Genomic DNA, 53669 nt, shown 5'->3' on the forward strand with positions numbered 1-53669 from the left:
CCACGGTCCGGAAGACCTCGAACACGTTGCCCAGGAACTCAACGGCCGCCCACGCAAAACGCTCGGCTGGAAAACTCCCGCCGAGCGTTTACGTGATTTACTACTAACCACCTAACCAACAGGTGTTGCAACGACCCCTAGAAACCGCCGGGTGCCGGGGCTTTCTTCGTGTTGAGTATGGGGTTCCCGCGATTCAGGCCAACTGGCTCTCGATCCGCATAGCGCTCGCAGCCAACTCCTTACCTACGGCGTCAGCGTCCTGGTCGAGACGGATATAGACGACGGCGATAGCGGCCGGCCTTCCGCCCGGGACGTGGATGGGAGCGGCGATCGATGACAATCCAGCGATGACTTCGTCGTGGCTGGTGGCGTAGCCGGCGCGCCGGGCTTCGTGCGCTTCGGCGCGGTAGGGGATACCTGCTCCTACTTGGTGCCATCGGTCCTCGGTCATGGTCGATTGGATGGCGATACCGGGTGCGCCAATGCCGATGGGGTGGCGGCTTCCCGGATGTTGGGCGAGTGCGGCGCCCGAGTGGCGCGGTTCCACGGTGACCAAGGTAACGCATTCCTGATGGTCCCAAACAGCCAAGAAGGCGGTCATGTGCAGGGTGTTCGCCAGTTGGGTGAGCTCGGGCAGAGCAGCTGTTTGCAGGTTGCGCGAGACGCCACGTGCCAGCACCGCCAGTCCGGGACCCGGCTGGACGCGGCCTGAATCGTCCCTGATCAACAGCGAGTGGTCCTCCAGCGTCCGGAGGATGCGGTAGGCAACAGAGCGGTGCACCCCCAGGGCCTCGGCGAGTTTGGCAATGCTGAGCGGGCGTTCGGCTTCGGCAAGGATCTCCAGTGCGCGGATTCCCCGTGAGAGGGTTTGCGACGGCGGGGCCTGGCTTGCTGCTTCCTGCGGACTCTTGACGTCGCTGCGGGGACTCATGCGAACCATCCTATGTTGGCGGGTGACGGCATGCGGCGGACAACTCTTGTGTTGCACGCCCCATCAGGATATCGTTCCATATACGAAATGGCTATTCAACTATAGAACATTGGTGTTCTTGAGCTTCATGTTTCTCGTTGTGCCGAGACAAAATGCTGTGCGCTGGGTCACGGCATGTAGTAGCCTTTCCTAACTGACCGTTCTGTCGGTTAATGCAAGTCACGCACCGACCAGTCACTCTCACCCCTGGAGTTCCAATGACCGCAACTTCCACTGTCGACTCTGCATCGGGCCCAAGCAGTAAGCGCGAAGAGCGCCGGGTCCTGGCGGGGACTTTGGTCGGCACCACCATCGAGTGGTACGACTTCTTTATCTTTGCCCAGCTCACGGCAACGCTGTTGTCGCCGCTGTTCCTGACTCCGCTGGAAAAGTCGAACCCAGGAGTGGCGCAAATTCTGTCCTTCGCCACCATTGGCATCAGCTTTCTCTTCCGGCCACTCGGCGCCTTCGTTGCCGGACACCTCGGCGACAGGCTGGGACGCAAGGCAGTCCTGGTCATGACACTTGTCATGATGGGGGCGGCGACGGCGCTGATCGGCGTGCTGCCTACCTACGGGACAATCGGGCTTTGGGCTCCGATTCTGCTGATCACCCTGCGGGTGGTCCAGGGCTTCTCGGCCGGTGGCGAGTGGGGTGGCGCCGCCCTGATGGCTGTGGAGCACGCTCCGATCTCCAAGCGCGGACTCTTCGGTGCTTACCCGCAGATCGGTGTGCCCATCGGCATGATCCTGGCAACCGGCCTCCTGTTCTTCCTGCAGTCGGGCATGTCAAAGGAAGACTTTGCCGCCTGGGGTTGGCGTGTGCCGTTCCTGCTCTCCGTGGTCCTGATTGTGGTGGGCTACCTCATCCGCCGCGCAGTCGGGGAAAGCCCCGTCTTTAAGGAAATCGCGCAGCGCAAGGCGGAAAGCAAGGCGCCCCTGAGCGAGCTGTTCCGGAATAACAAGAAGGAGGTAATCCTCGCGGCACTTATCTTCATCGCCAACAACGCCGCAGGCTACCTGTTGATCGCCTTCTTTATCTCCTACGCCACCAAGGCGCTGAAGATGCCGGCGCCGCAGGTCCTCCTCGCCACCACGGTTGCCTCCTTCGGCTGGCTCATCTTCACCATGGTGGGAGGCTGGCTTTCGGACAAGATTGGCCGCGTAAAGACGTTCCTGCTCGGTTACGGCCTGGTGTTCGCGTGGATGATCCCCATGTTTGCTTTGATCGATTCCAAGGACATCGTGCTCTACGGAACAGCTTTGTTCGTCCTCACCATTGGGCTTGGCCTGTCCTATGGACCCATGTCAGCCATGTACGCCGAGATGTTCCCTGCACACGTCCGCTACTCGGGAATCTCCATTGGCTACGCCTTGGGTGCCATTCTCGGTGGTGCCTTCGCCCCGTTGATTGCCCAGGCTTTGTTGGACGCCACCAAGTGGTCCGGATCAGTCGGCCTGTACATCATGGGCCTGTGCATCATCTCAGCGGTGGGCGTGATTCTTGCCAAGGAAACCAAGGGCCGTCCCCTCGGCTTCAGTGTTCATCACTAGGCGAACAAGAGATCCAGTCCAGCAACACATTGATTCTCCGGGCGGGCGCGGTTGTGAAACCGGGCCCGCCTCGGGCGTTAAGCAGCTATTTCGCCCTCGGGGCCTCTGCGCCTTCCAGCTGCTCCACGACGTCGTCGTCCGTCAACTGTTCAAAACGCTCGTAAAACGAACCAACAGCATGGAATTTGCCTGGCGTGTGCAGTGCCATCATGAAGTCGCAGACCCGTGCCAAGGATGTTGCGGCTTCCAGCGATGCCACGGGCACGGCGGCGACCACAGTGCGGGCACCTGATGCCCGCACGGCCTCCACGGCAGCACGCATTGTTGCGCCGGTGGCCAGGCCATCGTCCACCAGAATGACGGTCTTGCCCCGAAGGTCGTTCTCGATTCCCGGGTACTGCCTTGCGCGCCGAAGTAGTTCGGCGCGTTCATGTGCCTCTACTGCATCCAACGCGGCTTGGCTGATGCCATGGGCAAGGACATGTTCCTTGAGCGGTTTGTTGACGATGCGGACGACGTCGCCCTGGCACCACGCCAGTGCGCCGTAGGCAGTCTCCTCGCGGCCAGGTATCCCCAGTTTGCGGACCAAAATCGTACCGAAGGGCAAGTACAACGCGGAGGAGGCCGCCACGGCCAGCGGGACACCTCCACGCGCCAGACCAAGGACGATCGTGTCTGGCCGTTCCCTGAACTGGGGGAGTCCTTCGGCCAGGCGCCGGCCGGCTTCCGTCCGGTCCTTGAAACGCATGCCCATTTGCCCCACTTCCACGTAATTTGGCTGCTTCCAGCCTACCGTTCAAAGCTTGCCGGGTGAGGCATCCGCTGGAAGCATGGGCTTGTGAACAAGCCCATTGGATATTGGATCAAGAGGCTCGACGCCGCACTGGAACTCCAACTCGACGCCACGCTGGCCCGGGTCAAGCTGAGCCGGCGGCAGTGGCAGACCCTGGGCACTTTGGCAGAGGGAACCGTCCGTCCTGATGAGCTGGATGAGATCCTGCGCCCGTTCTGGGGCAATGACACGCGCCTGCGGGAGCGGGAGCTTGCCTCCTTGGTGGGCAGGGGCATGATCACCATGATCGATGACCGCTTGGCGCTCAGCGAGCTCGGCCGCGAAAAATACCACGAAGCCCTCCGCTATGTGGAAGCCGCCCGCCAGGACCTTTCCATGGGCATAGGAATCGATGAATACGCCATGGCGTTGAGCGTCCTGGAACGAATGAGCCTGAACGCGGAGCGGTTGAGCCGTTAGCGCCGGCGCAATCGCTACACGCCAAGGAATTCGATGGCAGCTTCCTTGAAAGCCCTGCTTGTGATCACGTTCGTGTGGGTGCGTCCGGGGACCACAAGGGTCTCCACCAAGGCCCCCCGCTTGCCGGCCAGGTGCGCGAGTTCGGGCATGGTGGCCGCGCGATCATCTTTTTCGCCGGCAACCAGGAGGATGGGCACGTGCGGTGCAGCCTCGTCAGGATCGAACGGTTCACCCTTGATGGCCTCGATGAGCGAAAGCAACGCGAAGAGGTCATTGCTCGGCAATAGTTGAGCCATCTTCAGCAGCCCGGCGGTGGACTGGTCCTCAATGGGTGTGCCATCAGCCAGGTGCCGCTGTGCGGCAGCGAGGTCGAAAGCTGCCAACGGATCCGCTGAGCTGGGTCCGCCCAGGACGATCCGGTGAACCAGGTCCGGCTGGGTCGCGGCGAATTCCCAAGCCAGCCGGGATCCCAAGGAGTAGCCCACGATGTCCAGTCCTGTGGAAGGATCGCCGTCGCGCAGTGGCCGCGCTCCGGCGTCTGTGGCGATCTGGAGAAGGTCCGCACGGATCCGGCTGGGCGTGTACGAGTCCAGGTCCTCGGGGGAGTGGCTCCTGCCGTGGCCTGGCAGGTCCACGGTAATGACCCGGCGTCCGGCGTCCTGGAGGGCCGTGATCCAGCCGCTGTCCGCCCAGTTAAGTTTGCTGGACGAGGAAAAGCCGTGGATCAACAGGACAGGTCGTAGTCCGGCATCGGTGGTGGGTTCATGCACTTCAACGAACAATTCGGGATCGGTGCCCTCAACTGTGTGCCTGTGCTGTTCCACGGTGTGCCTGCCGGTCATCATGTCAGTCCTCATCGAGTACGGCGCTCAGGCGGACCCGGCGCTTGGGTGCTTCGTCCTTCGGAACCGTGCCTACGATCCCGGCGGTGTCATCCGGTACCTCGAACACGATCAGCGGTTCGCCGACGTTGATGGTCTCGCCCGGCGCCCCATGAATACGCACCACTTTACCCGCCTGCGGGCTGGGCAATTCGAGTGCGGACTTGCTCGTTTCCAGCTCCACAATGGGCTGGTTGCGCTCCACCTGCTGGCCCGGCGATACGAGCCAATCCAGGACGGTCGCTTCGATGAGGCCTTCGCCCAGATCCGGGAGCGGGAAGGAAAGTTCAGCCACGGCGGTACTCCAGTACGCGTTGGATCCCAAAGAGGATGCGGTCGATGTTGGGAATGTATTCGTCCTCCAGGTCACCGGAGGGATAGGGTACGTCGAATCCGGTCACGCGCTCCACGGGCGCCTTCAGCGTTTGGAAGCAATGCTGCGTGATCAGTTGGGCGACCTCGGCGCCGAGGCCTGAGGTCAAGGGAGCTTCGTGGACGACGACGGCGCGGCGCGTCTTTCCGACGGACCTCGCCAGGGCTTCGGCGTCGATTGGCTTCAGCCAACGCAGGTCCAGGACTTCGACGTCGATGCCGTCTTCCGCTGCGAGTTCGGCAACTTGGAGACACCGTGCCACCATGGCGCCCCAGGCGACGAGTGTCAGGTGACGGCCTTCCCGCGCAACCCGGGCGCCGGTGAGGCTGCCGGCGTCGTCCATGCCGGCGTCGGGCTCTGCTTGATCCGGAGGTGCTTGACCGGGAGCAGGACTGTTGAGGTCTACCGGACCCTTCTGCCAGTAGCGGGACTTGGGCTCCATGAAGATGACGGGATCCGGGCGCGTGGCTGCGTACTTGAGGAGGTGATAGGCGTCATGTGGGGTGGAAGGCGAAACCACCTTCAGTCCGGGAACGTGCGCAAACAGGGCTTCAAGGCTTTCGCCGTGGTGTTCCGGAGCGCGGATTCCGCCGAAGCTGGGAACCCTGAGCGTGATCGGCATCGGGAGCGTGCCGCGGCTGCGGTAGTTCATCCGGGCGATTTGGCACACGATCTGGTTGATGGCCGGGTAGGCGAAGCCGTCGAACTGTACTTCGGGGATGGGGTGGAAGCCTGCCATGGCCAGTCCCACCGACATGCCCAGGATGGCGGACTCGGCCAGTGGGGTATCGAAGACCCGTTCTTCGCCGTGCTTGGCCTGCAGGCCGTCGGTAATCCGGAAAACGCCGCCCAATCGGCCGCAGTCCTCGCCGAAGATGACCGTTTTGGGATGGTCGGCCAGGATCTCGTCAAGCGCTCGGTTCAGTGCCTGCTGCATGGAAAGGTGCAGGACGGGTTCGGTGTCCATCGTGACCGACCCGGGAGCGAACGATAGTGCCGTGGCTGTCTCAGACATGTTCGGACTCCTTGCGCCAGTCACTTGCCTGGGATTGAAGGGTGGGCGTTGGTTCCTGGAAGACGAGGCTGAACATCTCGGCCCCGGGACGGGGCGCAAGGGCTTCGATGCCCGCGCGAATGGCTTCCTCTTCCTCCTGGGCCTGCTGCTGCGCATCGGCGAAGAATGCGTTATCCGCAATGCCGTCGTCGAGGAGGCGCTGCTTGAAGCGCTCAAGGGGATCTTCGCCGGCACCGAGCCGTTCCTCTTCCAGGGTGCGGTAACGCCCGGGGTCGTCCGCCGTGGAGTGGGGCCCACGGCGGTAGGTCATCGCTTCGATGACGACAGGACCGTTACCGGCGCGGCAATGGGCAAAAGCCGAACGTGTGGCCTCATGGACTGCGACGACGTCGTTGCCGTCCACCTGCAGGGAAGGAATCCCGTATCCGGCCGCCCGCGCAGCGACTGAGCCGCCGGCAACCTGGCGTTCGGTGGGGACGGAGATTGCCCAGCCGTTGTTCTGGATGAAGAAGACCACTGGCGCCTTCATCACAGCAGCAAAGTTCATGGCCTCGTGGACATCGCCCTGGGAGGATGCTCCGTCGCCGAAGTATGTCATGGCAACGCCGCGTTCGTCGTCGGGCTTTCCGGAGAGGGTTTGGCCGTGCGCCCAGCCAACAGCATGCAATACCGATCCGGCCACTACAGCCTGGATGGGAGCGAAGCGGGATTCCAGCGGGTTGTACATTCCGCCATGCCACGTGGCTTTGTGCGTGGACATGTAGCCCACCATGTCCAGGCCCATTGCCCGGGCCACGCCCATCTCGCGATATGTGGGGAACACGAAGTCGCGCGTCCGGTCAACTGCATATCCGCTGCCTACCTGCGCGGCTTCCTGGCCAATCTGGGGCGCATAGCCGGGAATGATGCCCTGGCGTTGCCAGGCGACGGCTGCGGTGTCCAGGTGGCGGACGGAGGCCATCAGGGAATAGAGCTCACGAAGTTGTTCGTGCGTGAGCGGCGCGGCATCCTCATCGACGGCGGCGAGCACGTTGTTGGTAGTCATGGTTGTGACCCTAGTCACCAACAATGGGCGTGCGCAATCAGCTCAGTTTCAACGAAACACTTTGTACAATTTGGATACGCAAAGAGGTCCTGCGCAAAACAAATTGCGCAGGACCTCTTGGTTTCAATGAACAGGCGGCTACTTCGTATGCAGTGGCTGCTTGCCGGCCTTCGTCTTGGCGTTGAGGAAGCATCCTGCGGCGATAACCAGGATCAGGATGAAGGTGCCGATCAGCTGGCCGGCGCTCTCAGGGTTGGCAAAGCCCACCACGAGGATGATTCCCAACAGGACGATCCCCACGACCGTGAGGACCGGGAAGCCCTTCATGCGCAGCGGCAGCTCGGTTCCCTCGCGGTCCGCCCTGCGGCGCAGGATGAACTGCGAAACCAAAGCAGTGCCCCACACCACCAGGCATGTGGAGCCCACGAGGTTCAGGAGCGCCGGCAGTACGTGCTCGGGGAAGAGCAGCTCCAGGACGGTCGCGATGAAGCCGAAAGCAACGGAAATCCCGACGGCGGCTACCGGCACCTTGGAGGCGCTCAGCTTGGACAGGAAGCCAGGAGCCTCGCCCCGCTCTGACAGGGAGAAGATCATCCTTGAGGCGCCATACAGGTTGGCATTCAGGGCGGAAAGCAGGGCAACTACGGCCACCAGGGTGATGGCAGCGCCGGCACCAGGGATACCCGCGAGATCCAGTACGCCCGCGAAGGGGGACTTCAGTCCTTCCGAGCCAACGGGAAGAGCCGCTGCGATGACGAAAACAGAGCCGATGTAGAAGACCAGGATGCGCCAAACTACAGTCCGGATAGCCTTGCCGACGCTGTGCGCGGGGTTCTCTGTTTCGGCAGCGGCGACGCTGACGATTTCCGTTCCGCCGAAAGCGAAGATCACCACGAACAGAGCAGCCGCGATGCCGCCGATTCCGTTTGGGGCGAAGTCCCCAAAGGCCGACAGTCCCGGGGAGGCAACGTTGGGCAGCCAGCCGAACAGCAGGGTGGCGCCGATGAGGAGGAAGATGACGATTGCCGCGACTTTCAGAATCGCGAACCAGAATTCGAACTCGCCAAAGTTGCGGACACCTACGAGGTTGATGCCGGTGAACACCACCATGAACACCAGGGCGAGCACCCACACCGGAATCACCGGCCACACGGTGAAGAGCAGGCCTGCCGCGCCCAGTGCTTCGGCTGCGATGACCACCACCAGCTGCAGCCACCAGAGCCAGCCAATGGTGCCGCCAGCGGTCTTGCCCATGGCTTTTTCGGCGTAGACGGAGAATGCTCCGCTGTTGGGATTTGCGGCAGCCATCTCGCCCAGGGCCCACATGACCAGGATGATCAAGGTTCCTGCCACGAGGTAGGAGATCAGGACCGCCGGGCCGGCGGCCTGGATGCCTGCGCCGGAGCCGAGGAAGAGGCCCGCTCCGATGGCGCTCCCGAGCCCCATCATGGTGAGTTGGCGTGGCTTAAGAGAATGGCCAAGGCCGGATGTTTGGGCAGGAGCCGCGATGGACTTCGTTGTCATACGTGTCTACCTTCTATGGATTTCATACTCGGTGTAGCGAGCTTGCCTCTTGGGCTGAGCAAGCTGGGCGTCGACGACGCAGCAAGAGCCGTGGAATAATTCTCGCAGTTTGTAAGATACATCACTTTTTGCTGTGGCGATGTGATGGGTAAGAATCCCCGGGGACAGGAACTTTGATGCTGGTCGATGCGCTTGATGCAAAAATTGTACGTTTTTTCACTGATTCGCCGAGGTCCTCCGTGTTGGAGGCATCCCGGGTGCTGAGGGTTGCCAGGGCTACGGTGCAGTCCCGGATTGACCGGATGATCGAAAACGGGGTGATTGGCTCCTGGGTTCCCCAGCCGGATCCGGCCAACTTCGGCTTCCCTGTGGTGGCGTTCTGTTCGGTCACCATTACCCAGGAGATCGGTCACGACGCCATTATTCAGAGCCTTAGCGCCATCCCGGAGATCATTGAAGTGCACACCGTGACGGGAAATTCCGATTTGATGGTTCGCATCGCAGCGCGCTCAAATCCTGATATGCAGCGGGTGCTGGACGCGATGATCGCCACCAAATCCGTGGTACGTTGCTCCTCCGTCATCGTGCTAAACAGCCACATCCAGGGCCGCACCCTGCCGCTGATGGAAGCTGCCGCCAAGTCAGTGTGACGCAGGGCATTTTGCCAAGAGGCTGCAGAGTCGTACCATTAGTTCTAGTCAAGATGACTTTAACTAAGATTCCAGTGTGTGGAGGAAGTCTCCAGACGGCGACGAAGCGAGGTGAACGCCGTGAATCCGATCTCGGCGAACGTTGCTGAACGCCGCTTGGCGCCGCCGTCGTTGGCAATCTCAACGGTGATTTTCGCCCTCCGTCCCAGCGAAACATCGGGCCGCCCCACGCTCTGGCTGCCACTGGTGCGAAGGATCCGGGAACCCTACAAGGATTTGTGGGCCCTTCCCGGCGGGCCTTTGGCCCATGATGAATCCCTCCAGGACGCCGCATCGCGCAATCTTCGCGAAACCACAGGGCTGGCACCGCAGTACCTGGAGCAGCTCTACGCCTTCGGCGGTCTGCATCGCTCGCCCAGCCAGCGCGTCGTGTCGATCGTCTACTGGGCACTCGTCCAGCCAACCGAAGCCGCCCTCGCGGACGAATCGGAAAATGTGCGGTGGTTCCGGGCGGACAGGCTCGGCGAACTCGCCTTCGACCACAACGCGATTGTGGATTACGCACTCTGGCGTCTGCGCAACAAGATGGCCTACGGTTCCATCGCCTACCACCTGCTGGGAGAGTTCTTCACCCTCGCGCAGGTCCGTGAAGTCTACGAAGCAGTGCTGGACCGCCAACTGGATCCGGCAAACTTCCGCCGCCATATCAAAGCCACACCGGACATTGAAGAAACCGGTGAATACCTGCAGGGCGGAAAACACCGTCCGCCACGCCTCTACCGCTTCACCGGCACGCCCGGTCTCGGACCAGATAACAGGAGTACACCATGAGCAGCGTCAACACTGCCGTCCAGCTGATCACGCGGGAGGAAGCCGAGAAGGGCCTTTCCCGCGCAGGATCCACCTGCAGCCCGGCCCTGGCCAAAGGGCCCTGGGAGTACGACCTTGCCGAGGCTCTTGCCGGTGCCCCCGCTTACGGACCGGGAGCCTCCAGCAGCGACGTCGCTCCCAAGGAGACGCCGCGGCAGGGACAGCTCCCGGAAGAGTACAAGCGGGCGACGGATGCTGAACTGGATGCCCGTATCCGGGCTGCCAAAGAGACGCTCGGGGACCGCGCCGTGATCCTGGGCCACTTCTACCAGCGTGACGAAGTTATCCAGTACGCCGACTTCGTGGGTGACTCCTTCCAGCTCGCAAATGCTGCACTGACCAAGCCCGATGCTGAAGCCATCATCTTCTGCGGCGTCCACTTCATGGCTGAAACTGCGGACATCCTTTCCACGCCCGAACAGGCAGTCATCCTGCCCAACCTGGCGGCTGGCTGCTCCATGGCAGACATGGCTGATGAGGACTCCGTAGAGGAATGCTGGGAACAGCTCGAAGAAATCTTCGGCACGGACACCGACGCCCAGGGCCGCGTTCCGGTCATCCCCGTCACCTACATGAACTCCTCTGCTGCGCTGAAGGCCTTCTGTGGCCGCAACGGCGGAATTGTCTGCACCTCCTCCAACGCCAAAGTGGTCCTGGAATGGGCTTTCGAGCGTGGGCAGCGCGTCTTGTTCTTCCCCGACCAGCACCTGGGCCGCAACACTGCCAAGGCCCTGGGCGTCCCCCTGGAGCAGATGCCTATGTGGAACCCCCGCAAGGAACTGGGCGGCAACGACGAACAAACGCTGCTGGACTCCCGGGTGATCCTCTGGCACGGCTTCTGCTCGGTGCACAAGCGCTTCAACGTGGGCCAGATTGAAAAAGCCCGGCTCGACCACCCCGGCGTCAACGTGATCGTGCACCCCGAGTGCCCCATGGAAGTTGTGGATGCTGCCGATTCTGCAGGGTCCACCGACTTCATCAAGAAGGCCATCGCGGCGGCCACCGAACCCACCACCTTCGCCATTGGTACCGAAATCAACATGGTGAACCGGCTGGCTGCAGAAAACCCACAGCACACGATCTTCTGCCTGGACCCGGTGATCTGCCCCTGCTCCACCATGTACCGCATCCACCCGGGTTACCTCGCCTGGGTGCTTGAGGAACTCGTCGAAGGACGCATCGTCAACCGCATCACCGTGGATGACGCCGTACAGGACAACGCCAAAATTGCGCTGGAGCGCATGCTGGCGGCCAAGCCTGCCTAACCTGCTACCAACACCGGTCTTCCGGACGATCCGAATCGAGCCTCACATGACCTCAGGAAGCCTCGCTGGAGGGCACCAGCCCAAGCGGCTGATCGTCGTCGGAAGCGGCATTGCGGGGCTGTACTCAGCGCTGCTGGCCGCCGAAGCCGGAGCCGAAGTGGTGCTGCTCACCAAGGGCGCGCTCGCGGACAGCAATACGTACTTGGCACAGGGCGGCATCTCGGCTGTTCTGGAGGAGCCGGCTCCGGGGGATACCGTTGCTGCCCACATCGCCGACACGCTCAATGCCGGTGCGGGCCACTGCGACGAGGAAGCCGTGCGGGTGTTGTGCACCGAGGCCCGGATGGACATTGCCGGACTTGGACGCTTCGGCGTCCGTTTCGACCTTGACGACGACGGYGATCCCTCCCTGGGACTCGAAGCCGCCCACTCTGCCCCGCGTATCCTCCACGCCGGGGGCGACGCCACAGGTGCCCGCGTTGCAGCCGCCCTGATCAAGACCGTGCTGGACTTCCACGCGACCGGACGAATCCAGGTAATCGGGCATGCGCAGGTGACTTCACTGTCCTACGACGGGGAGCGCGTCACCGGTGTCGAGTACATGCACGATGGCCGGGAACTGACCCTTCAGGCTGACGCAGTGCTCCTCGCAACAGGTGGAGCCGGTCAACTGTTCGCACAAACAACCAACCCATCCGTAGCCACAGCCGACGGGCTCGCCCTGGCGTGGCGGGCCGGCGCCGAGGTGGCCGACCTCGAATTCTTCCAGTTCCATCCCACATGCATGGTCCGTACAGGGGATGCCCTTGAAGCAGAAGGCAACACTGACCCCCTGCTCATTTCCGAGGCAGTACGCGGCGAAGGCGCCATTCTCGTGGACGCCACCGGACGCCGGTTCATGGCCGATTACCACCCGGACGGCGAGCTCGCCCCCAGGGACGTCGTCTCCCGGAGCATAGCCCTGCACCTTGCAGCACTCGGTGACCCCAACGGTCACGTCTTCCTCGATGCAACCGTCATCGAGGAACAGCGTGGGAAGGGCTTCCTCGAGAAGCGCTTCCCCACCATCAGCGAACGCACCCGCCAAGCCGGCTTGGACTGGAGCCGCGAGCCTGTACCCGTCGCTCCAGCAGCGCATTACTGGATGGGTGGGGTGGTGACCGATCTTTACGGCCGGACCTCTGTTCCTGGACTGTTGGCGGCCGGTGAAGTTGCCTGTACCGGGGTTCAAGGGGCAAATCGGTTGGCGAGCAACTCCTTGCTCGAAGGGCTCGTGTTTGGGCGGCGGGCTGTTTCTGCCTTCCTTAGCGGTGAACACGGTGGGTCGCCTAACGGAGTCCCTCTGCGTGCTAACTCGGCCGCGGGCGGCCTCGCTTTTACGCACGCTGCCGGGACCCCGCCAGACGACGATCGCAGCGGCCTTTTCAACGAAACCGCCCCAGCGGCAGCACTTCCAGGCGGGTTTTCCCGGCAGGCACTTCGTCGCTTGATGACCGCGAAGGCTGGCGTGTTGCGTACCGGTGAGTTGTTGGCAGAGGCCGCAGAAGCTCTTGGTTCTTGGGAGGGAGAAGTTGTTCCCTTGGAGGTGCCTGACTCATTGGATCCTCGGGAGCACGAGGATGCCAACTTGCTGTTGGCTGCGCAGTTGCTCGTTCATGCGGCGCGGGAGCGGCGGGAGTCGCTTGGGGCCCACTACCGCAGTGACGGCGTGAGCGAACCAGCCGCCGTCGACGATTTTGACAAGCGTTACACCATGAGCCGGAAAGCGAGCCTCGTCAATGACTGACCTGACCTCCATGACCAACCTGACCCTTCCCACAGCGCCTGTGCGGGACATTCTGGAACGGGCCTTCGCGGAGGACGCTCCCAGCGGCGACATCACCTCACAGCTACTGATCCCCGCCGGGGCGCGTGCCACTGCTGTCCTGAACGCCCGCGTCCCGGGCGTGTTCAGCGGTGGAACGGTGTTCCGTGACGCCATGAAGCTCGTCGACCCGGACACGGACGTCCAGCTGCTGCTGGCGGACGGTGAAGCGTTCGACGCCGGCACGCACCTCGCCCGCGTCACCGGCAGTGCGCGCTCGGTACTGTTGGCAGAACGTGTCGGACTGAACCTGGTGCAGCGGATGAGCGCCATTGCCACCAAGACTGCGGAATTCGTCAGGCTGGTTGAAGGAACGCGCGCCCGGATCACGGACACCCGCAAGACAACGCCCGGCCTGCGTGTCCTGGAACGCTATGCCGTCCGCTGCGGCGGGGGAGCGAACCACCGTTACAGCCTCTCGGATGCTGTGCTGGCAAAGGACAACCACCTGGCTGTCATGACCGGCGGAGACCCCGCAAAACTGACTGAACTGCTCGTGGCCGCCAAAGCCCAGCTGGGACACACCACACACTTTGAAGTTGAGGTTGACCGGGCAGATCAGATCGAACCCGTGCTGGCCGCGGGAGTGGACACCATCATGCTGGACAACTTTTCCATCGATGAACTGCGGGCAGGCGTCAAGCAGGTAGATGGACGGGCTAACGTGGAAGCCAGCGGCAACGTCAACCTCAACACCGTGGCAGAGATTGCGGCAACCGGCGTGGACGTCATCTCGATCGGGGGGCTGACGCACAGTGTTTCGGCACTGGACCTCGGGCTGGATATTGAGCTGCGAACCGATGCAGAGCTGAAAGCAGTCTGACTTCCATGATCTTCCTGGACGCTGCAGCCACCACGCCGGTCCGGCGCGAGGTACTCGAAGCCATGTGGCCGTACCTTAGCGGCGAGTTTGGCAACCCATCCAGCCACCACAGCCTGGGTGAAGCGGCGGCCACGGCGCTCGCAGGGGCGAGATCCGCCGTCGCGAAGGTGCTTAATTGCCGCGCGGGCGAGGTGACCTTTACCTCGGGTGGCACCGAGGCTGACAACCTGGCCGTCAAGGGAATCGCACTGGCCCGGCAGGCAGCCGATCCCTCGCTGAAGCGGGTAGTGATAAGCGCCATTGAGCATCCCGCGGTGGAAGAATCAGCCCGCTACCTAGAACGCGTGCATGGCTTCACGGTGGACGTTGTGCCGGTGGACGGGGACGGACTGGTCACGGTGGAGGCGCTCCGCGCCGTCCTTCGGCCGGACACAGCCATGGTGAGCATCATGTATGCGAACAACGAGATTGGTACGGTCCAGCCCGTTGCGGACCTTGCAGCCGTAGCTCACGGGTTTGGCATCCCCTTCCACACAGACGCTGTCCAAGCCGCCGGCTGGCTGAGCTTGGACGTCAAGGCTCTTGGCGTAGATGCGCTGAGTATTTCCGGCCACAAGCTGGGCGCGCCCAAGGGATCCGGAGTCCTGTTCACGAAGGGCCGGATGCGCGTGGAGCCGTTGGTTCATGGGGGAGGCCAGGAGCGGGGAAAGAGATCCGGAACAGAGAATGTAGCCGGGGCCGTGGCGTTGTCCACCGCTCTGACTTTGAGCCTTGGCGAGCAGCCGGAGCTGGCCTCGCGGGTTTCTGAGCTGCGGGAGCGGTTCGTCTCGCGCATCCTTCAAACCATCCCGGGTGCCATGCTGACAGGGCATCGAAGCCAGAGGCTGCCATCGATCGCATCGTTCTGCTTTCCTGGAACCAGCGGCGAATCAGTCCTGCTTGAGCTGGAACGACTCGGCGTGGTCTGCTCCAGCGGCTCCGCCTGTGCTGCCGGATCTGATGCGCCGTCACCGGTTCTGCTGGCGTTGGGCATTGCCCCGGAGGTAGCCCAGACAGCCGTCCGCTTCAGCTTCACCTCAACTGTTACCGAAGCCGAACTCGAGCAAGCTGCCGGAGCCGCGGAAACCGCCGTCGGGCGTGTCCGGAACCTGGCGTCTCCCCAAGCCAACTAATCACACCCCGCCGCGTAGTCACACGTGGCGGGCGCGGCGGAAAATCCAGTGCCTCAACAGGGTGAACCGGACTCCTGTGGCGACGAAGCCGGAGAGAGTCGTGGTCCAGAGTTCTTCACTGACAGTAGCCTCGGGGTGGATGAGATGCAGGATGCCCAAGCTCCCTCCAGTGATGACCAGGGCAATGCCTATGACAATCAGCCCATGCATGTGGTCCTGGCCGCGTTTCCTGCTGCCGCTGATCTTGAAGGTCAGCCTGCGGTTCAGGGCTGTATTCATGAGCGAGGTGACGATCAATGCCACGGCATTGGCAAGCTGCGGGTCGATCCAGGGACGCAGCAACGCGTAGAGGGCAAGCGAACTCGCCGTGCAGAGAATTCCGACGCCGGTGAAGCGAAGCAGTTGCCGCACCACGGGGTATTTGAGGAGGCCGGGAGGCCGCTTGCTGGGAGGCTTTTGTAAGGGAGGCGGGCGCAGTTCGGTGGCGTCTGCGGCTGTCTCCATGAGTTAAGCCTGACACACTATGCGGGCACGTCCTCCCAGGAAGCGGTGGTGACGGGGTTGGAGAGCTCTCCAATTCCTTCCACCCGGCACACCACGGTGTCACCTGGCTGAATGCGCGCGCACTCGGCGGGGAAGCCAGTCAGGACCAGGTCGCCGGGCTGGAGGGTCATGAACGAGGACAGGTAGACCATGATCTCGTCCACTTTCCAACCGAGGTCCGCGGTGCTGGCGGTTTTGAGCTTGGTGCCGTTGTGGACGATCCCGATGGAAAGATCTGCGGCGTCCAAGTCCGTGACGATCCACGGACCTGCAGGCGTAAAGGTGTCCTGGCTTTTCGCGCTGATCCAGAGTTCGTCGGTCTTTTGGAGGTCGCGTGCAGAGACATCGTTCCCGATGGTGTAGCCCAGGATTGCCGAACCCGCCGTTTCCAGCGTCAGGCCTCGCGCTGTACGTCCGACGACGACCGTCAGCTCGGCTTCAGGGTCAACATGACCAACGTTCGCACTCAGCTGGATCGCTTCGCCGGGGCCGATGACGCTGGACGCGGCTTTGTGAAATGCCTGTGGTTGAAGGTCTCTGCCAGCTTGCCCGGTGTTGTGGGCCATACCAAAGACGTTGGCCGGCACTGAAGGCGCGAGGAAAGTGAAAGAATCCTCCCGCACCCCAGTCCCTGGTTCCCAACCGTGCCGCGAGGGGCCACTCGCGTTTGCCCTTGATGCCCCGAAAGGTGAATCGATAACCAGCCAGTGCTTCCCAGCCTCGGATTCGAAGTCCCGGGCGTCGTTGGCAACGAAGAATTGCTCGTTGGGATCCTGTGAATCCAAGGGGCGGACGCGGGCGATGCGACGGGGAAGGCGGGAAGTCATGATGACATCCTACGTCCTGCAACGTGTTGCGGGGTCCGCTTTACGCCCTAAGACCCCAGGTAAGGGCGCAGACGTGGCCCAGCAACGAGTCAGGCAAGCTGCGCCGATCCGAAGGCGACGCTGAAACGGTCACACCAGAGCACCACCGATGACAGGCCGGAGAGGTCCACGCCAGAGGGGATGACATAGTTCTGATTCCCATGCGTGGCCTTGATGGCACCGAGGTCCACATAGCGGCCCGAGCGGTACTTGTACCAATCGCCTCCTGCTTCAAGGCTGCTGAGCCAGACCTTGACGTCCGGGCCATCGCTGCTGGCCAGGTTTTCCAACCTCAGCACACGGGAGCCATCGGGCAGTTCCAGGAGCTGTGCGGTACCAGAAGTCTGATGCTCCTGGGATTGGAAATTGCCGAAGCCCAGCACCACAGGATCGGTCGTGACTGCTGGCGTTGAGGCAGACGTGTTGGGGGCAGGCGAGCCGTTGCCCTGTGCCTCGGAAGTCGGTGTATCAGAAGTCGGTGCATTGGAAGCCGGTGCGTTGGAAGCCGGTGCATTGGGAGGTGTCGCCAATGTTGATGCGGGAGGAGCCCCCGGCAGGGCCTCGTTCACGCTGCTGCTCGTAAACAGCCGCCAGGGCTGGAACAGTGCGGCCCCAACGATGACCAGGACCACGATCGCCACGCCCACCATGCTGGCAAGGATCCTGTGGGCACGGATCATCCGCCCGATTCTGTTCATGCTCCAAGGCTAGGCTTTTACGGTCTGGCCCAGGGTGCTCCAGAACTTACGGTTCCGTGACACTGCGCCCGGCCCTCTCAAGCAACACGCAGTGTCGGCCGCTCAAGGCGGCTGGCTTCAGGGGGCGTTAGCCTTCTCCCAAATACAGCTCACCCACTGGTACCTCGGCTGCGAGCCGGTTGGCCGGTCCGGCAAGGGGGCATGCCCAGGCTTCGTTGTAGGCGCAAGACGGGTTGTAGGCGAAGTTGAAGTCCACAATGAACTCCTGCCGTTCATCGATGCGGCGAACACCGTGGTAGGCGCCCTTCACTGTGTCCAAAAGGTATCTTCCGGCGCCGTAGCTTCCACCCTCTTTGCCTGCGGTAGCGTCGCGAAAAGGCACGAAGATGCCGCCGCCGTAGCTTCGGAGCCGCCAAACGGCCAGGGATCCGAGTCCGGGCAACTCAAAGGTTCCGATCCTCACAAACGGAACTACGCCGTCGGTCCCTGTTTCAACATTCATTTCCTGTCCCGTACCCTCCGGTGACAGCGGAACGTACATGCGGAATGCGGGATCGTAGTCGGCCGTGCGCAAACCGGAGAAGGATGCTTTCATCTCTGCTGTCAGGGCGGATGCGGGATGGGTAGCAAACATCCGGTCCCGCTCCTGGCGCCAATAGTTGTGTGCATCGAACGGATCCGTAGCTGCCAGTTGCCGCACATGGTCATAGAGGGCGAAGGTCCGCAGCCGCCAATCCGCAACGTCAACGGCGGACATGGTGGGCATGTTGTCCTCGAATGCGTCATGCTGATCGGGAGCCATGTCTTCAGCCTAGTACGCCGTCAAATCCCGTGTCGGGTCCTTCCCCGCCGATAAGCTGTGCGCATGAACGGCACTATCCACCCGAACGGCATGACGTCGAAGCTTCGGCTCGGCGCATTGGTACTGGGCGCCGTCCTGCTTACGGCTACCGCGGCCTGTTCCACTGAAAACAAGGGGCCACAGGTTTCCCAGACTTCCGACTCCCATCCCAATAGTTCAGAGTCAGGCCTGCCGTCCCAAGGCTCCGGGTCGAAAAGTACGACGCCGTCAGGAGGCGCCGTCTCCAGCCCATCGTCCGCGACACCCGGCTCAAGCGCTGCATCCAGCTCTGACCCGAGCCCGGCAGCCACGGCGTTGACCTGGAAGACCTACACGGATCCCGCTAAAAAGGTCAGCTTCGAACTCCCTGAGGATTGGATTGCCCAGACTGGCACGGCTGAAGCTGGTTCACTGCCAGGCGCCCTGAAGGTCGAAGTCAAAGATGGCGGGGGCCGATACATCGCAACCCTGCAGACAGGACTGACTCCTGCAGGGCCGATCGCTTGCCCCGCCGGCCAAAGCCATCCCTACGTTGTTATCAGCAGTGTGCCACTGGATGTTCCGCACGCCGATGGTCCGGACACCATCGATCCCCGCGTCGTTTTCCGCGTGATCCAAGGGTACAAATTCTTCGGTTCCTTCGGCATCACCAACATGGTGGCTGGTGCCGACGGCCAGGCCTGCGAACTGAGGAACCGCGTTCAGGGACCTTCCGGCAAGGGCGACTACTCTTTCGGGGATGTCACAGCGGTCCATGCCTTCGCCGCCGATGAAAAAGTAGCCCCGGCAAAGACTTTTGACACGTTGGACCTGGCCGCGAAGTACGTCGCCCATGATTCTGAATTCGCCAACGTCCAACGGATGCTACTGTCTCTGAAGGTCAATCTGTAGTCCTGCGGTTGGCTGATCCATACAACGGCGGCATCGGGGGCTGTCCCGCCGCAACCCACCCCGGAGATCAATGGAACGCAACGTTGCTGCCAAGCTCGTTTTCAAGACTGTAGCCAACACGAAAGTGGCCATGGCCATCGCCGTGGCCAACAATCCGGGGTACGAGTCAGTGACGGAAACACTCTCCATCACTCTGGATGGGAACGAGATTCCCTTCGCTGAACTCAGCGACGATCACGGGGGCCGCTTCCAATACATGGAATTCGCGGAGCCCAGTGAAGTGACGGTTGACTACCAAGCAACGGTCCACGGCTTCGCAGACCGCGACACACCCTCTCCCATGGAACTCATCCGGTACGTCCGGCCGAGCCGCTACGCCGAATCTGATCGGTTGCTGCCCACCTCTTACGCCGAGTTCGGCAGTCTTAGCGGGGCCGAACTGCTCCACGCTGTCCGCGATTGGGTCAATGGAGAGCTGCGCTACGTCAGTGGATCCTCGCGAGGAACCGACGGGGCGGTGGAGACGCTTCTCCACCGCCGGGGTGTATGCCGTGACTTCGCCCATTTGGCCATTGCCCTGTTGAGGTCCAAGGATGTCCCCGCCCGCCTCGCGGCTGTGTACGCACCCGGTCTGAGCCCCATGGACTTCCACGCTGTGGCAGAGGCCTACATCGACGACGAATGGCACATCATCGACCCCACAGGGCTGGCGCCCCGCGAGTCCATGCTTCGCATTACGGCAGGACGGGATTCTTCAGATACAGCCTTCTTGTCCACAGTGGGTGGAAGCTTGTCGCTGAAGACCCTCAAGGTCAGTGCATCAGTCAACGGTGAGCTCCCAAGGGAGGATCCACGGCAGCTCGTCCGCCTGCGCTGAGATGACCTGCGCTGAGATGACCTGCGCTGAGATGACGGAGACCGGCACCCCTACCCGTGCATTGGCTGGTGTCCTGCCACCGAGGCCCGCAGCTTCTCCGTCAGCCGCAACAGCTCCCGCTGCTCCTGGACAGTTAGCGCCGGCCCGACCAATTGGGCAATATCGCGCACGTGTTCCCGACCAATTGTTTTCTGCAACTCGCTGCCTGATTCGGTGAGGGACAGCAGCACTCCACGGCCGTCGTCGGGCGCTGTTGTCCGCTCCACCAAACCGCGCTTCTCCAGACGGTCCACCAAACGGCTCAGGCTGGACTGGCTCAGCAGCACTTTGTCATTGATCTCGTTCAACCGCAGCTGGCCGGAAGGGCATCGCGAGAGCGTGAACAGGACGTCATACTCCTTGACGGGCAGGGACTTGAACGCCGGACCTGATTGAAGTTTCCGCATCACCGCCACCTGGGAGCGGAACAGCGACTCCCAGGTCTCGGCGGCGAGGCGAACGGCGGAGGACGCCGAAGGGCTGGACATCAGGCCTCCTGACCCGGGGCTCCAGCTGGAGCGGACTCGTTGACGCTGGCCTCCATGGCCGCAGCAACGCGGGAAGCGTGCGTCGGCGCGTCCGGCACGTTGGCCGGCTTCAACGCAGCATATTCCTTACGGAGCACGGGAAGGACTTCCTCGCCGAAGAGGTCAAGCTGCTCCAGGACGGTCTTCAGGGGCAAACCTGCGTGATCGATCAGGAACAACTGCCGCTGGTAGTCGCCAAAGAACTCACGGAAGGTGAGCGTCTTCTCGATGACTTCCTGCGGACTGCCCACGGTCAGGGGTGTCTGTGAGGTGAAGTCCTCCAAGGAAGGACCGTGACCGTACACCGGCGCGTTGTCGAAGTATGGGCGGAACTCCTTGACGGCGTCCTGGGAGTTCTTCCTCATGAAGAACTGGCCACCCAGGCCCACGATTGCCTGGTCTGCCGTGCCGTGGCCATAGTGCTCGTAGCGCTCGCGGTAAAGGCCGATCAACTGCTGGTAGTGCTCCTTGGGCCAGAAGATGTTGTTGGCGAAGAAGCCGTCACCGTAGTAGGCAGCTACTTCGGCGATCTGCGGCGTGCGGATGGATCCGTGCCAGACGAAGGGGGCAACGCCGTCGAGGGGGCGCGGTGTAGATGTGAAGTTCTGCAGGGGTGTGCGGAACTTGCCCGACCAATTGACCGTATCTTCATCCCACAGCTTGCGGAGCAGGCTGTAGTTTTCGATCGCCAGCTCGATCCCGTCCTGGATGTTCTTTCCGAACCAGGGGTATACAGGCGCTGTGTTGCCGCGCCCAAGCACCAAGTCAACCCTGCCATCGGAGAGATGCTGCAGCATCGCAAAGTCCTCGGCGATCTTGACCGGGTCATTGGTGGTGATCAGGGTTGTGGCCGTGGACAGCGTGATGCGCTCGGTCTGGGCTGCGATGTAGGCCAGTGTGGTGGTGGGGGAGGATGAGAAGAAGGGGCGGTTGTGGTGCTCGCCAATGGCGTAGACATCCATGCCGATTTCTTCGACCTTTTTGGCAATGGCAACGGAGGCCTTGATGCGTTCGTTCTCCGTGGGCGTGCGGCCCGTGGTGGGGTCAGTGGTGATGTCACTGACGCTGAATACGCCGATCTGCATGATGTGCCTTTCTCCCTGCCCGTGGTCCCGGGCTCTGTAAACAGTGTATCCCAAACTAGATGCATTTGCATGTATCAATGCCTGTAACAGGGCAGGGCCGGGAATTGTTCCCGGCCCTGTTGGCTGTTTATGCGGGTCTACTCCGCGGGGTTGTTCGCCGCCCGGCGTCCCGTCACCCGGGGCACCATGCCGGTGGTCCAGTCGACGAAGTCGTCCTGGCCGTTCCCGCCATTTCCCTTATCCGGCGTGACTTCGGGGCGGTGCTGCAGCTGCTTCAGGAGTTGTTTTTTCTCCCGGCGTCCTTCCACCAGCTTGTAAAGGACGGGGACCAGAATGAGCGTCAGCGCCGTTGAGGACACCAGGCCACCGATCACGACGATTGCCAGCGGCTGCGAAATGAACCCTCCGCCACCAGTGAGGCCCAGGGCCATGGGGGTCAGCGCGAACACTGTGGCCAACGCCGTCATCAGGATGGGTCGCAGGCGTTGGCGGGCGCCGTGGGTAATGGCATCGGCTACGCTCATGCCCGGTGTGCCGTTGTGGGGTTTGCGGTACTGGTTGATGAGGTCGATCAGCACGATTGCGTTGGTGACCACGATGCCAACCAGCATCAGCATGCCAATCAGCGATGGCAACCCCAGGGGAACGCCCGTGGCCAATAGCAAGCCCACAGCGCCTGTCGCGGCGAAGGGAACAGAAACCAGGAGTATCAACGGCTGCACCAACGATTTGAAGGCAGCCACCATGATCACGTAGACGATCGCGATCGCAGCCAGAAGAGCCAAGCCAAGTTGACGGAAGGACTCCGCTTGCTGCGTCGTGGCACCACCAACGGCGGCCGTTACGCCGGCAGGCAACTCAACGGACGCCAACCGCTTCTGCACCTCGGTGCTGACGCTGCCCAGGTTGGAGCCCGACGGCGTCACGGTTACCTTCGCGGTCCGCTGGCCGTTGCTGCTCGTGATGGACACAGGCGTGTCGACTTGTTCGACGCTGGCGATACTCTCCAGCGTCACAGGACCACGCGCCGTCGGGAGTGGCAGTGAACGGACCGCGGTGATGCTGGTGAAGCGTGTTCCCTTTCCGATCTGGACGGGGTAGTCGTTGGTCTCGATGCGTACCGTCCCTGCGGGGACCGGGCTGACGGTCGATGCCAGGAAGGCACCCACTTGCTCCTCCGTCAGTCCGGCGGCCAMTGCCTTCGCGCGATCCACGCGCACCTGGACTACGGACTGGTTCGCGGCCAGGTTGGTGGATACCTCAGTGCTGCCGGGTACGTCCTGCATCGCCTTGACCATGGCGTCACTTGCAGACTGGAGATCAGCCGAATTTGCGGCCTTGATAGTGATGTCCACTGTGGATGATGTGCCAAATCCGCCCTGCTGGGAACCCACGCTGATCTTGCCCGCGGCACCCTGGAGCTTGGAGCGGACATCATCCTGAAGCTTCTTCTGGTTCGCTTTCTCGTCCGTAACGATCGTGAAGGTCGAGTTGGAGGAGCCAGTTGACGTTAGCGCGGCGAAGCCAGACTGGGCGTTACCGGAGGTCACCTGGACGTCTTTGATGCCCTCCATGCCTCGGAGCATGTCCTCCACCTTGGTGGCTTCAGCGCTGGTGGCCTCCAGGCTGGTTCCTGCTGGAAGGACCTGGCGCACTGTCATGCTGTTCTCACCGGATCTCCCCAGCAGGTCTGTGGCAAGGAGCGGCGATACCGCGAGCGTTGCCACCAGCACCAAGGCCGCCGCAGACAAAGTGAGGATGGGGTGCTTCTGCGTCTTCGCGAGGATAGGCAAGTAACCTCGCTGGAGCCGGCTCCGCTGTTCGGCCTCCCGGGCCTTCGCTGCAGCCTCGTTGGGCGTCATTGATGCTTGGGCATCTTGGCGGGGCGAGGGAAGGAACCAGTAAGCCAGGACGGGAACGATCGTGAGGGAAACCAGCAAGGATGACAACAGGGCGATGGTTACCGTCAGCGCAAAGGGCCGGAACAACTCGCCTGCCAGGTCGCCCACGAAAGCGATGGGCAGGAAGACGGCCACTGTGGTCAGGGTGGACGCAGTGATAGCGCCGGCAACTTCCCGGATGGAGGTCAGGATGGCGGCCAGCTTGTGCTCGCCATAACTGAAGTGGCGCTTGATGTTTTCAATCACCACGATCGAATCATCAACGACGCGGCCAATGGCAATGGTGAGCGCACCGAGAGTGAGGATGTTCAACGAGTAGCCCGTGGCGGAAATGCCAATGAACGTGATCAGGAGGGAAAGGGGGATCGACACTGCGGTAACCAGCGTGGACCGCACGGACATCAGGAAGACCAGGATGACAGCGACGGCAAATCCCAGGCCAAGGAGCCCTTCGGTGGTGAGGTCCTTGATGGACTTCTCTATGAAGGGAGCCTGGTCGAAGACGGGTGTGAACGCAGCGTTGTTCCCCAGCTCTGCTGCCATCGGCGCAAGTGCATCCCGCACCGCGTGCGAAATCGCCACAGTGTCGCCTTCGGGCTTCTTGGTGACTGACAGCGCCAGCGTTGGCTTGCCATTTGTGCGCGTGATGGACGTGGCGGGGTCGTCCTCGATGCTGACATCAGCCACAGTTCCGATAGTGGCGGAATCCTTGGCGCCCGATATCGGCAAGCCCTTGATGACGTCAAGGGAATCAACCGGGCTGCCCAGTTGCAGGGACAGGGTTTTTCCCTGGTCCTCTATGGTGCCCACAGGAACCAGCGTGCCGTTGTTCTTCAGTGCGCTGCTGATCGACTGGACGGACGCACCCTTCGCCGCAAGATCGGCAGGGCGGGGCTGGATCAGGATGTGCTGCTTGGAGCCGCCAGTCAGATCGGCGCCGCGGACGCCGTCGATCTTTTGGAGTCGGGGAACGCTCAAGCGCTGGAGGTCGGCATTGAGTTCGCTGAGCGGTTTGTCAGAGGAGACAGCCAGGAACACGATGGGAAAGTCGCTGATGTTGCCGGCAACGGATTGCGGTTCGACGTCGGCCGGAAGCACGCGTTTGGCGTTGGAAATCGCGCGGTCGATCTGGTTGCGTGCGCGGTCGAGGTTGGAGCCGTAGGTAAACACCATGGTGATCTGTGAAACACCATTACGGGATGTGGAGGTGGTGGACTCCAGTCCCTCGACGCTGTTCAGGGCCGTCTCAAGGGGCCTGCTCAGTTGCTTGTCCACTACTTCGGGAGAAGCGCCGGGCATGGACGTGATGACCGTGATCTGCGGGAACTCGATCGACGGAATAAGTTCCTGCTTGAGCGAGCCCATGGTGATCACGCCGAACACCGCCGCAAAGACGGTGATCAGCGCGATCAGGGCACGGTTTCCCAGGGACAAAGTGGCCAGGCGGAACATTTCATAGTCTCCTGAGATCTACGGAACAATTCGGCTGACGGGAACCCGGCCGCAGCCCCGGCCGGCCTAGCCCTGGAGGGCGTTGGCCACTTCCAGTTGCAATGACTGTGCAGTGCTTGCCTCAAGCTCTGCGGCAAGCTCAGGGTTCTCGTTAAGCTTCACGCCATAGCCCGGCATCATGTCCTTGAGCTTGGACTGCCAACCCTTGAAGTTCTTGGGGAACGTCTTCTGGAGCAGTTCAATCATGATCGGAACAGCAGTGGAAGCTCCCGGAGACGCACCCAGAAGGGCGCCGATGGAACCATCGCGGGACGCGATGACCTCAGTGCCGAACTGCAGGATGCCGCCCTTTTGCGGGTGCTTCTTAATGATCTGGACGCGTTGGCCCGCAGTGATCAGTTCCCAATCATTGCCAACGGCCTCGGGATAGTACTCACGCAGGGATTCGACCTTGGCCTCGTGGCGCTTGGCCACTTCCTTGATGAGGTACGCCGTGAGGTCCATATTGTCCTTGGCCACAGCAAGCATCGGAATAATGTTCCCCGGTCGGATGGACAGCGGGAGGTCAAGGTAGCTGGAGGTCTTCAGGAAGTTCGTGGAGAAACCAGCGTACGGCCCAAAGAGGAGGGAACGCTTGCCCTCAACAAACCGGGTATCCAGATGGGGGACGGACATGGGTGGAGCGCCAACAGATGCCTGGCCGTAGACCTTGGCGCTGTGTTGTGAGGTGATGGCTTCGTCTGTGCAGCGGAAGAACTGGCCGGAGACGGGGAATCCGCCATAACCCTTGCTTTCCGGAATGCCCGAGGCCTGCAGCAGGTGGAGTGCTCCACCGCCGGCGCCCACGAAGACGAACTTGGCGTGGATGCGGCCGTGCTCACCTGATTTGGGGTGCTTGAGGGAAAGGTCCCATCCGCCGCCTGATGCACGATTAATGTTGGTGACATCGTGACCAAAGTTGACCTCGGCGCCGGTGTCCCGCAGGTAGCCTGTCAGCTCACGGGTCAGCGCGCCGAAATCGACGTCGGTGCCTTCCGCCGCGCGGGTGGCGGCAACACGCTGCTTGCGTTCCCGGCCCTTGACGATGAGGGGCGCCCACTTGGCGATCTTGTCCTGGTCTTCGGTGTATTCCATGCTGCGGAACAGCGTGTTGGGCTTGAGGGCCTCGTACCGGGTCTTCAGGAAGTTCGCGTGATCGTCCCCGATGACGAAGCTCATGTGCGGAACAGTGTTGATGAAGCCCTTGGGGGAGCCAATGACATTGCTGTCCACCAGATGGGACCAGAACTGGCGCGAAAGTTGGAACTGCTCATTGATGTGGATGGCCTTGGAAGGATCCACGGAGCCGTCCTTGGCCGCGGGGGAGTAGTTAAGCTCACACAGCGCAGCATGTCCGGTGCCGGCGTTGTTCCATGGTCCGGAGCTTTCGAGTCCCGCTTCGTCGAGTCGTTCAAAGAGGGAGATGGTCCAGGTGGGTTCGAGTTGCTTGATGAACGCACCAAGGGTGGCACTCATGATTCCGCCGCCAATAAGGACGACGTCGGCATGTTGAGTCTTGGAAATGAAGGTCACGATCAATCTCCGTTAGCGGCGGCACTGGCTGTCACAGAATATCCCCGGGCAGACGCAATACTGAAATTACAGGGAATCGTCAAGGCTTTAAGCGGACGTTTGTGAAAACTTCGTTGAGGACAGGTGAAGCGGGATAGCTTTCCACCTTGTCGGACAGGGCCAGCGCAGAGATAGGGAAGGCTATGGGCACGGCCGGTACCGACGCCGCTATCTCGGCATTGATGGACTGGTACAGGGTGTTGCGGTCATCGCCGTCGGGCAGGGCGCGGGCCCGCTCGATCTTGTGGAAAACTTCCGAATCCGCATATCCGAACTCACCCCTGGCTTCTCCGAAAAGCGGACCCAGGAAGTTGTCAGCATCCGCATAGGAGCCATTCCAGCCCAGGAGGTGCAGGGCGTGATCGCCAGGGGACTGCACCTTTTGGAGGTAGCCATCCTCCCAGTCCACGGGAACCGGTTTGATGTTGATGCCTACCGCAACCAGCTGGCGGCTGATCTCGGCGTAGATCTTCTCTGGCGTGGGCATGTAGGCCCGCGTGGCGTTCAGCGGGTAATAGAACTTCAGTTCCTCGCCTTTGTAGCCGGCCTTCTCCAGCAGATCCTTCGCCTTCTCCGGGTTGTATCCCAACGACGGGGCATTGTTGTTGAAACCACTGAGCTTCGGGGGAACAAATTGTGAAGCTTGCGCCGTGTTGTCGATGAAGAACCTGCGGATGAGCGATTCCTTGTCAATAGCCATCTCGATGGCTTGGCGGACCTCCAGCTTGTCCAAGGGTGCAACCGCTTGGTTCATGCCGAGGTACATCACTGAGAAAGGGTCACGCTGGATGATCTGGACGCCCTTTTTGACCAGTTGATCAAAGGTGCCGGACGTCACCAGATCGTAGGCGTCGATCTTGCCGTCCAGGAGCGCTTGCTGGCGCGTTTCGGCGTGGTCGTAAGGAATGAAATTGATAACGCCGATTTGGCCCCTGTTGCCCCAGTAGCCCTTATAGCTGGCCAACGTGATCTTGTGTTCGTCCCAGGCAGTGAATGCGTAAGGACCTGTCCCCACCGGATGGCTGGCGTAGGCGGACACTTCCTGGCCATTTTGCACCTTGTCCAGGACGTTGGCCTTCTGCCCTTCCAGGGCGGTGGGGGAGGATATCGCAAAGGCAGGCAGCGTCAGTGCCTGCAGGAAACCTGTGAAGGGTCGGGTGAGGTTGATCTGGACGTTGCTGGCGGAAACAACCTTGCAGTCCTTGAAGATCGAAAACACTGGCTCGTCCGAATAGGCCTTGAAAACACTTTGGAAGGAGATCCCGGGCGCTTGTTTCCTCAGGTCGGCGGGAAACGTAAACCAGCGGTTGAAGTTGGCACAAACTGCGGCGGCATCGAACGGCGTTCCATCATGGAAGGTCACTTTTTCACGGAGCTTGAAGTCGTAGCTCAGCCCGTTGTTGCTGTCTTTCCATTCCGTGGCGAGCAGGGGGGTAGTCTGCCCGGTGGTGCCGTCCACGCCTACAAGCCCCTCAAGGACCTGGCGGGTCACGCGGTACGACTCCGAATCTGCTGTCATTGCCGGGTCGAGGCCCAACGGCATGGATGCTGTACCGAAATTAAAGGTAGCCGTCGGCTCCGTAACTGCTGTGCTGCTTGCCGATGACGACGCTGTGGGCCCCGGCGTCCCGGTACATGATGACAGTCCCAAAATCACGAGGACTGCCGTGCACAGTATTCCCAGCCGCCCTATCTTGCTGCTTGCCACTCTTGTCCCCTCAAGCCGGTCGGAAGTGCTGTGGCCGGCTTCGGCCAGACCGCATTCCAGTCTAGTTGAACGCCCCGGTTGCCGGTTCAGGCGCGTTGCGAGGCATGGTCCCCGTCTGCTTGAGGAAAGAACACCCCCGGTCCGAATGAAGTGCTCAACGAACCGGGGGTGTTTGAAGAATCCGTGGTTTTTCACCACTGTGTTGCTGCCGTGTTGCTTCGTGTTGCTCCAACTGACGTGTTGTTCCAACTGCTGTGCGCAAGGGGGGACTTGAACCCCCACGCCCGAAGGCACAGGAACCTAAATCCTGCGTGTCTGCCAATTTCACCACTCGCGCTGGCTGGCCGCTGGACTGCCCTATGGGCTGACCGGAGCCTTCTTCCGGCCTCCAGTGTACCCGCTACTTGTCGAGTTTGAGGTCGCGGCGGAGCTTGGCGACGTGGCCCGTGGCTCTAACGTTGTACTGTGCCAGGTTGACCTTTCCGTCCGGGTCCACCACGATCGTGGAACGGATCAGGCCCATGTAGGTGCGGCCATAGTTCTTTTTCTCGCCCCAGGCGCCATAGGCCTCGGCTACCGAATGCTCTGCGTCCGAGAGTATACGGAACGTCAGCTGTTCTTCCCCTGCGAACTTGGCCAGTGCTTTCACGGAATCTGGAGAGACTCCCACTACTTCATAACCCGAAGTCTGGAGGGACGCGAGGTTGTCCCGGAAATCACAGGCCTCCTTGGTGCAGCCGGGCGTAGATGCTGCCGGATAAAAGTAGACAATGACCTTCCGTCCACGGAAGTCCGAAAGACTGACGTCGTTGCCATCTTGGTCTTGAAGTGTGAAGTCCGGGGCTACATCACCGGGAATAAGACGTTCCGCCATAATTTGCTCCTTGCTAACGTTCGCGACTCCCCAGCTTAGTGGCCAGAAGCAACGGCAACAGCTTCCACGCGCATATACTGTCGGCATGCCAGATATGGAGAGATGGCCCACCACGCGATTGCTTTCAACGGCTGCGCGACTCGTGGAAATCTCATGGAATGAAAAATTGAAGAACATCGGACTGACGCATGCCGGCGTGATCGCCATGGAAGTCCTTGCTGCGAAAGGGCCCATTACGCAGGCGGCTTTGGCTGAAGTTGCCAGGGTCAAGGCGCAGACCATGGGCACCACTCTTGCAAGGCTTGAGCTGCACGGGCATGTCAGTCGTCAGCGCAGCGACTCGGATCGCCGCAGTCACGTTGTGACGCTCACGGACGCCGGCTCCTCTGCTTTGGCCGAAGCAGTGCGGCTTGAGCAGGACGTGCTCGCCCTGGTTGAGGTCGACACCGCCCGGCTGCGCGACGAACTCAAGATCGTGGTCCGGGGACTTGCCGGAATGCCCGCGCTTGACCGCACGGCGGGGGACATCAACCCGCAGGTTTGAGGCCGAGCCGCCCGAACGGGCTGACTTATTCCCTTACCCTCGCCGGTGAAAGAATTTCCCGGCGTGGGAAAGCAGGAAAGGCCTCAGTAAGCAGGAAAGGCTCCGGATCGTAGCAACGATCCGGAGCCTTTCCTATTCTGTGCACCCCCCGGGACTCGAACCCGGAACCCATTGATTAAGAGTCAATTGCTCTGCCAGTTGAGCTAGAGGTGCAGCTATTGTTTCGGTCAATACGAAGGAGCCATATTCTCCATTGACGCCCGCAACGACAGATAACTCTACACCACTTTTCGACGGCCGCTAACCAGAATTATCTCAACGTGATGCATTCCACGAAGAGTAGTGTTCGACCGCAAGAAGGCAACGAAAAAAGGCCTTGGAGTGAATATCACTCCAAGGCCTTTCCTTGGTGCACCCCCCGGGACTCGAACCCGGAACCCATTGATTAAGAGTCAATTGCTCTGCCAGTTGAGCTAGAGGTGCAGCTGTCGATTTCGACCAACCCGGGGGCTTTTGTTCCCTCGGCGATCTCCGCAACGACATGTAACTCTACACGACTTCGGCGGATGAGGGAAATCGGCGGCGCCAAGGGTTGTAGGTTCACGAAGAGGGCCTCAAAATCAGCGCAAAATCAGGGTTTCTGTTGTTGCTGAGGACCCACAACGTCCCGTCGGGAGCCTTGGCGACGTCCCTCAGTCGACCATACTCGCCTGTGAAGTAAGCCACAGGCGAACCCGCCTTGTCGCCGTTCAGCGGGATGGCCCAAAGCCGCTGGCCACGAAGGGCTCCGGTGTAGGCCACGCCGTCGGCAATTTCCAATCCGCTGGGCGATGCCTCAGAGGTTGAAGGCCAAACAACCTTTGCATCAATGAACCCGCTGCGGCCCGGGGCTCCTGTCACTGTGGGCCAACCATAGTTGCCGCCAGGGGTAATGAGGTTCAGTTCGTCGTCCACGTCCGGACCAAACTCGCTCGCCCACAACCTTCCTTCGCTGTCCCACGCCAAACCCTGAACATTCCGGTGTCCATAGCTATAGACGGGGTTCTCACCGAACGGGTTGCCCGGAGCGGGGCGTCCTTCGGCGGTCAGCCGCAGGATCTTTCCGCCCAAGGCGTGTGTATCCTGTGGCTGTTCCCGGCGCTGTGAATCGCCGGTGCCCACATACAAGAATCCGTCAGGGCCAAAACGGATCCGGCCGCCGTTATGGGTTGAAGCCTTGGATATGCCGGAAAAGACCACCTCAGGGCCGCCAAGCCTCAAAGTGCCTCCGGGCTCTTCCGACAAGCGCATTCTGGCGATCCGGTTGTCGGTTGCTGACGTGAAATAGGCGTAAAGCCAACGGTCATTGGCGAAGGCAGGAGACAGGGCAAGGCCCAGAAGCCCACCTTCACCACCAGGTTCGACGCCGTCAACCTCGCCGATGGTCGTTGTCCGGCCGTCACGAATGCTTTTGACCTGGGCCGAATCGCGCTCGGACACGATGGCTGTGCCGTCCGGCAGGAAGACGACGGACCACGGCAGCTGCAGGCCGGCGTCGAGCTTTTGCTGTACCTCCAGTTTTTGTGGAACAGCAGGTGGTGCTGACTCAGTTGCAGTGTCCGTCCCTGGCGAGACGGGGACGCTGGAAATGATGGAGCCGTCAGGCGTGGCGGCCGAACCTGGCGACGACGGACTACCCGTGCAAGCTGACAGCAGGGCCGCCAGTAAGAAAGCGGCCGGAAGCAGGACTGCGGTCCGGGCGGGCATCAACCTGCCTGTTCTGTTCAGTGCCTGTTCCGTGGAGGAGGGCGGAACCCGGCCGCTTCCGCATGAGCGGCCGATTCAAACCACACATCCGCGGTGGCTTCGGCGTAGCCGGCGGTATCTTCATCGTGATAGGTCATGGTCGAAGCGTCCGCCTTCACCGGGTAGCCCTCGGGGCCACTGCCGTCTGACGCCGCTCCTGCAGAACCAACTCCGTATGGATGCTCGGCGGCGAGATGGCCCGTTGGTGTCGTTGAATCGTCGTCGTCCGTTTCAGCTGCCGCGGTTTCCGCCCCTGCCAGCGTGGCCGAGTGTTGATCCGTGTATTCGTGATGGTGGACGGCAGTGCCGCTTGCATCCGTCCACGAGGATTCCCACTCAGCCTTATCTGCGGCGTTGGCTGCTGACTCGTCCACTTTGGGCGAGTCATCGGCGCGCGTAACGTCATCCGCGGTCACTCCCTCAGCGGATTCAGAAACCGCTGGTTCGGAAACTACGGGCTCCGCCACTGGAGGCTCGGAAACTGCAGGCTCGGAAACTGCGGGCTCGGCCGCCCTGGGTGCAGATGCCGGCGTTCCGGCAGCCTCCCAGTCATCGACATCCCCGGCAGTGACCTGTGCATCCGTGTCCACCACTGGTTCATCGACCACTGGTTCGCCGACCTCGGGCGTTTCAATGACAGGTTCGTCCACCGGCGGTCCACCGGCAGCTTCGGTTTCGACGCGCGATTCCATACTGGATTCGACGGGGCCGCTGCCCTCAGAGGCCGCCTTCCCCATATTCGTAACCCCAGCCAGGCCCGCTACGCCAGCCACCGCCGCGGCTGTATCGGGCATCGACATCGTGTCGCTGGGTTCCATGGCAGCGGGTGCGGCAGTGCCCGGCCGCCCGGGAGCCCCGGTGCCAGAGGCAGTGCCCAATGGTGCACTTGAGGAATTCCTGGCGTTGTTGCGGCTCAGGAGCCACCAAACAATCGCGACGATCAGCACAATAACAATGACCCAAATCAACCAGTCCATGGTGAGGCCCTTCTGCTCACAGGGTGCAGTTAGTGGTATTTCCGACGTTACGTGGCTGCAAATGGGGTGTCCAGCGTTTCGGGGCCGTCCAACCCTGGTTGTGATGCAGTTGGTGACGTCGTGGAAATGGCAGGATTTTCCGTCGGTGACGAGGAAATATTCTTCTCTTCGTGCTTAACCCGGCTCGATTACGTCGTGGGCCGCTGCCGTTGACACATAGACTTTGGACCATGAGCGACGCCACCCAAATTGCGACAGATACCAAACCGGACATCAAGCCCCGCAGCAGGGTCGTGACCGACGGAATTCACGCCGCGCCCGCGCGTGGCATGTTCCGTGCAGTGGGGATGGGGGATGACGACTTCGCCAAACCGCAAATTGGTGTCGCCAGTTCGTGGAATGAAATTACCCCCTGCAACCTTTCCCTCAACCGTCTTGCGCAGGGCGCCAAGGAAGGCGTCCACGCCGGTGGCGGATTCCCTATGCAGTTCGGCACCATCTCCGTCTCGGACGGTATTTCCATGGGCCACGAGGGCATGCACTTCTCGCTCGTTTCCCGCGAGGTCATCGCGGACTCTGTCGAAACCGTAATGCAGGCCGAGCGCATCGATGGCTCGGTTCTCCTGGCTGGTTGCGACAAGTCCCTTCCCGGCATGCTCATGGCTGCTGCCCGGCTGGACCTCGCCTCCGTCTTCCTCTACGCCGGATCGATCATGCCCGGATGGGTCAAGCTCGAGGACGGCTCGGAGAAGGAAGTCACGCTCATTGATGCCTTCGAGGCTGTCGGCGCCTGCGCAGCAGGCAAGATGAGCATGGAGGACCTCACCCGCATCGAAAAAGCCATTTGTCCCGGCGAAGGCGCCTGTGGCGGTATGTACACGGCCAACACCATGGCCTGCATTGGCGAGGCGCTGGGCATGTCCCTCCCGGGTTCCGCCGCTCCGCCCTCGGCGGACCGCCGTCGCGATGACTTTGCACGCAAGTCCGGCGAAGCCGTGGTGAACCTGCTTCGCCTCGGAATCACCGCCCGCGACATCATGACCAAGAAGGCATTCGAAAATGCCATCGCGGTCACCATGGCGTTCGGTGGATCCACCAACGCAGTCCTGCACTTGCTCGCCATTGCGCGCGAAGCCGAGGTTGAACTGACCCTGGATGACTTCAACCGCATTGGCGACAAAATCCCGCACCTCGGTGACCTGAAGCCCTTCGGCCGCTACGTCATGACTGACGTGGACAAGATCGGCGGCGTGCCGGTCATCATGAAAGCGCTTCTCGACGCCGGGCTGCTGCACGGTGACTGCCTTACCGTCACAGGCAAGACCCTCGCCGAGAACCTTGCCTCGATCAACCCGCCGGACCTTGACGGCAAAATCCTTCGGGCGCTGGACAACCCCATCCACAAGACCGGTGGCATCACCATCCTGCACGGCACCATGGCTCCGGAAGGGGCTGTGGTGAAGAGCGCCGGCTTCGACGCCGACGTCTTCGAGGGCACGGCCCGCGTCTTCGAGCGCGAGCAAGGGGCCCTTAACGCACTGGACAATGGTGAGATCCACAAGGGCGACGTCGTGGTCATTCGCTATGAAGGACCCAAGGGTGGTCCGGGCATGCGCGAAATGCTTGCGATCACCGGTGCCATCAAGGGCGCCGGACTGGGCAAGGATGTGCTGCTGCTGACCGATGGCCGCTTCTCCGGCGGTACCACCGGTTTGTGCATTGGGCACGTTGCGCCTGAAGCGGTCGACGGCGGTCCCATCGCCTTCGTCCAGGACGGCGACCGCATTCGTGTGGACATCGCTGCGCGTTCATTCGACCTCCTGGTGGACGAAGCTGAGCTTGAAGCCCGCAAGGTTGGCTGGGAGCCCCTGCCGGCGAAGTTCACGAAGGGTGTTTTGGCCAAGTACGCAAAGTTGGTCCACAGCGCCTCGACCGGAGCTTACTGCGGCTGATGCCTGACCCGGACTCCCCAACCTTTGGGTGGGGGAGTCCGGCAGACGGACGCCACTGTCCATATGGTGAGATACGATAGTGGTCAATTGACACGTATCTCACTTAGAGGGAACACTGAACGCATGATCTCATTCGTTACCGTCGGCGTCGTCGTACTTACCAAGCGCGTGGCTTAGCCCGACTGGTAACGAACCGTCACGCGCAACCCCTCGAAAAGCCGGAAGGCTGAGGGGTTTTTTTATTCCCCGAAGCAAGACCCATCAATTGAAGATCCACAAAGGAAGAGTCCGATGAGCAAAGGATCGCCGATCAGCCCCTCGCTGATGGCTGCAAAGTCCGCTGGAGCCCCAAAGGCTCCGGATAAGGTCGACCGTACGGCTGAGGCCGTCGTCGTCGACACTGCTGCACCTCTCTCTCCTGTACTTGGGCCGAACAACGTTGTACCCCCAACGGTGATGACCGGCTCGCAAGCAATTGTCCGTTCGCTCGAAGAACTCGGCGTGGACGATATTTTCGGTTTGCCCGGTGGCGCGATCCTGCCCACCTACGACCCCTTGATGGCCTCCAGCATGAATCACATCCTGGTCCGTCACGAACAGGGAGCCGGCCACGCCGCGCAAGGCTACGCCATGGTTACCGGACGGGTTGGCGTTTGCATCGCCACCTCGGGACCCGGTGCCACCAACCTCGTTACCGCCATCATGGACGCCCACATGGACTCCGTGCCGATGGTAGCCATTACCGGCCAGGTCGCCAGTGGCGTCATTGGGACGGACGCGTTCCAGGAAGCGGACATCGTGGGCATCACCATGCCCATCACCAAACACTCCTTCCTGGTAACCGACCCCAACGACATCCCGCATGTCATGGCCGAAGCCTTCCATCTTGCTTCCACCGGCCGCCCGGGACCCGTCCTGGTTGACATTGCCAAGGACGCCCAGGTAGGCCAGATGACGTTCTCGTGGCCGCCGAAGGTTGACCTGCCGGGCTACCGTCCTGTCGTCCGTGGTCACAGCAAGCAGGTCCGCGAGGCTGCCAAGCTGATCGCAGCCTCCCGCAAGCCTGTTCTCTATGTGGGCGGCGGTGTGGTCAAGGGACACGCCTCTGCAGAACTCATGGAATTGGCTCTGGCAACCGGAGCGCCGGTAGTCACTACGCTGATGGCCCGCGGCGCTTTCCCGGACTCACACCCGCTTCATGTTGGAATGCCCGGCATGCACGGTTCCGTATCTGCAGTCACCGCCTTGCAGCAGGCAGACCTCCTCATTACCCTCGGTGCCCGGTTCGATGACCGCGTTACAGGAGTGTTGAAGACATTTGCTCCCTTCGCCAAGGTGATCCACGCGGACATCGATCCCGCGGAAATCTCCAAGAACCGGACGGCCGATGTTCCGATCGTCGGTTCGGTGAAGGAGATCATTCCGGAACTGACCGAAGCCGTGAAGACGCAGTTCGAGCAGAGCGGTGCACCGGACCTGGACGCGTGGTGGGCGTTCCTGGGCAACCTGCGCGACACCTATCCCTTGGGTTGGACTGAGCCCGAGGACGGACTGACGGCACCGCAGCGCGTGATCAAGCGCATCGGCGAACTCACAGGTCCGGAAGGTATCTATGTGGCCGGCGTTGGCCAGCATCAGATGTGGGCTGCGCAGTTCATCAAGTACGAGCGCCCCCACGCCTGGCTGAACTCCGGTGGAGCCGGAACCATGGGATACTCGGTTCCGGCAGCAATGGGTGCCAAGGTCGGCGAACCGGACCGCGTGGTCTGGGCCATTGACGGCGACGGCTGCTTCCAGATGACCAATCAGGAACTGGCCACCTGCGCCATCAACAACATCCCGATCAAGGTTGCGATTATCAACAACTCCTCGCTGGGCATGGTCCGCCAATGGCAGACACTGTTCTACGAAGGCCGTTACTCGAACACGGATCTGAACACCGGCCACGACACCGTCCGCATTCCGGACTTCGTCAAGCTGGCGGACGCCTATGGTTGTGCCGCACTGCGTTGTGAACGGGACGAAGACATCGATGCCACCATCCAGAAGGCACTCGAAATCAACGACCGCCCCGTCGTGATCGACTTTGTCGTCAGCCCCAACTCGATGGTGTGGCCAATGGTGCCGGCAGGTGTCAGCAATGACCAGATCCAGGTTGCCCGCAATATGACCCCGGAATGGGAAGAGGAGGACTAGGCATGAGCCGCCACACACTGTCCGTTCTGGTCGAAGACAAGCCCGGCGTGCTGACCCGCGTAGCCAGCCTCTTCGCCCGGCGCGCGTTCAACATCAATTCACTGGCTGTGGGACCCACCGAGGTTCCCGGCATGTCCCGCATGACGGTCGTCGTCGATGCCGACGGCGACCTCATCGAGCAGGTCACCAAGCAGCTCAACAAGTTGATCAATGTGATCAAGATCGTTGAGCTGACTTCCGAATCTTCCGTACAACGCGACCACATCCTGGTCAAGGTACGTGCGGATGCCGCGACACGCCTGCAGGTAACCCAAGCTGCAGACCTGTTCCGTGCCGCCGTCGTCGACGTGTCTACAGACTCGTTGGTGATCGAGGCAACCGGTACCCCCGAGAAGCTCGCCGCACTGCTCTCAGTGCTTGAGCCGTTCGGCATCCGTGAAATCGTGCAGTCCGGCACCTTGGCCGTTGGACGGGGATCCCGCTCCATGAGTGACCGGGCGCTACGCTCCGCGTGAGCGTTGCGTCCAGTAACCGCAGCACCACATCAATATCTACGAAAAACCACTCAAGAGGAGTTACGCAAGTGACTGAAATGTTCTACGACGACGACGCAGACCTGTCGATCATCCAGGGCCGCAAGGTTGCCATCGTCGGCTACGGTTCCCAGGGCCACGCGCACGCACTGAACCTGCGCGATTCCGGCGTCGAGGTTGTTATCGCGCTGAAGGAAGGGTCGAAGTCGACCGCCAAGGCAGAGGACGCCGGCTTCACGGTCAAGAACGTTGCCGACGCCGCTGAATGGGCCGACGTCATCATGATCCTCGCGCCGGACCAGCACCAGCGCTCGATCTACAACGACTCCATCAAGGACAAGCTGACTGAAGGCAAGGCACTCGCCTTCGCCCACGGCTTCAACATCCGCTTCGGCTACATCGAGCCCCCTGCAGGCGTTGACGTCATCCTGATCGCTCCGAAAGCTCCGGGCCACACCGTGCGCCGCGAGTTCGAAGCCGGCCGCGGCATCCCGGACATCATCGCTGTTGAGCAGGACGCATCCGGTTCCGCTTGGGAGCTGGCCAAGTCCTACGCCAAGGCCATCGGTGGCACCCGCGCCGGCGTCATCAAGACCACCTTCACCGAAGAAACCGAAACGGACCTCTTCGGCGAGCAGTCCGTCCTTTGTGGCGGCGTTTCCCAGCTGGTCCAGTACGGCTTCGAAACCCTCACCGAAGCCGGCTACCAGCCGCAGATCGCCTACTTCGAGGTCCTTCACGAGCTCAAGCTCATCGTTGACCTCATGTGGGAAGGTGGCATCGCCAAGCAGCGCTGGAGCGTCTCCGATACCGCAGAGTACGGCGACTACGTTTCCGGCCCCCGCGTCATCACTCCCGAGGTGAAGGAAAACATGAAGGCTGTCCTCGCGGACATCCAGAGTGGTGCCTTCGCCAAGCGCTTCATCGAGGACCAGGACAACGGCGCCGTCGAGTTCAAGGAACTGCGTGCCAAGGCAGAGCAGCACCCGATCGAAGAGGTTGGCCGCGAGCTGCGTTCCCTGTTCTCCTGGCAGCAGCAGGACCAGGACTACGTTGAAGGCTCCGCAGCCCGCTGACGTTTTGCCCAGTGCCTTAGGCACTGAAACCGACGCCCGTCCGGCGAACAAAGCCGGGCGGGCGTCGCTGTTTCGCAGCCGCTCCTCCCAACACAGCGTCCTGTGAAATTCTTCACAACAACCTCAACCGGGCCGTAACATCGTTCACCGGCACCGGAATCCCTGTCCAGGTTCGATATTCTGGGCTGGTCCCGGCGTCGTGTCCGGGCCCCGCATCCGCTCCTTGTCCAGTACTGTCCCAAAGTTGTCCAAAGTAAGGTGCCACCCCGTGTCAGCCACCAAACCCGTCGTCCTCCTCGCTGAGGAACTTTCACCCGCCACCGTCGAGGCATTGGGCCCGGACTTTGAAATCCGCCAAACCGACGGCGCCGACCGTTCCCAGCTGCTGTCCGCCATCGCCGACGTCGACGCAATCCTGGTTCGCTCGGCAACCCAGGTTGATGCCGAAGCCATTGCCGCTGCGAAGAACCTTAAGGTCATCGCCCGGGCCGGCGTGGGACTGGACAACGTGGACATCAAGTCCGCAACGCAGGCCGGTGTCATGGTCGTCAACGCACCGACGTCCAACATCGTTTCAGCAGCCGAGCTGACGGTGGGCCACATCCTGAGCCTCGCCCGCCACATTCCCCAGGCGAGCTCAGCGCTGAAGAACGGTGAGTGGAAGCGTTCCAAATACACCGGCATCGAACTCTTCGAGAAGAAGATCGGCATCATCGGCCTGGGCCGTATCGGCGCCCTCGTGGCAGCCCGCCTTCAGGGGTTCGAAACCGAGATCCTGGCGTACGACCCCTACATCACGGCCGCTCGTGCCGCACAGCTCGGGGTCAAGCTGGTCACGCTGGATGAACTTCTGGAAAACTCCGACTTCATCACCATCCACATGCCCAAGACGCCCGAGACGGTGGGCATGCTTGGCGCCGACGCCTTCCGCAAGATGAAGGAAACAGCCTACGTCATCAACGTGGCCCGTGGCGGCCTGGTGGATGAGGAAGCCCTCTACATCGCCCTGAAGGAAGGCCAGATTGCCGGTGCCGGCGTGGATGTCTTCGTCAAGGAACCCAGCACGGATCTGCCTTTCTTCGAACTGGACAACGTGGTGGTCACCCCGCACCTGGGCGCCTCCACGGACGAGGCCCAGGAAAAGGCCGGTGTCTCGGTGGCCAAGTCCGTACGCCTTGCCCTTGCCGGCGAGCTCGTGCCGGATGCCGTGAACGTCGCAGGCGGTGTGATCGCTCCGGACATCCGCCCGGGCATCCCGCTGATCGAAAAGCTCGGCCGGATCTTCACGGCGCTGACCCATGCGTCGCTGACCCAGATCGACGTCGAGGTTGCCGGCGAGATTGCCGCACTGGACGTCAAGGTGCTTGAGCTCGCTGCTTTGAAGGGCGTCTTCGCCGATGTCGTCACGGAGCAGGTCTCCTACGTCAATGCACCTGTCATCGCAGAGCAGCGCGGAATTAATACCCGCCTGATCACCACCCCGGACGCCGAGGACTACCGCAACGTCCTCACGATCCGTGGTGCGCTCAGCGACGGTTCCCAGATCTCCGTTGCCGGTACCCTGACCGGACCCAAGCAAGTGGAGAAGCTCGTTGGCGTCAACGGCTATGACGTGGAAATCCCCATCAGTGAGCACTTGGTGGTGGTGGCCTACGCGGACCGTCCCGGTGTCATTGGCACCATCGGCCACATCCTGGGCATGAACAACATCAATATCGGCGGCATGCAGGTTGCACGCCAGACCGAGGGAGGCCAGGTGCTTGCGCTCCTGACCATCGACAGTTCTGTTCCGCAGCAGGTACTGGAAGCCATCAAGGCGGGCATTGGCGCCGACATGGTCCGCGAGGTGGACCTGGAGGACTAGGACTGCTCCTCATCAGCCAAGTTCGCGTGCCGGGGACACACCACTGACACGCAACGGTGGTCGGTCTGCTTACAATGGCTTGGTCCGGGATTCGGACCCGGCAGCAGGCCGGCCACTACTTTTTGCACATAGAGCCCGGAATTCCTTTGTGTTTTTCAAGGATTCACGGAGCATGTGTGCGCGCCCGCAATCAAGGTCTCAGGGAGCCCAATGAACGCCGTCCAAAGGTTCATCAGAAGCCGTGTGCTGCTGCTGACCGCGGCCATTTTGATCGTCGCGATGTGCTTGTCCGTCCTAGTCCAGAGCCAGTCACAGGCCGCTCTGAACAGGACTGTGGATGAGAACTCGCGGGGACTCTACGACATCCTGGTCCAGGCAAAGCCGGACCCCTCACAGGACGGGGACGGCGGTGCACTGATCCAGCCGGAAATCGCCAATGGGCAGGGCGGCATCAGCTTTGAGCAGCTGGAGAAAATCCGCACCATGGGCCAGACGGCAGTCGCTGCTCCCATCAGCCTCGTTTCGCGCGTTTCGCAGAACCTCGAGGCTCCGCGCCTTAATGCCATGGACTATCTGGGGTACAACGCCGGCCTTGCCGGTGGCATAACTGCAGGGGACCCCTCGGCCATGGACTCCAGCAAGTGGCCCGCAGCTGAATCCGTTTTGTCCGACACGCCCAAGAAGTATCGGCTGACGGCCTCCGCCACAAGCTCCGATGGCGTCAACCAGCAAACCCTTTTCAAGACGAGCGCCGAAGGCACCCTGGGCAAGGGCCGTCTGATCCAGGAACAGGCTGCCGGTGGTTCGAATGTCCGGATCGCAGGTCCCGACGGCGAGACCGGGATTAAGTTCCCCGCTCCAGCACTGGGCTCGGAGCACAACCTCTTCAATCTTTCGGTGGCGCTTCCACTGGCGCCGGAGGTGACTGAGTCCGTCGTCGCCGTCGATCCTGCCTCCGAGCGGGCGTTGTTGGGCTCCGCAGGTGATTTCCTTGCACCCCTGGAGAAGGCTCCGCCAGCGGACGCCCGCAATGCAGGCGCTATTGGACGGCACTTCGAAAGCCTCTTCACCAGCGGCCTCAGCATGAACCAGCTTGAAGAAGGACCCGATTTCCTGGGTGTGAAGCTGAAATACTGGGCCCCCTTGATGACGCAGTACCAGCAGGCAAAGCGTGACGGACTGCTGACCGATGACTCCCAGGCCATTCCGCTGATTGTTCGCTCGGGAACGTCCCTGGATTTGAAGTACTCGGTCAAGATCGAGGAAATCGACAACACGGGCAAAGTAGTCAAGGATGTCGGCACTGTAACGCGGTCCCTGGACAAGGATTACCTGCCGTTCGTTTCCAAGGCCCCGTTTGCCCTTGAATGGCCGGGTTCAACTGACCACAGCCAACTCCTGGGCAGTACTGCCTCCTTCAGCCAGGGACTTTACAACCCGGCGACCTGGAGTACTGCTTTTGCTGCAGCCCCGAAGTACAAGGAGGGCGACGAAGCCTCCAATGGTGCTTCGGACAAGACTGCAACGCCGGGGGACTGGGTGACAGTCAACCGCCTTCCGGAAAAGTCGTCCTTCGGCGCAGCGGTAGACCAGACCCAACGCAAGCCTGTGGATGAGCGCTCCTACCGGGAAGACCTGGAAACCGGAAAAAAGCCCGCGACTCCCATGCCGATGGTGTACGGCACCTTTAATCCGGCAGACGTTCAGGCCGCAGCCGGTGACGTCAACAAGCTCCCATTGGGCGGCTATGACCCGGCTCCCTTGACACTGAGCAAGGACGCTGAGGGCAAGGATGCCAATGGCACTGTCCTGAAGCCATCACTGAGCGCCACAGGTCTGGTCAGCCAGTCGGCCGGCGCCATCACTGACTATTACGGCCTGGCCGCAGCCCGTGGCTATGACACCAACGCCGACGTCATCGACGCCATCCGTGTCCGCGCCACTGCCACTGGAACGTGGAAGCAGGCCCAGCCGGACGTTGAAAAGCTCGCTGCCCAGATCCGTGAACTCGGCCTTGAAGCGACCGTGGTGGCGGGTTCCGCCCGCGAAGACGCCAATATCTTCGTCCCCGGGTACAGCAAGGACGACGCCGGCAAGGAATCCCCGCTGGGCACTGTCCAGCAGTCCTGGGTTCGGCAGGACGCGGCTGACGCCGTTTCGGGTTCGCTGACAGGGACTAACATCACCCTGCTCTTCCTGACGCTTCTTGGCGCCACGCTCCTGACTGGTGCCTCGACGGTCAGCTACATCCGGCAGCGCCGGAGCGAAGCAGGCATCCTGAGGGCAATGGGCTGGACGCAGAAGCGCGTCAGGTCCTGGGTGCTCGAAGAGTTCGCTGTGGGCGCGGCTGCCTTGGCCGCGGCAGGGATCATTTTGAGCCTGCTCAGTTGGAACCTTGCCACTGTGATCGTCTCAGTGACCATGCTCATCATCTACGTGGGCGCTGCGTTGCTGGCTGCCCAGCAGCTGCGTCACCGCGTGGAGGTAGACCAGGAACCCCAGCATGATGAACGCCTCGTCACTGTTGATTCGCCCTTGACGTTCGCCAACAGGCAGCTCACTACCAACCGTTTCAACTCAGTCTCGCTGGCCGTGGCGGTAGGCGTCTTCGGTGCCGCAGTGGGGGCCTTGATCGCACTGTTGATCGACATTCCCCGGGCAGCAGGAGCCAGTGCCTTGAGTGGGCTGGCCGCGGCGAGCATCGCCTTGCCAAGCGTGATCCTCGCTGTGTTCGGCGTGGTTGTGGGTCTGCTGCTCACACTCGTGACCGGGCGGTTCGAGCTCCACGCCAAGCGCGAGTATCTGGGCACTTTGCGTGCCATGGGCTGGAACCCGGACATGCTGGGCCAGGTCCGCTTCTTTGAAAATGCACTTGTCGGCACCGTGGCGCTTCCCTTGGGCGTCCTTGGTGCCCTTGGACTGGGGCTGCTCCTTGCTCCGTACGCAGCACTCTGGGCCGGACTGGCCGGGCTGCTGGCCGTAATTTGCTGGATTCCGATTGCAACGAAAGTAGTCAAATGACTGACAACCTCAACCCCGAGCTGACGGCGACCCCGGAATCCACGGACGAGTCGCTGCAGACACGTGCCAACACCATCATCCGGGCATCCGACCACGCCACACCCTTGGAGCTCAGCCGCGTCACCATCCACTACGGCGGAGACAAGGGCGGCGCCGAGGAAGTCGACGTCGTGGATGACTTCAACCTCACCCTGCACGCGGGCGAGATGCATTGCATCGCCGGCCGAAGCGGCTCGGGCAAGACCAGTATCCTGACCGTCAGCGCCGGGCTGACCCTGCCGACGTCGGGCACCGTGTTTTGGGAAGGCCAGTCCCTGGCGTCCATGGGCGACGACGAAATCGCTGACAGGCGCCGTGCCTTGATTGGCTACGTCGATCAGGGCGGCGCCTTGATCGACGGCATGAGCGCCCTCGAGAACGTGCTGCTGCCCGCCGTGCCGGATGGAGAAGTGGAACAGCGCACGGAGATGGCCAAGGACCTCCTGGACCTGGTGGGCCTCGGACGCCGCATGCGGCACCGTCCCGCCCAGCTTTCCGGCGGTGAGCGCCAGCGTGTGGCAATCGCGAGGGCCCTGATCCTGGGCACCCGCGTACTGGTGGTGGATGAGCCCACTGCCAGCCTGGACCGTGCTGCAGCCAACCGCATCATCGGCATCCTGAAGGACACCACGAGTGATGGCATCGCTGTGCTCGTGGCTTCACACGACCACGAACTGGTCCGGCTCAGCGATACGCTGACCGAACTGAACTAGTCCGCAAGACTGCTCCTTCGCCGGAATATCCGGCACAGACCGGACCGGCCGTCATTTGCGGCCGGTCCAGTCATTCCATCCGAAAAAAAGGTAACTTCTTAGAGTGACGTCTGCAGAGAAATCCCCGTTCTACATCACCACCGCTATCAGCTACCCCAATGGCGTGCCGCACATCGGACACGCCTACGAGGTCATCGCGACTGATGCCATGGCGCGGTTCAAGCGCCTCGACGGTCATGAGGTGTTCTTCATGACCGGCACGGACGAGCACGGGCTCAAGATGCAGCAGTCGGCCGAGAAGGAAGGCATTACGGCCAAGCAGCTCGCGGATCGCAACTCGGCGGCGTTCAAGCAGATGAGCCAGGACCTGGGAATCTCCCATGACCGTTTCATCCGCACCACGGACCCGGACCACTACACGGCGTCGCAAGCCATCTGGAAGAAGATGGAAGCGAACGGTGACATCTACTTGTCCAAGTACGAGGGCTGGTACTCGGTCCGCGACGAAGCGTATTACGTTGAGGACGATACCGTCGTCAAGGAAGACGGCCTCCGCTACTCGAAAGAGACGGACACCCCGGTCACCTGGACTGCTGAGGAGAGCTACTTCTTCCGCTTGTCCGCTTACCAGGAGAAACTCCTAGCCCTCTATGAGGCCCAGCCTGAGTTTGGTGCGCCGCAGTCCCGGTTCAACGAGGTCATCAGCTTTGTGAAGCGTGGGCTTGAGGATCTCTCCATCAGCCGCACCACCTTCGACTGGGGTGTCCCTGTTCCGGGCGATGAGAAGCACGTCATGTACGTCTGGGTGGATGCCTTGACGAATTACCTCACCGGCGCCGGATACCCGGACGTCGAGTCCGAGTCCTTCAGGAAATTCTGGCCAGCCGATGTCCACGTTATCGGCAAGGACATTTCCCGCTTCCATGCGATCTACTGGCCGGCATTCCTCATGAGCGCAGGGCTCGCATTGCCCAAGCGCGTCATGATCCACGGCTTCCTGACCAACAACGGCGTGAAGATGTCCAAGTCCCTGGGCAATGTTGTCGCCCCACAGGACTTCGTGGCGCAGTACGGGCTGGACCAGTGCCGGTTCTTCTTCCTCCGGGAAGTCCCCTTTGGCGCCGATGGCAGCTACAACCATGAGGCGATCGTGGGCCGCATGAATTCGGACCTGGCCAACAACTTCGGCAATCTTGCCCAGCGTTCCTTGTCCATGGTCGCGAAGAACTGTGAAGGCAAGGTTCCCGTCCCCGGAGAGTTCACGGCCGAGGACAACGCGCTGCTCGCCAAGGCCGGAGAATTGCTGGCTACCGCCCGGGGCGCCTTTGACAAGCAGGAGTTCAGCCGCGCCCTGGAGGCTATCTGGACAGTGCTGGGCGACACCAACGCCTACTTCGCCGATCAGGCCCCGTGGGTGCTGCGGAAGACCGACGTCGAGCGGATGAATACCGTGCTGTACGTCACCCTGGAAGTTGTCCGTATCGTGGCGATCCTCGCCCAGCCGGTGATGCCTTCCTCTTCCGCCAAGCTCCTTGAGGTGCTCGGACAGCCCGAAGGCGATGCCAGGCAGTTTGCTGCCATCGCCACGCCGATCGTTCCGGGAACTGAACTTCCGGCTCCGGCGCCGATCTTCCCGCGCTACGAGGAACCGGCGGAAGCCTAGGCACCATTCCCTCTCGCACATAACTGCCCTAAAACAGAAATGCTCTCTCACGTCCTCCCATTCAGGGGCAGGAAGTGAGAGGGCATTTCTCATATGGCAGGTCGATGTGGGAGACGGATCAGGCCGTGGCCAGGCCCTCCACAGGAGACAGCCGGGCTGCACGATGGGCAGGAATCACGGAGGCCAGCAAGCCCGCCACCACAGCCACGCCGAATACCGTTGCGAGCTGCAGCCACGGAACCGCCGGAACAACATCAGCCACACCACCAAGAGCGGCTTGGGCGCCGAGCCAACCATAGACGATGCCGATGCCTGCACCCAGGACTGCGGCCACACCAGCTACGAGCACGGCCTCGATCGCGAGCATTCCCCGGAGTTGGCCCTTCGTCAGGCCCAGTGCCCTCAGCAAGGAGTTCTCGCGCGTTCGTTCAAGGACGGAGAGGGACAACGTGTTCGCCACACCGATCAGGGCAATCACCACGGCCACGCCCAGCAAGCCTGTGACCACCAGCAACAGGACGTCGATAATGCTGTTAAAAGTCACGCGCTCGATGGCAGCGCCGCTGACAGTGCGCTCCTGTACGCCCAAAGCTGCGGCCACTTCCTTTTGAATGGCCTGGACACTGTCTGCCGATACTGAGTCGTCCAGTTTCACCCACACCATGCCGGGCATTTCCGGCAAGGCACTGGAAGGGATGCTGGAGGTCTCAACGAAGGGTGGGATGTGACGCGTCCGCAGGACCTTGGCATCCAGCGATACGGGACCGGCCGCCGTCGAGATTTTCGCGGCTCCGCCTGTGGAGTCCTCAGGCAGGTAGACGGCACCGGGGCCTGGCTGCAATGTGCTGTCCCGCAGCACGGACGCGGCATCGGCTGCGGAAAGTGAATAGACGGTATTTCCGCCATCAGGCGTGGCCTCGGCAAGGGTACCGACAGCCGGGAGCAGGACTGCGGTATCCACACCGTCGATTGCCTTGATGCGGGAGACAGCGGTATTGCTGGAGCCAATGGCACCGGCCGCGGTCATCGCTGCAAGGTCCACCGGATAATTTTCAGCGAGGGTATCGTCGAAAGCTTGCCGTGAGGTTGCGGCGCCGGTCATCATCAGGGACACCAGAGTGACGCCAATCAGCAAAGCCGCGGCGGTAGCCGACGTACGGGCGGGGTTGCGCGTGGCGTTGACTGCAGCCAGCTTCCCGGGAACACCCACAGGTGCGGCCAAACGTCCAGCCAAGGCCACTACCGTGGGAATGAACAGGGTTGAGCACAGCAGGATCCCCACAAAGGAGAGGGCTCCTCCGAGCAAGGCAATCAGCAGCGAGACGGTGGTGCTGCCGAAAAACAGCAGTGACGCGCCGCCGAGGAGCGCCACCAGGCCAAGAACCAGGCGGACCTTGCCGCGCCGGTTGCCAACAGCAGCGTCGTCGGCAGGTCTTAGGGCAGCCAGAGGAGCGACCGCGGTAGCAGCTTTGGCGGGGACGAGGGCTGCAACGACTGTCAGCAACGTTCCGGCCACAAGGCCGGCGATGATTGCCGACGGCGGTACGGCCAGGGTGGCAAAAGCCTGCTCAGGCTGTGTCTTCGCCCAGGCGATGAGCCCGTACATGAGGCCGGTTGCGGCAACCACGCCAAGCACGGAGGAAATGAATCCAACCACCAGTGCCTCCAGCATGACCGATCTGCGGATCTGGGACCGTCCTGCGCCGAGGCACCGAAGAAGCGCCAGTTCCCTTGTTCGCTGGGCTACCAGCACGGAGAACGTATTGGCCACCACCAGAGTGGAGACGAGGATAGCGACACCGGCAAAGGCGAGCAGTACCACTGTGAGTTGGTCCTGACCGGCGCTCAGCATGGCCACCGTGGATGTGACCTTCTCCTGTGCGGTTTCCAGGATGGGGGCGTCGGCGCCTGCCGCTTCCATGCGGTGCGCGATGTACTCCTTCGCTGCGGAGACGTCTTCGCCGGGTTGGAGGATGAATTGCAGTCCCGAATATCCTGCTCCGGCATCCTGCACCGCGTTCAGGACAGACTCTGAAGCGACCAGCTGGGGCGCCGAGGACGAGAATGGATCATTCGTGGCCTGAATCAGACCGGTAATTTTCACTTTGGCGTTCTTGACGGGTCCGGCACCGTGCAGCCCAAGCGAACTTCCAACGGTGAGTCCGAGATGCTCTGCGGTCTTGACATCCATGACGGCTTCGAAGGGCTGCGACGGCATGGAACCTGAGGACAAGACTGCGCCCTCCAAGGATGACGGCGCCGTATTTCGCAGCCGGCCGTGCTGCTCACCGCCACCGGCCACGAACGTCACGTAGGTGGATCGCTCGGCGTAGTGTTCCTTGACTGCGGGCGCGGACGCCGCGGCATCCACCGCGGCCTGGCTGAAGGCCTCACCATTCTTGGATGCAGCAATAAGATCCGCGTTCCGGTAGGCCTCGCCGATACTGGCGCCAAGGGAAGCAGTGGTGCTCGCGCCCACCATGAGCGTGGCGGAGAGGAACATGACGGACAGCATCACGGCGAGCCCGATTGCGACGAATCGCCGGAAGTGCGTCGTCAATTGGGAGAGAGCTACGCGCAGCATGCCTTAAGCCCCGAGCTTTCCGAGAGCCGTCAAAACTGATTCCGCTGAGGGCTCCTGGATCTCGCCTACCAGGCCACCGTCGCTCATCAGCACCACGCGGTCGGCATAGCTTGCGGCGACGGGGTCATGGGTCACCATGATGATGGTCTGGCCCATCTCCTGGCTGCTGCGACGCAGGAGCGCAAGCACTTCGCCGCCGGCTCTGGAGTCCAGATTGCCGGTCGGCTCGTCGCCAAACACGACGTCGGGACGCGTCAGTAGCGCTCGGGCTACGGCCACACGCTGCTGCTGTCCGCCAGACAACTCGTGTGGTCGGTGCTTCAACCGGTCCTTCAACCCCAGGGTGCTCACTACGGTATCCAGCCACCCGGCGTCGGCGGTTGTTCCCGCCAAAGCGAGCGGCAGCGTGATGTTCTGCTCCGCTGTAAGGGTGGGCACCAGATTGAAGGCCTGGAACACGAAGCCAATGCGCTCGCGTCGAAGGGCGGTGAGCTGGCGGTCGTTGAGCCCGGTGAGCTCTGTGCCGCCCAGGACGATCCGTCCGGAGTCCGCCGTATCAAGGCCGGCGAGGCAATGCATGAGCGTGGATTTGCCCGATCCGGAAGGTCCCATGATTGCGGTGAATTTGCCGGCGTCGAAGCCCACGGATACCTCGTTCAGGGCCATGACACGTGTATCGCCGCGTCCATAGCCCTTTGTCAGCGCGAAAGCTTCAACCGCTGTGTGTGGCCTGGCTGCATCGGATTCAGCGGGTCGGCCGTTACCTGTTGGATGGGGGAGAGGCGTGAAAGTTGTCATGTTTTCACGCTATGTGCCGGGATGCGCTGCTGGATCGGGCCAGGGACCCATTCCAGGCAAGGTCAGCTCATACTGTGGTCTGAGACCGAGGCTTAAATCGATGCGCTAGCTTCCGGGGGCGACCACACCTGTCTCATAGGCGATGACCACCACCTGCACGCGGTCCCGGGCTCCAAGCTTGGCCAGAATGTGGCCGACGTGGGTCTTCACCGTGGCCTCTGACAGAAACAATCCTGCGGCTATTTCCGGATTGGACTGGCCCTGGGCGATCAGTTGGAAAACCTCGCGTTCACGCGCGGTGAGGCGTTCCACTGCGGCCGCGTGCCCGCTTTGTTCCGACGTTTGCTTTCTAAGCAGCGGAGCCACATGGTCCAACAACCTGCGCGTGGTGGATGGGGCGATCACCGCGTCGCCACGGTAGACCGTCCGGATGGCCTCCAGCAATTCCTCGGGCGGAGCGTCTTTGAGCAGGAACCCGCTGGCGCCTGCTTGGATCGCAGCCAAAGCATATTCGTCAAGGTCGAAGGTGGTGAGGACTACAATTTTGACCTCCGCCCGCTGGGAGCCCGACGGCTGGCCGGCTGCCTGTTCCAAAATGCGTCTCGTGGCTTCAATGCCGTCCATGCCCGGCATGCGCACATCCATCAGGACCACATCCGCCGTGGTGGCACTGAGGGCCTGGACTGCTTCGATTCCGTTGCCTGCCTCTGCGACCACCTGGAGATCGGGTTGGGAATTGATCAGCATGCCGAACCCCGAGCGGACCAAGTGCTGGTCATCGACGAGCACCACCCTGATGGGTGCGGGGTGTTCAAGCATGGCTTAGGCCTCCGAATAGGGAATGAAAGCGGACACACGGAAACCGCCGCCCTGCAAAGGGCCTGCGGTCAAGGAACCATCGTAGAGCGAGATGCGCTCGGCCATGCCCCGGAGGCCGTTTCCCCCACCTGCGGCGGGCGGATCAGCGGCGGCGCCACGACCGTCGTCGGCGATGTTCAGCTCTAAGCCGCGACTCTGCCATGTGAGAATCACACTCGCATCCGCTTGGGGTCCGGCATGCTTCACGACATTGGTGAGGGCTTCCTGAATGATCCGGTAGGCCGTGAGTTCGGCACCTGCCGGCAGTGCCCGGCGAGGCGTGCCGAGTTGTTCGAAGGAGACTTTGAGCCGGGCAGCGCGGAAGCCCAGAAGGAGTTCATCAAGATCGGAAAGTCTCGGTTGGGGCCTGGTCGGCGCATCTTCATCCGAGCGCAGCACGCCGAGCAGCCGTCGCATCTCACCGAGGGAATCCCGGCCTGTCGCGGCGATCGTGGCCAGCGCTTCGGTGGCCAGTTCCGGCTTTGCGGCGGCAGCGTACCGGGCACCATCGGCCTGGGTGATGATGACGGACAGGGAATGCGCCACGATGTCGTGCATTTCCCGAGCAATATGGGAGCGTTCATCAGCTGCGGCCAATTGGCGCTCTTGTTGCTGCTCGATTTCAAGGCGTCGGGCTCGGTCCTCGAGGGCCTGGAGCTGGAGCCGCCGTACTCGGGTAAGGTCGCCCAGCGTCCAACTGACCAGCACCAGCATCCAGATGAGGACTGTGTAGAGGGCCCCGATCGTTAGGCCCATGATGCCGGACTCCGCGGGGCTCGAGTATTCGCGCGTGGTGAGCATGACGCCGCCCAGCAAACCAAGCAGCAGGACCGTCCGGCTCGCCCATGCCGGTCCATAGGCAGCGGTGGCATAGATGACCAGGGGAACGGCGATTTGGCCGGCCACGGGCTCCGCGCCAATCGCCCACTGGATCAGGCACACCAAAACCACGACGGCGGCCGCGACCACGGGACGCGTGCGTCGCCACGCCAGGGGCAACAGCAGGCCGCAGGAGATGAAAAAGAGCAAGGGGCGGTCGGCCACAAGATAGACAGGTCCGAACAAGAGGACCAGCAAGCACATGGCCGTCATGTCTACCTTGAAGCGGTTGATCCGGAACCATTCGTATATCTCGTGCCTTCTATCCACGGTAAGACTCTATGTGCTGGCTATGGGCCCGGGCGTCATGCCCTGGTCTGATTCGCTCCACTAGAATGTTCGAGGAGTGAGACGATTTTGACCAGCATGTGGATTGCTTGGCTAGATAGACCTATGAGTGCATCGTCCATCAATCTCGCTGTCATCCCCGGCGACGGCATTGGCCCCGAGGTCATCGCCGAAGCCGTCAAGGTCCTCGAAAAGGCTGTCGCCGCAGAAGGTGTAGCCCTTGAGCAGACCCACTACAAGCTCGGTGCCCAGCACTGGCTTGAGACGGGCGAGACCCTGCCGGACGAGGTCCTCGCAGACCTCCGCACGCGTGATGCCATTCTCTTTGGTGCAGTGGGAGCCGCTCCGGGTGACACCAGGATTCCCTCCGGCATCATCGAGCGCGAGATGCTGCTCAAGCTCCGCTTCAGCCTGGACCACTACGTGAACCTGCGGCCATCACGCTTGTACGGAACCGTCGGGAGCCCACTGGCAAACCCCGGCATCATCGATTTCATTGTTGTCCGCGAAGGCACCGAAGGTCCCTACGTCGGCAACGGCGGTACCCTGCGCGGTGGCACGCCGCATGAGGTTGCCACGGAAGTCTCCCTTAACACTGCACACGGCGTGGAGCGCGTGGTCCGGGATGCATTCCGCCGCGCCAGCGAACGTCCCCGCAAGCACGTCACCCTTGTCCACAAGCACAACGTCCTGGTCTTCGCCGGACACTTGTGGAAGCGCACCGTTGAAGCTGTGGCCAGCGAATTCCCCGAGGTCACGCACGACTACCTGCACATCGATGCTGCAACCATCTTCATGGTTACCGATCCCTCGCGCTTCGATGTCATCGTCACCGACAACCTTTTCGGCGACATCCTGACCGACCTCGCGGCTGCCGTCACGGGCGGCATCGGCTTGGCGGCATCGGGCAACATCAACATGGACCGCACAGCACCGTCCATGTTCGAACCCGTCCACGGCTCAGCACCGGATATCGCCGGACAGCAGAAAGCCGATCCCACCGCGGCCATCCTCTCCGCAGTGCTCCTCCTGGACCACCTTGGCTACACCACGGCGGCCCGTAAGATCGAGGCGGCAGTGGTCGCCGACGTCGAAAGCCGCACCGGCGAGCCGCGCACTACTGCGGCGATCGGCGATGCCATTGCGGCGGCACTTTAGGCTCTTTTCTCAGGCGTAAGCTTGTCTTGAATTATTTACCTGCTTCCCTGGTCCACCGCTGAACCGCTTCCTCCGGGACCCGTTTCGCGCCACCAGGTAGCTGACTGTGGAGGAAACATGACTCAGACTGCCCACGGCGTCGAATTCAGCCAGCAGCTTTCGGAAACCCCGAAGTCTGCTGAGGAGCGTGCAGCCGTCCTGGCGAACCCGGGCTTTGGCGATTACTTCACCGACCACACCGCCGTCGTCGACTACAAAGTTGACGCCGATGGCAATGGCGGTTGGCAGAACGCCCGGATCGAGCCCTACGGACCTATCTCCCTGGATCCCTCGGCTGCAGTGCTTCACTATGGCCAGGAGATCTTCGAGGGTCTTAAGGCATACCGCCACGCCGACGGTTCCGTGTGGACCTTCCGGCCGGAAGCGAATGCCGCGCGCCTGAACAAATCGGCCCGCCGGCTGGCCCTCCCGGAACTGCCCGAGGAATACTTCCTGGGTGCTATCCGCGAACTCGTGCAGGCTGACAAGGAATGGGTTCCTTCGGGCGACGGTGAAGCCCTGTACCTGCGCCCCTTCATGATTGCCACCGAGGCCTTCCTCGGCGTGCGAGCTGCCCGGGAAGTGTCCTTCCGTGTCATTGCCTCTCCCGCCGGTAACTACTTCGGTGGCGAACTGAAGCCCGTTTCCATCTGGATTTCCCGTGAGTATGCACGCGCGGGCCGCGGTGGAACAGGTGCAGCCAAGTGCGGTGGCAACTACGCCGCCTCGCTCATTGCCCAGCAGGAAGCTGAGGCCAACGGCTGCAAGCAGGTACTTTTCCTGGACCACTTCAACGACGACGCCGTGGAAGAACTCGGCGGTATGAACGTCTTCTTCGTCATGAAGGACGGCTCGCTGGTTACTCCCGCACTGACCGGCACCATCCTGGAAGGTGTGACCCGTTCTTCCGTGATCCAGGTTGCCAAGGACATGGACCGCGAGGTTTCCGAGCGCAAGATCACGCTCGATGAGTGGCGCGATGGGGTAGCTTCAGGCGACATTGTTGAAGTCTTCGCTTGCGGTACGGCAGCAGTGATCACCCCGATCGGTGTCCTCAAGGACGCCACGGAATTCATCGGATCCGAGGACGCAAAGGCTGGCGAAACCACTATGGCCATCCGCCAGCAACTCCTGGGGATCCAGACCGGCACAGTGGAGGACACCCACGGCTGGCTGACCCGCCTGGTCTAATACGGCATGAAGCGAACGACGGCGGCCCTTCTGCTTGGTGACAAGCGGAAGGGCCGCCGTCGTCATAGCCCGATGTTCTCTCACATCCTGACCGTTCCACCGGGATCTTCGCGCACATCCTGATATGTGGACATCAAAGGCGCGGGCCGCCTTCCAATTTAAACTGACCGAGCATCGGTGGAAAACGGTTCAGATGTGAGAGAACCGAAAGTTGTCAAGCTGTGTGGAGTCATTGGGCTAGTTTTTGGGGTGTTTTGGTTTGGGGGAGGTTGATCCCGACGTGTGTGGCGGGGGCCGGTGTGGTGGGGCGTTGGCGGAATCTTCCTGGGTGTCGTTCGTAG

Annotated in this window: 44 protein-coding genes and 3 tRNA genes; 21 read left to right on the top strand and 26 right to left on the bottom strand. The window is 61.8% G+C overall.

What is annotated here, in order from left to right:
• Positions 1 to 193 precede the first annotated feature (193 nt).
• On the bottom strand, positions 194 to 940 hold the full coding sequence (locus AC1DCM_RS24855; RefSeq protein ID WP_477520090.1) for an IclR family transcriptional regulator: 747 nt from the start codon (positions 938 to 940) through the stop codon (positions 194 to 196).
• A gap of 248 nt (positions 941 to 1188) precedes the next feature.
• Here AC1DCM_RS24855 and AC1DCM_RS24860 point away from each other — a divergent pair, with 248 nt between their 5' ends.
• Positions 1189 to 2523, top strand: coding sequence for an MFS transporter (locus tag AC1DCM_RS24860; protein WP_431115599.1), 1335 nt, complete (start codon positions 1189 to 1191; stop codon positions 2521 to 2523).
• Between the two features lie 85 nt (positions 2524 to 2608).
• On the opposite strand, the gene AC1DCM_RS24865 is transcribed toward AC1DCM_RS24860, so the two are convergent.
• Positions 2609 to 3292 (bottom strand): phosphoribosyltransferase, encoded by a 684-nt coding sequence (locus AC1DCM_RS24865; RefSeq protein WP_477520091.1) that lies wholly within the window; start codon positions 3290 to 3292, stop codon positions 2609 to 2611.
• Positions 3293 to 3361: 69 nt separating this feature from the next.
• Between AC1DCM_RS24865 and AC1DCM_RS24870 the strand changes: the two genes are divergently transcribed.
• Positions 3362 to 3775, top strand: a complete 414-nt coding sequence (locus AC1DCM_RS24870; RefSeq protein WP_431115597.1) for a MarR family transcriptional regulator — start codon at positions 3362 to 3364, stop codon at positions 3773 to 3775.
• A 14-nt stretch (positions 3776 to 3789) separates the two neighbouring features.
• Here the strand turns inward: AC1DCM_RS24870 and AC1DCM_RS24875 are convergent, their stop codons facing one another.
• From AC1DCM_RS24875 to AC1DCM_RS24895, 5 genes are all read right to left on the bottom strand, one after another.
• Positions 3790 to 4620 (bottom strand): alpha/beta fold hydrolase, encoded by an 831-nt coding sequence (locus AC1DCM_RS24875; protein WP_477520092.1) that lies wholly within the window; start codon positions 4618 to 4620, stop codon positions 3790 to 3792.
• Between the two features lies 1 nt (position 4621).
• A complete protein-coding gene (locus AC1DCM_RS24880; protein WP_431115594.1) occupies positions 4622 to 4951 on the bottom strand; it encodes a biotin/lipoyl-containing protein in 330 nt (109 codons plus the stop codon).
• Positions 4944 to 6044, bottom strand: a complete 1101-nt coding sequence (locus AC1DCM_RS24885) for an alpha-ketoacid dehydrogenase subunit beta (RefSeq protein ID WP_477520093.1) — start codon at positions 6042 to 6044, stop codon at positions 4944 to 4946. The genes AC1DCM_RS24880 and AC1DCM_RS24885 overlap by 8 nt, the downstream gene beginning before the upstream one ends.
• On the bottom strand, positions 6037 to 7089 hold the full coding sequence (locus AC1DCM_RS24890; RefSeq protein ID WP_477515115.1) for a thiamine pyrophosphate-dependent enzyme: 1053 nt from the start codon (positions 7087 to 7089) through the stop codon (positions 6037 to 6039). Before AC1DCM_RS24890 ends, AC1DCM_RS24885 begins: the two co-directional genes overlap by 8 nt.
• A gap of 138 nt (positions 7090 to 7227) precedes the next feature.
• Positions 7228 to 8613, bottom strand: coding sequence for an amino acid permease (locus AC1DCM_RS24895; RefSeq protein ID WP_477520094.1), 1386 nt, complete (start codon positions 8611 to 8613; stop codon positions 7228 to 7230).
• Positions 8614 to 8789: 176 nt separating this feature from the next.
• Between AC1DCM_RS24895 and AC1DCM_RS24900 the strand changes: the two genes are divergently transcribed.
• The 6 genes from AC1DCM_RS24900 to AC1DCM_RS24925 all read left to right on the top strand — a co-directional run bounded on the left by AC1DCM_RS24900 (position 8790) and on the right by AC1DCM_RS24925 (position 15257).
• Positions 8790 to 9263, top strand: coding sequence for an Lrp/AsnC family transcriptional regulator (locus tag AC1DCM_RS24900; protein ID WP_216923913.1), 474 nt, complete (start codon positions 8790 to 8792; stop codon positions 9261 to 9263).
• 111 nt (positions 9264 to 9374) lie between these two features.
• Positions 9375 to 10094: an NUDIX hydrolase gene (locus AC1DCM_RS24905; protein WP_431115590.1), complete on the top strand. Its 720-nt coding sequence runs from the start codon at positions 9375 to 9377 to the stop codon at positions 10092 to 10094.
• Positions 10091 to 11398, top strand: a complete 1308-nt coding sequence (gene nadA, locus AC1DCM_RS24910) for a quinolinate synthase NadA (protein ID WP_431115589.1) — start codon at positions 10091 to 10093, stop codon at positions 11396 to 11398. The genes AC1DCM_RS24905 and nadA overlap by 4 nt, the downstream gene beginning before the upstream one ends.
• Before the next feature lie 46 nt (positions 11399 to 11444).
• A complete protein-coding gene (gene nadB / locus AC1DCM_RS24915) occupies positions 11445 to 13184 on the top strand; it encodes an L-aspartate oxidase (protein ID WP_477515117.1) in 1740 nt (579 codons plus the stop codon).
• A gap of 10 nt (positions 13185 to 13194) precedes the next feature.
• Positions 13195 to 14085 (top strand): carboxylating nicotinate-nucleotide diphosphorylase, encoded by an 891-nt coding sequence (gene nadC, locus AC1DCM_RS24920; protein ID WP_477515186.1) that lies wholly within the window; start codon positions 13195 to 13197, stop codon positions 14083 to 14085.
• 5 nt (positions 14086 to 14090) lie between these two features.
• The gene (locus tag AC1DCM_RS24925) at positions 14091 to 15257 is read left to right on the top strand and encodes a cysteine desulfurase family protein (RefSeq protein ID WP_477515118.1); all 1167 of its coding nucleotides are present in this window, start codon (positions 14091 to 14093) and stop codon (positions 15255 to 15257) included.
• An 18-nt stretch (positions 15258 to 15275) separates the two neighbouring features.
• On the opposite strand, the gene AC1DCM_RS24930 is transcribed toward AC1DCM_RS24925, so the two are convergent.
• The 4 genes from AC1DCM_RS24930 to AC1DCM_RS24945 all read right to left on the bottom strand — a co-directional run bounded on the left by AC1DCM_RS24930 (position 15276) and on the right by AC1DCM_RS24945 (position 18166).
• The gene (locus AC1DCM_RS24930) at positions 15276 to 15761 is read right to left on the bottom strand and encodes a GtrA family protein (RefSeq protein ID WP_477515119.1); all 486 of its coding nucleotides are present in this window, start codon (positions 15759 to 15761) and stop codon (positions 15276 to 15278) included.
• A 17-nt stretch (positions 15762 to 15778) separates the two neighbouring features.
• The gene (locus AC1DCM_RS24935) at positions 15779 to 16627 is read right to left on the bottom strand and encodes a fumarylacetoacetate hydrolase family protein (protein ID WP_477520095.1); all 849 of its coding nucleotides are present in this window, start codon (positions 16625 to 16627) and stop codon (positions 15779 to 15781) included.
• Positions 16628 to 16716: 89 nt separating this feature from the next.
• The gene (locus AC1DCM_RS24940) at positions 16717 to 17364 is read right to left on the bottom strand and encodes a DM13 domain-containing protein (RefSeq protein ID WP_477515121.1); all 648 of its coding nucleotides are present in this window, start codon (positions 17362 to 17364) and stop codon (positions 16717 to 16719) included.
• 127 nt (positions 17365 to 17491) lie between these two features.
• The gene (locus AC1DCM_RS24945) at positions 17492 to 18166 is read right to left on the bottom strand and encodes a DUF1684 domain-containing protein (RefSeq protein WP_477515122.1); all 675 of its coding nucleotides are present in this window, start codon (positions 18164 to 18166) and stop codon (positions 17492 to 17494) included.
• A 63-nt stretch (positions 18167 to 18229) separates the two neighbouring features.
• Here AC1DCM_RS24945 and AC1DCM_RS24950 point away from each other — a divergent pair, with 63 nt between their 5' ends.
• Together AC1DCM_RS24950 and AC1DCM_RS24955 are read left to right on the top strand one after the other, a co-directional pair.
• A complete protein-coding gene (locus tag AC1DCM_RS24950; RefSeq protein WP_477515123.1) occupies positions 18230 to 19096 on the top strand; it encodes a hypothetical protein in 867 nt (288 codons plus the stop codon).
• 70 nt (positions 19097 to 19166) lie between these two features.
• A complete protein-coding gene (locus AC1DCM_RS24955) occupies positions 19167 to 19973 on the top strand; it encodes a transglutaminase-like domain-containing protein (protein ID WP_477515124.1) in 807 nt (268 codons plus the stop codon).
• 50 nt (positions 19974 to 20023) lie between these two features.
• Here AC1DCM_RS24955 and AC1DCM_RS24960 read toward each other — a convergent pair whose 3' ends face one another.
• The 7 genes from AC1DCM_RS24960 to bcp all read right to left on the bottom strand — a co-directional run bounded on the left by AC1DCM_RS24960 (position 20024) and on the right by bcp (position 29170).
• Positions 20024 to 20500: a MarR family winged helix-turn-helix transcriptional regulator gene (locus AC1DCM_RS24960; protein WP_477515125.1), complete on the bottom strand. Its 477-nt coding sequence runs from the start codon at positions 20498 to 20500 to the stop codon at positions 20024 to 20026.
• Positions 20500 to 21624 carry an LLM class flavin-dependent oxidoreductase gene (locus AC1DCM_RS24965; protein WP_224164618.1) on the bottom strand — a complete coding sequence of 375 codons (1125 nt, stop codon included), beginning with the start codon at positions 21622 to 21624 and terminating at the stop codon, positions 20500 to 20502. The genes AC1DCM_RS24960 and AC1DCM_RS24965 overlap by 1 nt, the downstream gene beginning before the upstream one ends.
• A 137-nt stretch (positions 21625 to 21761) precedes the next feature.
• On the bottom strand, positions 21762 to 24977 hold the full coding sequence (locus AC1DCM_RS24970) for an efflux RND transporter permease subunit (RefSeq protein WP_477520096.1): 3216 nt from the start codon (positions 24975 to 24977) through the stop codon (positions 21762 to 21764).
• A gap of 66 nt (positions 24978 to 25043) precedes the next feature.
• Positions 25044 to 26549: a malate:quinone oxidoreductase gene (locus AC1DCM_RS24975; RefSeq protein WP_477515127.1), complete on the bottom strand. Its 1506-nt coding sequence runs from the start codon at positions 26547 to 26549 to the stop codon at positions 25044 to 25046.
• A 79-nt stretch (positions 26550 to 26628) separates the two neighbouring features.
• Positions 26629 to 28296, bottom strand: coding sequence for an ABC transporter substrate-binding protein (locus AC1DCM_RS24980; RefSeq protein WP_477520097.1), 1668 nt, complete (start codon positions 28294 to 28296; stop codon positions 26629 to 26631).
• A 255-nt stretch (positions 28297 to 28551) separates the two neighbouring features.
• Positions 28552 to 28633: transfer RNA gene (locus tag AC1DCM_RS24985), tRNA-Leu, on the bottom strand.
• Between the two features lie 63 nt (positions 28634 to 28696).
• Positions 28697 to 29170 (bottom strand): thioredoxin-dependent thiol peroxidase, encoded by a 474-nt coding sequence (gene bcp / locus AC1DCM_RS24990; RefSeq protein WP_477515129.1) that lies wholly within the window; start codon positions 29168 to 29170, stop codon positions 28697 to 28699.
• A gap of 94 nt (positions 29171 to 29264) precedes the next feature.
• Here bcp and AC1DCM_RS24995 point away from each other — a divergent pair, with 94 nt between their 5' ends.
• The gene (locus tag AC1DCM_RS24995; RefSeq protein WP_477520098.1) at positions 29265 to 29714 is read left to right on the top strand and encodes a MarR family winged helix-turn-helix transcriptional regulator; all 450 of its coding nucleotides are present in this window, start codon (positions 29265 to 29267) and stop codon (positions 29712 to 29714) included.
• A 140-nt stretch (positions 29715 to 29854) separates the two neighbouring features.
• On the opposite strand, the gene AC1DCM_RS25000 is transcribed toward AC1DCM_RS24995, so the two are convergent.
• The 4 genes from AC1DCM_RS25000 to AC1DCM_RS25015 all read right to left on the bottom strand — a co-directional run bounded on the left by AC1DCM_RS25000 (position 29855) and on the right by AC1DCM_RS25015 (position 32476).
• Positions 29855 to 29927: transfer RNA gene (locus tag AC1DCM_RS25000), tRNA-Lys, on the bottom strand.
• A 194-nt stretch (positions 29928 to 30121) separates the two neighbouring features.
• Positions 30122 to 30197, bottom strand: a tRNA-Lys gene (locus AC1DCM_RS25005).
• Positions 30198 to 30314: 117 nt separating this feature from the next.
• The gene (locus AC1DCM_RS25010; protein ID WP_477520099.1) at positions 30315 to 31460 is read right to left on the bottom strand and encodes a PQQ-dependent sugar dehydrogenase; all 1146 of its coding nucleotides are present in this window, start codon (positions 31458 to 31460) and stop codon (positions 30315 to 30317) included.
• Positions 31461 to 31477: 17 nt separating this feature from the next.
• Positions 31478 to 32476 (bottom strand): sunset domain-containing protein, encoded by a 999-nt coding sequence (locus AC1DCM_RS25015; RefSeq protein WP_477520100.1) that lies wholly within the window; start codon positions 32474 to 32476, stop codon positions 31478 to 31480.
• A gap of 230 nt (positions 32477 to 32706) precedes the next feature.
• On the opposite strand from AC1DCM_RS25015, the gene ilvD reads away from it, so the two are divergent.
• From ilvD to metG, 8 genes are all read left to right on the top strand, one after another.
• A complete protein-coding gene (ilvD, locus tag AC1DCM_RS25020; RefSeq protein ID WP_477520101.1) occupies positions 32707 to 34428 on the top strand; it encodes a dihydroxy-acid dehydratase in 1722 nt (573 codons plus the stop codon).
• Between the two features lie 291 nt (positions 34429 to 34719).
• Positions 34720 to 36624 carry an acetolactate synthase large subunit gene (locus tag AC1DCM_RS25025; RefSeq protein WP_477515133.1) on the top strand — a complete coding sequence of 635 codons (1905 nt, stop codon included), beginning with the start codon at positions 34720 to 34722 and terminating at the stop codon, positions 36622 to 36624.
• A 2-nt stretch (positions 36625 to 36626) separates the two neighbouring features.
• Complete coding sequence (gene ilvN, locus AC1DCM_RS25030; protein WP_216923893.1) at positions 36627 to 37139, top strand: acetolactate synthase small subunit; 513 nt, start codon at positions 36627 to 36629, stop codon at positions 37137 to 37139.
• Positions 37140 to 37207: 68 nt separating this feature from the next.
• Positions 37208 to 38233: a ketol-acid reductoisomerase gene (ilvC, locus tag AC1DCM_RS25035; RefSeq protein WP_263422329.1), complete on the top strand. Its 1026-nt coding sequence runs from the start codon at positions 37208 to 37210 to the stop codon at positions 38231 to 38233.
• Positions 38234 to 38501: 268 nt separating this feature from the next.
• Positions 38502 to 40097: a phosphoglycerate dehydrogenase gene (gene serA / locus AC1DCM_RS25040; RefSeq protein ID WP_216923891.1), complete on the top strand. Its 1596-nt coding sequence runs from the start codon at positions 38502 to 38504 to the stop codon at positions 40095 to 40097.
• A 210-nt stretch (positions 40098 to 40307) separates the two neighbouring features.
• Positions 40308 to 43118, top strand: coding sequence for an FtsX-like permease family protein (locus AC1DCM_RS25045; protein WP_477520102.1), 2811 nt, complete (start codon positions 40308 to 40310; stop codon positions 43116 to 43118).
• Positions 43115 to 43870 (top strand): ABC transporter ATP-binding protein, encoded by a 756-nt coding sequence (locus AC1DCM_RS25050; RefSeq protein ID WP_431115569.1) that lies wholly within the window; start codon positions 43115 to 43117, stop codon positions 43868 to 43870. Before AC1DCM_RS25045 ends, AC1DCM_RS25050 begins: the two co-directional genes overlap by 4 nt.
• A 103-nt stretch (positions 43871 to 43973) precedes the next feature.
• The gene (gene metG / locus AC1DCM_RS25055) at positions 43974 to 45533 is read left to right on the top strand and encodes a methionine--tRNA ligase (RefSeq protein WP_477520103.1); all 1560 of its coding nucleotides are present in this window, start codon (positions 43974 to 43976) and stop codon (positions 45531 to 45533) included.
• A gap of 118 nt (positions 45534 to 45651) precedes the next feature.
• Here the strand turns inward: metG and AC1DCM_RS25060 are convergent, their stop codons facing one another.
• The 4 genes from AC1DCM_RS25060 to AC1DCM_RS25075 form a co-directional block, all read right to left on the bottom strand.
• Positions 45652 to 48117 (bottom strand): ABC transporter permease, encoded by a 2466-nt coding sequence (locus AC1DCM_RS25060; RefSeq protein ID WP_477520104.1) that lies wholly within the window; start codon positions 48115 to 48117, stop codon positions 45652 to 45654.
• A gap of 3 nt (positions 48118 to 48120) precedes the next feature.
• A complete protein-coding gene (locus AC1DCM_RS25065; protein ID WP_477520105.1) occupies positions 48121 to 48915 on the bottom strand; it encodes an ABC transporter ATP-binding protein in 795 nt (264 codons plus the stop codon).
• 105 nt (positions 48916 to 49020) lie between these two features.
• Positions 49021 to 49734 (bottom strand): response regulator, encoded by a 714-nt coding sequence (locus tag AC1DCM_RS25070; protein WP_442003918.1) that lies wholly within the window; start codon positions 49732 to 49734, stop codon positions 49021 to 49023.
• A 3-nt stretch (positions 49735 to 49737) separates the two neighbouring features.
• Positions 49738 to 50922, bottom strand: a complete 1185-nt coding sequence (locus AC1DCM_RS25075) for a sensor histidine kinase (protein ID WP_477520106.1) — start codon at positions 50920 to 50922, stop codon at positions 49738 to 49740.
• A 123-nt stretch (positions 50923 to 51045) separates the two neighbouring features.
• Here AC1DCM_RS25075 and AC1DCM_RS25080 point away from each other — a divergent pair, with 123 nt between their 5' ends.
• Positions 51046 to 52098: a 3-isopropylmalate dehydrogenase gene (locus AC1DCM_RS25080; RefSeq protein ID WP_477520107.1), complete on the top strand. Its 1053-nt coding sequence runs from the start codon at positions 51046 to 51048 to the stop codon at positions 52096 to 52098.
• A gap of 117 nt (positions 52099 to 52215) precedes the next feature.
• Positions 52216 to 53328, top strand: a complete 1113-nt coding sequence (locus tag AC1DCM_RS25085) for a branched-chain amino acid aminotransferase (protein WP_442017137.1) — start codon at positions 52216 to 52218, stop codon at positions 53326 to 53328.
• The last annotated feature ends 341 nt before the right edge of the window (positions 53329 to 53669 follow it).

The sequence above is a fragment of the Paenarthrobacter sp. 10N417 genome (genome assembly GCF_056394745.1).

What these genes read in the sequence shown, in the direction of transcription:
- AC1DCM_RS25065 (WP_477520105.1), bottom strand. Translation starts at nt 48,915, where the DNA reads ATGACAACTTTCACGCCTCTCCCCCATCCAACAGGTAACGGCCGACCC.
- AC1DCM_RS25045 (WP_477520102.1), top strand. Translation starts at nt 40,308, where the DNA reads ATGAACGCCGTCCAAAGGTTCATCAGAAGCCGTGTGCTGCTGCTGACC.
- AC1DCM_RS25010 (WP_477520099.1), bottom strand. Translation starts at nt 31,460, where the DNA reads ATGCCCGCCCGGACCGCAGTCCTGCTTCCGGCCGCTTTCTTACTGGCG.
- AC1DCM_RS24900 (WP_216923913.1), top strand. Translation starts at nt 8,790, where the DNA reads ATGCTGGTCGATGCGCTTGATGCAAAAATTGTACGTTTTTTCACTGAT.
- AC1DCM_RS24890 (WP_477515115.1), bottom strand. Translation starts at nt 7,089, where the DNA reads ATGACTACCAACAACGTGCTCGCCGCCGTCGATGAGGATGCCGCGCCG.
- AC1DCM_RS24955 (WP_477515124.1), top strand. Translation starts at nt 19,167, where the DNA reads ATGGAACGCAACGTTGCTGCCAAGCTCGTTTTCAAGACTGTAGCCAAC.
- AC1DCM_RS25080 (WP_477520107.1), top strand. Translation starts at nt 51,046, where the DNA reads ATGAGTGCATCGTCCATCAATCTCGCTGTCATCCCCGGCGACGGCATT.
- AC1DCM_RS25015 (WP_477520100.1), bottom strand. Translation starts at nt 32,476, where the DNA reads ATGGACTGGTTGATTTGGGTCATTGTTATTGTGCTGATCGTCGCGATT.
- ilvD (WP_477520101.1), top strand. Translation starts at nt 32,707, where the DNA reads ATGAGCGACGCCACCCAAATTGCGACAGATACCAAACCGGACATCAAG.
- AC1DCM_RS24930 (WP_477515119.1), bottom strand. Translation starts at nt 15,761, where the DNA reads ATGGAGACAGCCGCAGACGCCACCGAACTGCGCCCGCCTCCCTTACAA.
- AC1DCM_RS25070 (WP_442003918.1), bottom strand. Translation starts at nt 49,734, where the DNA reads ATGCTTGAACACCCCGCACCCATCAGGGTGGTGCTCGTCGATGACCAG.
- AC1DCM_RS24925 (WP_477515118.1), top strand. Translation starts at nt 14,091, where the DNA reads ATGATCTTCCTGGACGCTGCAGCCACCACGCCGGTCCGGCGCGAGGTA.
- AC1DCM_RS25025 (WP_477515133.1), top strand. Translation starts at nt 34,720, where the DNA reads ATGAGCAAAGGATCGCCGATCAGCCCCTCGCTGATGGCTGCAAAGTCC.
- AC1DCM_RS25050 (WP_431115569.1), top strand. Translation starts at nt 43,115, where the DNA reads ATGACTGACAACCTCAACCCCGAGCTGACGGCGACCCCGGAATCCACG.
- AC1DCM_RS25085 (WP_442017137.1), top strand. Translation starts at nt 52,216, where the DNA reads ATGACTCAGACTGCCCACGGCGTCGAATTCAGCCAGCAGCTTTCGGAA.
- AC1DCM_RS24885 (WP_477520093.1), bottom strand. Translation starts at nt 6,044, where the DNA reads ATGTCTGAGACAGCCACGGCACTATCGTTCGCTCCCGGGTCGGTCACG.
- AC1DCM_RS24895 (WP_477520094.1), bottom strand. Translation starts at nt 8,613, where the DNA reads ATGACAACGAAGTCCATCGCGGCTCCTGCCCAAACATCCGGCCTTGGC.
- AC1DCM_RS24860 (WP_431115599.1), top strand. Translation starts at nt 1,189, where the DNA reads ATGACCGCAACTTCCACTGTCGACTCTGCATCGGGCCCAAGCAGTAAG.
- AC1DCM_RS24855 (WP_477520090.1), bottom strand. Translation starts at nt 940, where the DNA reads ATGGTTCGCATGAGTCCCCGCAGCGACGTCAAGAGTCCGCAGGAAGCA.
- AC1DCM_RS25060 (WP_477520104.1), bottom strand. Translation starts at nt 48,117, where the DNA reads ATGCTGCGCGTAGCTCTCTCCCAATTGACGACGCACTTCCGGCGATTC.
- ilvN (WP_216923893.1), top strand. Translation starts at nt 36,627, where the DNA reads ATGAGCCGCCACACACTGTCCGTTCTGGTCGAAGACAAGCCCGGCGTG.
- AC1DCM_RS24950 (WP_477515123.1), top strand. Translation starts at nt 18,230, where the DNA reads ATGAACGGCACTATCCACCCGAACGGCATGACGTCGAAGCTTCGGCTC.
- nadC (WP_477515186.1), top strand. Translation starts at nt 13,195, where the DNA reads ATGACCAACCTGACCCTTCCCACAGCGCCTGTGCGGGACATTCTGGAA.
- AC1DCM_RS24965 (WP_224164618.1), bottom strand. Translation starts at nt 21,624, where the DNA reads ATGCAGATCGGCGTATTCAGCGTCAGTGACATCACCACTGACCCCACC.
- AC1DCM_RS24940 (WP_477515121.1), bottom strand. Translation starts at nt 17,364, where the DNA reads ATGAACAGAATCGGGCGGATGATCCGTGCCCACAGGATCCTTGCCAGC.
- nadA (WP_431115589.1), top strand. Translation starts at nt 10,091, where the DNA reads ATGAGCAGCGTCAACACTGCCGTCCAGCTGATCACGCGGGAGGAAGCC.
- AC1DCM_RS24960 (WP_477515125.1), bottom strand. Translation starts at nt 20,500, where the DNA reads ATGTCCAGCCCTTCGGCGTCCTCCGCCGTTCGCCTCGCCGCCGAGACC.
- bcp (WP_477515129.1), bottom strand. Translation starts at nt 29,170, where the DNA reads ATGGCGGAACGTCTTATTCCCGGTGATGTAGCCCCGGACTTCACACTT.
- AC1DCM_RS24995 (WP_477520098.1), top strand. Translation starts at nt 29,265, where the DNA reads ATGGAGAGATGGCCCACCACGCGATTGCTTTCAACGGCTGCGCGACTC.
- AC1DCM_RS24945 (WP_477515122.1), bottom strand. Translation starts at nt 18,166, where the DNA reads ATGGCTCCCGATCAGCATGACGCATTCGAGGACAACATGCCCACCATG.
- AC1DCM_RS24875 (WP_477520092.1), bottom strand. Translation starts at nt 4,620, where the DNA reads ATGATGACCGGCAGGCACACCGTGGAACAGCACAGGCACACAGTTGAG.
- AC1DCM_RS24935 (WP_477520095.1), bottom strand. Translation starts at nt 16,627, where the DNA reads ATGACTTCCCGCCTTCCCCGTCGCATCGCCCGCGTCCGCCCCTTGGAT.